Genomic DNA, 56,841 nt, shown 5'->3' on the forward strand with positions numbered 1-56,841 from the left:
GGGTAACGGGGAGTGCAGCCGTACGCACATCGATGCTGGGTGCACTGGGCCGGCTGCATCGTCGCCAAGGGATGGCCGGGGGCGGGCTGTCTACGCTCAAACCGTCGGCGACCTTCCCGGCCAAGGTGTTGGAGCGTTTTCGCAAAGACCTGCCGCCCAATGCCGCCGTCGAGTTGCAGGGACCGGGCAATCGGGGCACCTACGTCAAGGGTGGCGAGCAGTTTGTGGTCGACGATACCCATCAATACCCGGTCTATCGACGCCAGGATGAACAGGTGCTGCGTCTCAGACATCCACAGGATGATGTGCAAAACGAGCTGATTCTGTACATCGAGGAACCCGGGCAATGGCTGCTCGGCGCCGATGCTCCGCCGGCCCAGCCGCAGCCAGGGCCCAGCACCGGTATGTGGCGGCCATGGGCGACGCCTCCCCGCGTCCAGGAGTGGTCGCCGCCCTCTCATGTGCTCCTGCAGGAGCACGTGGCGCGCGCGGCCCCTCTGCCTGGGGCGGGGCAGGGCTGGGGGTTCGATTCACGTTGGGCGCTGACAGACCTGCTGCCCGAGCAGGGGATATTCCGTGTGGTGGGCGGAGAGGGGGAGCGCGCCTTTGAGGTGCTTCGGCAGGAGGGGCGCTTGTTCAGGCTGCTGCCCGAAGGAACCCGCTCGTCGTTCCAGGACATTATCTTCCTCACCCGCAACCGCGCGCTGGCCCCTCAAGCGGTCACCGACATCCACTACTGGCTCGGTGCCGGTTTCATTGAACAGCCGATCCCCGCGGTGCGGGGAGCCGATGGTCTCTGGAAAGCGCGGCCGGTGCTGTTCCTGGAACCTCTGGAGAACACGGTGGGCAGGGTTTTCCCCCGGATGAGGGAACTCAGCAGGCGCTACGTCAGCGAGCGCTTGATCGAACTGGCCGACGCCGGCCGTGAGGTCACGGCCAGCCACCTGTTGACCCTCCGCGCCACGCTGGACCAGTGGCTTGCCCCCGGCGCCGTGGGGCGCACCGACGACCTGCTGAAACTGCTGAGTGCCACCTACAGCCGGCGGCGTTTGAGTTTCTATATCGGCTATGAAGGCCGCTCACCGGGGTTTACACGCTTGGATTACAACCTGCCTGTGCCCCTGGACCCCTCCTTGCGCATGACCACCCGGGAAAACGCCAGTCTCAGGGCTCAGTTGGTACAGACGGCGGTCGCGCAGGTGCTGGAGCAGCAAGGGTTTGTCACCCACGCGATTGAAAAGCGCATGGGCGGTCAGTATTCGGTGGATTACTTTTGCACTCACCCCAGATCCACCGCCAAATACTACGTGCTCACCCGCTGGGTGAAGGACAGCACCGTCAACCTGCGTTCCGCCAGCAGCGTTCAACTGACCGACGATTGGTTCAGGCGGCGCAGTGTGGCGCGCACGTATTCAGAGCATATTCCCGAGATCAACCAGGCCCTCAATCAGCACCGCCTGGTCAAGATCATTGCCGGTATCCAGTGGGCGCCGCGATCCGACCCGACGGTGTTTTTCGTCAAGTTCGGCGGGGTCAGCCCTTGAGCAACGACAGTGCACCCGCGCCGCCGAACAGCCCGGCGCTGATCCGGTTGAACCAGCTCTGGCCCTTGCCGCTGCGCAGGTAGCGCGCAGCGCCGTGGGCACTCAAGCCGTAGGCCAGCTTGCACAGCAGGTCGAGCACGGTCCAGGTGGCGATCATGATCAGCAACTGCGCCAGGAACGGCTGCTGGCTGTTGAGAAACTGCGGCAGGAACGCGGCAAAGAACAGGATGTCCTTGGGGTTGCTGGCGCCCAGCACAAACGCACGCCCGAACAGGGCGCGAAAGCGTGGCGTCGGCGCGGCCTGCGGGACCTCGGCTCCCTGGCTGGGTTGACGCGACTGCTGCCAGCTCTGCCAGGCGAGATAAAACAGGTACAGCGCGCCGACGATCTTCAGCGCGCTGAACAGTTGTTCCGAGGCCAGCAGCAGGGCACCCAGGCCCAGCGCCGAAGCACTGAGCAGACAGATCGAGGCCGTCACGCCGCCGAGGAATGCAGGGTAGGAGCGGCGCAAGCCATAGTTGAGGCTGTTGCTGATCATCAACAACGACAGCGGCCCGGGGATCAGGATCACCACCAATGCCGCGCCACTGAACAACAACCAGGTTTCCAGACTCATGCCTTGCTCCTCTTTATAGAAATATGAATTTCGCGATGAAAATCGCGCACAGCACCCACAGGCTCACGGAGATCTCGCGGTACTTGCCGGTACCGGCCTTGAGGGCCACGTAGGTGATAAACCCCAGGGCAATCCCATCGGCGACCGAGAACGTCAGCGGCATCATGATCGCGGTGACAATCGCCGGAATGCTGTCGGTGGCTTCATCCCAGTTGATATGGGCCATGCTCGCCATCATCAGCATTGCCACGTAAATCAGCGCACCTGCGGTGGCATAGGCCGGAATCATCCCGGCCAGCGGTGCGAAAAACATCGCGGCTACAAACAGCACGCCGACGGTGACGGCGGTCAACCCGGTACGGCCACCTGCGGCCACGCCCGCAGCACTTTCCACGTAGCTGGTCACCGGCGGCACACCGACCATGGCACCGAACACGCTGGAGGCACTGTCGGCCTTCAATGCACGGGACAGGTTGTCGATCTTGCCGTCGGCATTGACCAATCCGGCCCGTTGCGCGACGCCCATCAGTGTACCTGCGGTGTCGAACATGTGTACAAAAAGAAAGGCAAATACCACGCTGATCATGCTGACATTGAACACACCCGCTACGTCCATCGCCATCCAGGTCGGCGCCAGGCTCGGTGGGGTGGAGATGAAACCGTTGTAATGCACCAGGCCCAGGCCCCAGCCGGCGAGCGTCACGGCGATGATGCTGATCAGGATCGCGCCGAAAACCCGGTGGTAGCTGAGAATCGCGATCAGTAAGAAGCACACCGCCGCCAACAGCGGCGCAGGCTCATGCAAGGAGCCGAGCTTGATGAGGGTCGCCGGGCTGTCGACGATGATGCCGGCGGTCTTCAGGCCGATCACCCCGAGGAACAACCCCACGCCGGCACCCATGGCGTGGCGCAGGCTGACGGGGATGCTGTTGAGCAGCCATTCACGCACCCGGGACAGGGTCAGGAACATGAACAACACACCGGAGATAAACACGGCGCCGAGGGCGGTCTGCCAGGTGTAGCCCATGGTACCAACCACGGTGTAGGTGAAAAACGCATTCAAACCCATGCCCGGCGCCAGGCCCACGGGCCAGTTGGCATACAGCCCCATCAACAGGCAACCGAGTGCGGCGGCGATGCAGGTGGCGACGAACGCCGCACCGTGATCGATGCCCGCGTCGGCCATGATGTTAGGGTTGACGAAGATGATGTAGGCCATGGTGATGAAGGTGGTGAGGCCGGCGATCAGCTCGGTCTTCACTGTGGTGCCATGCAAGCGCAGTTTGAACAGGCGTTCCAGCCAGCCGTTTGGTGAGGGGGCAAGGTCCAGCGTCGGGGCTTCGGATTTGCGGCTATCCACAGCGAGTACTCCTCAAGCATTTTATTGTTATGGCCAGCGCGCAAGCGCTGAGAGGTACTGGCGGGTTTGTTGACCAATAGGTCAGGAACTCGCACGAAGCGAATTATGCTTTTGTATACAAATAAAGCAAATAATGTTTTCTATCCGCTGCACCAAATAGATGAAAGGCAACCACAGGGTCAGGGCTGGTTGGCGAGCGCCTGATTCACCGCCAGCCACCCAACCACCGCGTCTTCACCGGCGTCACTGAAGGCACGTTGCAGCAACTTCACCTGTTCGCGGCGCAGTGACTGTTCGAAGCGCAGGCCTTCCTCGGTCAATTCCAGCAGGCGTTTGCGCTTGTCTGTCTCGGACGCGACGCTGTTGACCAGGTGCATCTCCTGCAATTGGCGCAGAGGGATGTTCAGTGCCTGCTTGCTCACACCGAGCAGTTCCAGCAGTTCCTTCACGCTCAGCGCCGGGTAGCGCGCGATGAAAAACACGATGCGCTGATGCACCCGGCTCAGCCCGCGGCGCTCGAGCATTTCGTCGGCCTTGGCGGTAAACGCCTGGTAGCCGAAGAAAAACGCTTCCATCGCGGCCTGCTGGGCGGTTGGGTTTTTAAGGTCAAGCATATTGACGTATCCGTGCGAGTCGTCGTAATTTCGGTCAACCAGTTTGACGTATTTCCCACAGTCTTCGCTACCGGTGACCCCATGGCCTTCTCTGAACGTGTTACGCGCCTCAAAAGCTCCCTGATCCGTGAAATCCTCGCGGCAGCCCAGCGCCCGGAAGTGATGTCGTTCGCCGGAGGCCTGCCAGCCGAAGCCATGCTGCCTGCCTTGAACTGGGACGACATGCCGCTGAACATCGGCCAGTACGGCATGAGCGAAGGCGAACCGCAGTTGCGCGAATTGCTCGCTGCCGAGGCGCGTGCCCTGGGCGTGCCGTGCCAGGCCAGCCAGGTGCTGGTGGTCAGCGGCTCCCAGCAGACCCTCGACCTGGCGGCCAAGCTGTACATCGACAAGGGCACCCGGATCCTGCTGGAAGGCCCGACCTACCTGGCCGCGTTGCAGATCTTCCAACTGTTCGGCGCCGATTGCCTCACCGTGCCACTGGACGCCGACGGCCCGGACCTGAATGCGTTGCGTGCCAACCTTGAACGCCATCGCCCGGCGTTCATCTACCTGATCCCGACCTTCCAGAACCCCTCGGCCGTGCGCTACAGCGAGGCCAAGCGCGAAGCCGTCGCCGCCTTGCTCGACGAATTCGGCGTGACCCTGATCGAAGACGAACCCTACCGCGAACTGACTTTCGACGGCGGCAGCGCCAGACCCATCGTCGGGCGCCTGAAAAAAGCCAGCTGGATCTACACCGGCACCGTGTCCAAGACCCTGTTGCCGGGCCTGCGCGTGGGCTATCTGATCGCCAGCCCGGACCTGTTCCCGCACCTGCTCAAGCTCAAGCAATCGGCGGACCTGCACACCAACCGCGTCGGCCAATGGCAGGCCATGCAGTGGATCGGCACGGAGCAATACCAGCAGCACCTGACTCAACTGCGCGGCTTTTATCGCGAGCGCCGCGATGCTTTCCAGTCGGCGCTGGAGCGTCACTTCGTCGAGCTGGCCGACTGGCAGGTGCCCCAGGGCGGTTTATTCTTCTGGCTGACCTTGAAACAGCCGCTCGACACCCGCACCTTGTTGGCTCAAGCGCTCGACCAGAACGTCGCGTTCATGCCCGGTGAACCGTTCTTTTCCGAGCCCGACCGACACCTGGGTTCGTTGCGGCTCAATTTCAGCCATATCGACCCGGCCCGTTTGGACGAAGGTCTCAAGCGCCTGGCCGCGGTGGTCCGTCAAGCACAGCACGCGCAAGCGGCATAAGGGGAGCCCCATGTACAAGGTTTATGGCGATTACAAGTCGGGCAACTGCTACAAGGTCAAATTGATGCTCAGCCTGCTGGGCATCCCGTACCAATGGATCGATGTGGACATCCTCAAGGGTGACACCCAGACCGCCGAGTTCCTGGCGAAGAACCCCAACGGCAAGATCCCCGTGCTGGAACTGGAAGACGGCACCTGCCTGTGGGAGTCCAACGCGATCCTCAACTTCCTTGCCGATGGCAGCGAGTTCCTGCCCACCGAACCGCGCCTGCGCACCCAAGTGTTGCAGTGGCAGTTCTTCGAGCAGTACAGCCATGAGCCGTACATTGCGGTGGCGCGGTTTATCCAGTTTTACCTGGGCCTGCCCGAGGACCGCCTGGAGGAATACAAGAAACTGCACAAAGGCGGTTACAAGGCACTCAAGGTCATGGAGCGCCAATTGCAACTGACGCCGTACCTGGTGGGCGAGCAGTTCTCCATCGCCGATGTGGCCTTGTATGCCTATACCCATGTAGCCAATGAGGGTGGTTTTGAGCTGGAGGCTTATCCGGCTGTGCAGGCGTGGTTGAAGAGGGTTGCCAGCCATCCCAAGCATGTGGCCATGCTCGGTTAAACCTGTGGGAGGGGGCTTGCTCCTCCCACATTCAGTTCTTCGTTCAGCAAGTCAAAGCAGCGTTGCGCCGCCGGGCTCAGGCCCATCCCGCTGCGACTGATCAACCCGATCTCCCGGTTTACGCCGGGATGCTCGATGTGGATGCGCTTCAACCCCGCCAGGCTGTCCGCCGCCGATTCCGGCAGCACACTGATCCCCAACCCCTGGCGCACCAATGCCAGCACCGTCGACATGTAGTTGGCCTCCATGCCCGCGTTCATCGTCAGGCGTGTCTCATCGAACAGCGCATCCACTTGCTCGCGCACGCTGCTGTCGCGGCCAGTGAGGATGATCGGCTGGTCCGCCAGTTGTGCCAGGGTCAGTTTGCGATGGCGGGTCAGCGGATGACCGACCGGTACAAACGCGCACAGGCGATCGTTCAGCACTGGCACGAATTCCAGGCCATGGCTGAGCCGTGCACGCACGCCAATGCCGAAATCCACCTCGCCGGACCGCACCTGGGCGTGTATGCGATGGGCCACCAGGTCATGCAGGCGCACTTCGATTCCGGCAAAGCGCTCGCGAAACAGGCGCAGTACCGGTGGCAGGCTGCCGGCACAGACCGAGGGCAGGGCGGCGATGGTCACCACGCCTCGGCGCAACGCCGCCAGGTCGCGGGACCCGCTGACGATGTTGTCCAGGTCCAGCAGCAGTTTTTCCATTGGCCCGCGGGCCTCCTGGCCGGCGGCGGTAATACTGACGTGGCGCGGGCTGCGGTCGAGCAGGGCGACGCCGAGCCAGTCTTCCAGTTGTTGCACCTGCACCGTCAGCGCAGAAGGCGACAGATGCAGCTCATTGGCCGCCTTGGTGAAACTGCCAGTACGGGCCACGGCAAGAAACGCCTGAATGTGTTGGATACTGTTCTTCATTTTGTTTTTCCGAACACTAGCGGGTGAATATTCCAATTTACAAAGACTAACCTGCTTCCAATACTCCAGGGAAAACAATAACCGGCCAAAAAGGTCGCTCTGGAGTAACCCATGCTCGCTACCCTGGGTGTCATCACCATCCTGTGCCTGCTCGCTGCCGTCATGAGCAAACGCCTCTCGCCGCTGGTGGCCCTGATCGCCTTGCCGATCATCGCCGCACTGCTCGGCGGGTTCGGCCTGCAAACCAGCGCCTTCATCATCACCGGTATCAAGAACGTCGCCCCCGTGGTCGGCATGTTCGTCTTTGCGATCCTGTTTTTCGGGATCATGACCGATGCTGGCATGCTCGACCCCATCATTGATCGCATCCTGCGCACGGTAGGGACGCGTCCTACACGCATTGTTGTAGGCACCGCGACCCTGGCGCTGCTGGTACACCTGGACGGCTCCGGCGCGGTGACGTTCCTGGTGACGGTGCCGGCGATGTTGCCGCTGTATACGCGGCTGGGTATCGATAAGCGCATCCTGGCCTGTGTCTGCGCGATGGCGGCCGGAGTCAACTTCCTGCCGTGGACGGGCCCGGTGCTGCGCTCGTCAGCGGCCCTGCACGTGCCGGTGGCGGACCTGTTCCAGCCGTTGATCCCGGTGCAGATCGTCGGCCTGATCTTTGTGTTTGCCTGTGCCTGGTGGCTGGGCCGTCGCGAAGAAAAACGCCTGGGCCTCGGCGCCGGCTCTACGGTGGATGCGGTGCCGCAACGGGTGCTCAGTGAAGACGATATCAAGCTGCGTCGCCCGCGCCTGTTCTGGGTCAACCTGATCCTGACCGTGCTGGTGATGGTGGTGATGATCGCCGGCTGGGTCGACCCGGTGGTGATGTTCATGCTCGGCACCGTAGTGGGGTTGTGCATCAACTACCCGAACGTAGATGCCCAGCGTGCCCGCATCGATGCCCATGCCAAGACCGCCCTGACCATGGCCAGTATCCTGCTGGCCGCCGGGGTGTTCACCGGGATCATGCAGGGCACCGGCATGCTCAAGGCTATCGCCGAAGTAGCGGTGGCGCAGATTCCGGCGGGTCACGGCAAGTTGATCCCGGCGGTGGTGGGGTTCATTTCCATGCCGTTGAGCATGCTGTTCGACCCCGATTCCTACTATTTCGGCGTGATGCCGGTGATCGCCGAAGTCGGCAAGGCCCTGGGCGTCGACCCGCTGCAAGTGGCCCAGGCCTCGTTGCTGGGGGTGCACACCACCGGCTTCCCGGTCAGCCCGCTGACCCCTGCGACTTTCCTGTTGGTGGGCCTGTGCAAGATCGAGTTGGCCGATCACCAGCGCTTCACCATTCCGTTTCTGTTTGCCGCGTCGGTGTTGATGACCCTGACTGCGTTGCTCCTGGGAGTGATTTGAGATGAAAACCTTGCGCATCGGTTCTGGTGCCGGCTATTCCGGCGACCGTATCGAACCTGCGGTCGAGTTGGCCGAACACGGCGGCCTGGATTACCTGGTATTCGAATGCCTGGCTGAACGCACCATCGCCTTGGCGCAACAGGCGCGGATCAGCGATCCGCAGGGCGGTTACGATCCGCTGTTGAGTGAGCGCATGCGCCGGGTGCTGCCGTTTGTGGGGGTGCAGACCGGGCGCCGTCGCCTGCGGGTGATCACCAATATGGGCGCGGCCAATCCAGTGTCGGCGGCGGCCGAAGTGCGGCGAATTGCTGTTGAGTTGGGCCTGGATCTCAAGGTGCTCGCTGTGGTGGGCGACGACGTGTTGACGATGTTGCAGCCCGAGTTTCTGCTGGATAACGGCCAGAGCGTCGGCTCTTTGGGCGAACGGTTGATCTCTGCGAATGCCTACCTGGGCGTCGACGGCATTCTGCAGGCATTGCACGCCGATGCGGACGTGGTGATCACCGGGCGCGTGGCCGATCCCTCGCTGTTCCTGGCGCCGCAGATGTTTGAGTTCGGCTGGATGGCGGACGATTGGCCGCGGCTGGGACGCGGCACCTTGGTGGGTCATTTGCTCGAATGTGCCGGGCAAGTCAGCGGTGGGTATTTTGCCGACCCGGGTTTCAAGGATGTGGATGACCTGGCGCGCCTGGGTTTCCCGCTGGCCGAGATTGATGCTGACGGCCAGGCCGTGATCACCAAGGTCACCGGCTCCGGTGGGCGGGTCAGCCGTGCCACCTGCACCGAGCAACTGATCTACGAAGTGCATGATCCGGCGGCGTACCTGACGCCGGATGTGACCGCCGATTTTTCACGGGTGTGCTTTGTCGAGGAGGGCGCTGATCGCGTTCGTGCCCAAGGTGCTGGTGGTCGTTCGCGTCCCGAACGGTTGAAGGTGAGTGTTGGATATCTGGACGGCTGGATCGGCGAAGGGCAGATGTCCTACGGCGGCCCCGGTGCTGTCGCACGGGCGCAGCTGGCGCGGGATGTCGTGCTCAAGCGCCTTGAGTTGATAGGCGTGAAGATGCAGGACGTGCGTGCCGAACTGATCGGCATGGACTCGCTGCACGGCCCGCGCAGCACGGTGGAGCCCTGGGAAGTGCGCCTGCGCGTGGCGGCTCGCTGTGAAGAGCGCAGCGAAGCGGTGCGCGTCGGCAACGAAGTGGAAACCCTTTACACCAATGGCCCGTCCGGTGGCGGCGGCGCGAGCAAGAGCGTGCGGCAGGTGGTGGCGGTGGCGTCGTTGCTGCTGCCGCGTGATGCGGTCAACCCGAGGATCGAAGCATGAAGCTGCACACACTGGCCCATTCCCGCACGGGGGATAAGGGCGATACGTCGAACATTTCGATCATTGCCTATCGTGCCGAGGATTACCCCTGGCTCTGCGAACAGCTGACCGTCGAGCGTGTGGCTGGGTTTTTTGCGGATCTACTGGAGCCAGGCGCCGCACCGGTGCGGCGCTATGAGCTGGCGAATGTACAGGCACTGAACTTCGTGCTGCCGGGCATCCTGCGCGGCGGTGTGACCCGCTCGCTGGCGCTGGATGCCCATGGCAAGTGCCTGGGCTCTGCATTATTGGATCTCGACCTGTAAATACCGTAAATGTGGGAGGGGGCTTGCCCCCGATAGCAGAGTGTCAGTCACACAGTAAGTTGACTGATACACCGCCATCGGGAGCAAGCTCCCTCCCACATGGGTCATCCAGTGTCTGTCAGACCGCAGCGAAACGCTTGTCGAGGTAATCGATGATCACCTTGGAGTCATACATCCAGGTGGTCTGGCCATTCTCTTCAATGCGCAGGCAGGGCACCTTGATCTTGCCGCCTTGCTCCAGCAGGGTCTGGCGGTCCTGCTCGTTGTTCTTCGCGTCCTTCAACGCCACCGGCACATTCAGGCGGTGCAGGGTGCGACGGGTCTTCACGCAGAACGGGCAGGCGTGGAACTGATACAGGGTCAGTTCCTTGGCCGCTGCATTCACCTGCGCCTGCTGTTCGGCGGGGCGCTGTTTTTTACGGGGACGGGTCAGGAAGTCGCCCGCGATGATGATCTGGCCGAGGCCGACTCGAAGTGCTTTGACCAACATGGTTTAAACCTCTTGCCCATAACTGAGGGGCGGCAGCTTACCTGAATTCTGCGGGCGAAAAAAAACCGGCGATGAACGCCGGTCTTTTCCTAAGCAGCCCGTTACTTGATCAGGCTGAGGAATTCGCTGCGGGTCGCCGCGTTTTCGCGGAACTCACCCAGCATCACCGAAGTGATCATCGACGAATTCTGCTTCTCCACACCGCGCATCATCATGCACATGTGCTTGGCCTCGATCACCACGGCCACGCCCAGGGCGCCGGTGACTTGCAACACCGCGTCGGCGATCTGGCGGCTGAGGTTTTCCTGGATCTGCAGGCGGCGGGCATACATGTCGACAATCCGCGCGACCTTGGACAGGCCCAGCACTTTGCCGCTCGGGATGTAAGCAACGTGGGCCTTGCCGATAAACGGCAGCAGGTGGTGTTCGCACAGCGAGTACAACTCGATGTCCTTGACCAGCACCATTTCGCTGTTGTCGGAGCTGAACAAGGCACCGTTGGTGACTTCTTCCAGTGTCTGCTCATAGCCGCGGCAGAGGTACTGCATCGCCTTGGCGGCACGTTTTGGCGTGTCGAGCAGGCCCTCGCGGGAAACGTCCTCGCCGAGTTGGCCGAGGATCGCGGTGTAATTCTGTTCCAGGGACATGAAACTACCTGTGGGATTTTCGCAAAGCGCAAGGTTACGGTGGCGGGCACATCGCTGCAAGCCTGACGATGGCACTTGTTACTCGTCGCGCCCTTCCATCATGGTCCGCTTGAGCATCACATACACCGCCCCCGCGCCGCCGTGGCGGGCCTGGCACGAGGTAAAGCCGAGTACCTGGGCGTGCTGGCGCAGCCAGGTGTTGACGTGGCTCTTGATCATCGGCCGCTTGCCGTCCAGCCGCACGGCCTTGCCATGGGTGACGCGCACGCAGCGGATTTCGAATTTGGTGGCTTCGGCGAGGAAGGCCCACAGGGTTTCGCGGGCTTTTTCCACGGTCATGCCGTGCAGGTCGAGGCTGCCTTCGAACGGGATCTGGCCGATCTTGAGCTTGCGCATCTGGCTTTCCTGCACACCGTCGCGGGCCCACATCAGCTCGTCTTCGGGGCCGACGTCGATCACGAACTGGTCCGACAGGCCGTCCACGGTGGTGGCATCGGTGCGCACGGTCGCGGCCTGGCGCAGCTTGGCGATCTGCGCGCGGTCGGCCTTGGGTTTGCCGGTGTCGGCGCGGTCGTGCTTGATCGGCTTGACGCCGCGCAGCTCGTTTTTGAACAGGGAAAAATCGTCGTCTTGCATGTCAGCCTCCGCGAAGGGCGGGCAGTTTACCTAAATCGCGGCGGCCGGGGCGCAGGAAACGCTATCCAAGCGCCATCAGTCGTGTTTTTTCATCAGGTGCGAAGCGATATTAAGCGACAACGGCTGGCGCATTTTCCGACGGCTGCGCCGCCACAACCATACGCCCAACCACAGTACCAGCAGCCCGACCCCCAACAGGATAGCCGAGCCGCCAGGGCTGGCATTCAGCTCGCCAAGGGCCGGCGAGTGACCAGACAGACCGGCGCCACCAGCGCCGGTCAACAGCAGACCTACGATCGCCAGCAGCGCGGCGATGCCGGCAACCAGGCGCAGACGCCAGTTGCTCGGGCCCTTGGGGCGCAAGCGACGAGCATCAAAACCATCGGATATCTTCATTCCGACCTTTCCTCCAGGGTATCGGCCCTTCGACCGGACAATACACAGGTTGTTCCGGGGCGAGGGGTAAATGCGCCAAATGAAAAGGCTTTGCGGATGAGCGGGGCAATAAACATTGCCGCACCGCTCATCAGAAGGTCGATCAGATCAGGTCTTTGGTCAACGCCAGGGTGGCGAAGTTGTCGGCCATGATGGCCATTTCGGTCTGCTGTACGTGCGCGGCGCTCAGGATGCCGCCTTTGTAAGGCAGGTCACGGGTGGCGCAGGCATCTTCCACCAGGGTGCAGCGAAAGCCCAGGTTCTTGGCGGCACGCACGGTGGTGCTGACGCTGGAGTGGCTCATGAAGCCGCAGACGATCAGGTCCAGGGAGCCGAGGTCCTGCAGGTGTTTTTCCAGGCCGGTGCCGTGAAATGCGCTGGGCAGCAGTTTGCCGATGATGGTTTCGTCGCCTGCAGGCTCGAGGCCCGGGATGAACTCACCCCGTTCGCCTTGCGGGTCGAACAAGCCGCCAACGGTGCCCAGGTGACGCACATGCACGATCGGGCGCCCGGCGTTGCGCGCTGCGGCGACCAGTTGCTTGATGTTACCAACGGCCGCGTCCATGCCCGAGAGGGCGAGCGGGCCGCTGAGGTATTCCTTCTGGGCGTCGATGATCACGAGGGTCGCATGGCTGAGGTTCGCAGCTGCGTAACCACGACCGCTGAGTTGAAACATCGTCTTTGGAACGGACATTCTGGGGCTCCTGTGAGGGGGGCTTTTGCGACATTGTCCACTGGCTGAGCGGTTCTGTGAATCGCTACCATCGTAAGGTACGCTGTTGTTGACGTGTAGCCATGTCAAGAGGTGGGCCTGTTTGACACAATGATGGCAATTCGGATGAAATCCGACGGATGGGCGCGGGGTTTCGTACATCGTCGGTACAGGTGAAGGCTGTTAGAATCACCAGTCGTTTTTTCCAGGAGCTTGCCCCCGTGATCACATCCCGCCTGCGCACGTTGCGCGACCACATCCGTTGGGCTGTCAGCCGTTTCCATGGGGAAGACCTGTTTTTCGGGCATGGCACTGACAATGCCTGGGACGAAGCCCGTCAATTGGTGCTCGGCGCGTTGAACTTGCCGTGGGAGATTGCCGACAGTTATCTGGACTGCAACCTGGAGGAAGAGGAAGTTTCCCATGTGCAACGTTTGCTGCACAGGCGCATCCATGAGCGCGTGCCCACCGCGTACTTGTTGAACGAAGCGTGGTTCTGCGGCATGTCGTTCATCGTCGACGAACGCGTGCTCATCCCCCGTTCACCGATCGGCGAACTGATCGAAAACCGCTTCGAACCCTGGCTGGCGCAACCGCCGGCACGCATTCTCGACCTGTGCACCGGCTCCGGCTGTATCGGCATTGCCTGTGCCTACGAGTTCCAGGACGCCGAAGTGGTGCTGGGCGACCTGTCGTTCGAAGCCCTGGAAGTGGCCAACCAGAACATCGAGCGCCATGGCGTCGATGAGCGCGTGTACACCGTGCAGGGTGACGGTTTCGACGGTCTGCCGGGCCAGCGTTTTGACCTGATCGTGTCGAACCCGCCGTATGTGGATGCCGAAGACTTCGCCGACATGCCCGACGAATACCAGCACGAACCGGAACTGGGCCTGGCCTGTGGCGATGATGGCTTGAACCTGGTGCGGCGCATGCTGGCCGAAGCGGCGGACCACCTGACCGAGAAAGGTTTGCTGATCGTGGAGGTGGGCAACAGCCAGGTGCACGTCGAGGCGTTGTACCCGGAAGTGGACTTCGCCTGGCTGGACTTCCAGCGTGGTGGGCATGGGGTGTTCATGTTGACGGCGGAGCAGTGCCGCCAACATCAGGCGGTGTTTGCCGCCCGCGTTTAACCCACCTTACTGAACGAATAGGGCCAATGTGGGAGGGGGCTTGCCCCCGATGGCGGTGGATCAGTCAGCTACTCCAAATACTGACACTCAGCTATCGGGGGCAAGCCCCCTCCCACATTCAGACCTTATTTCTAGGCATAGACTCATTTCAGCGGTGGGTGGCAATCCAGATCAACAACCCCGCCTGGAACACCGTAAATGCCACCAGGCAGGTGATGGTAAAGCGCAACCCGCTGTCCTCACGCTTGAACTTGGTGACCTTTTCCTCTTCCTTGCGCAGCTTCACTTCCTGCTCCGCCAGGTTCTGCTCAGCCTGTTGCAGCATCTGCGCGGCTTCGAGAATCTCCACGAACTGCACCTTCTCGGTGTTCCAACTGTCCAGCACATCACCGACCTTGCCCGGCTGCACATTACCTTTGAGGTGTTGCACATCGGCGTAGGCCACATCAAAGCCCTGGATGCGCAGGAAGTGATCGCGGCGCAGGCGGGTGGCCTCGTTCAAGGCATCTTTGTTGGCCAGGTCGACGCCGTCGACGCGGTAGTGTGACCACTTCTTCTTCGCCCACGCGGCGCCCTGGGCCACCAGGAAGCGACCGATACCCCGGTTGGCTGGTTCGATTTCCAGGCTGTTGCCAGGGCCGAAGTGCACACGGTGCTTGTCGTGGTCGACCCAGATATCCAGGTGGTTCTGCTCACGGCGCACGCGCTGCCCTGGCAGCTGGATGACCATGCGCAGCAGGCTGTGGTGTTTGTCATTGCGCTCGGCGTAGCCGAACTGCACGAACCGCAACGGCCGCACGCCAGTGGCACGGTCGGTGGCCAGGGGGGCCAGGCGCAGCATCTTGAAATGCTCGGCCTGGACATCCGCCCACGGCAGGGGCGCCGCGTCGACGGCCTCGGTTTTTTCAGCCGGGGTGTCGGCGGTGGATTCCGGTGTTGCTTCAGTGGTTGTCATGCGGCGCGATCCTGTCCAAGCCCAGCGAGCCGACAGTCTTTTTACTGTCGACCCAGGGCTTATCGGCCGGTTTTCCCAGGACTGGAGGCAAATAGTCGCTTAATGGGGTTGAAGTCCTTCGATAAAACGCACGACGCGGCTGCCCAGCTCGGCGGCGAGGGGTAGTTGCGGATCGTTGTAGGAGGCCAATTGTTGCTTCACATCGTTGGGCACGATGCGCATCACGTGGTTCATGCCTTCGATCACCGCCAACTGCGCGTCGGGCTTGGCCTTTTTCAATTGCTGGGCGTCGCTCACACCCACCTGGATATCGTGGGTGCCCTGGATGATCAGCGCGGGCATGCGCAACTGGGCGAAAGCGGCCGATGGGTCGGCACGGAACAGGCTGATCAGGTACGGCTGCACACTGGGGCGGAAAATACCTTCCAGCGGGCCAGGCACGTCGTTATCCACCTGGCCGGCCTTGAGGTGATCGAGGATCTCGTTGCTGCGCAGCAGCAGGGCGGGGGGCAGGTGATCGGCCAACTGCTGGCGGATCACCTGGTCTACCGGGCGTGCGCTGCCGGACAACGAAATGACGCCGGCCGGGTCCAGTTGCGGCGCGGCGAGGGCCGCCACCAAGGCCCCTTCGCTATGACCCAGCACAATCAACGGCCCCAGGCGTCTGTCGGCCTTGAGCAGCTTGCCCCAGGCCACGGCATCGGCCACGTAGGCATCCAGGGTCAGGTTGCGCTCATCCGGCGTGGCCGCCAGGCTGGCTGCGACGCCGCGCTTGTCGTAGCGCACGCTGGCGATATTGTGCCGCGCCAGCACCCAGGCCAGGCGCTTGAGGCTGTCGTTGCGCGCGCCGTCGGCACTGTTGCCGTTGCGGTCGGTGGGACCGGAGCCGGCGATGATCAGTACAACCGGGACTGGCCTGTCGGATTTGGGCAACAAGAGTGAGCCAGACAGCTCGCCACTGCCGGTGTCGAGGCTGATGGGCCTTTGCAGCACGACCGGGGAGGCGGCGAAGCCAACGCTGGAAAACAGGGTGAGGGTCAAAAGCAGAACTCGCAGCATCATCGCGCCATCATGAGGAAGGTGCCGGTTGGACCAAGGTCTACCGGGAAGGTTTCGAGGATGAACTACTCGGTTAGCCTGCGTATACTGGCCGCCTTAAGTTATTACGGTTGACTTGATTCAACTGATTTCACGGAGCGCCCTGCATGTCCGGCAATACCTTCGGCAAGCTGTTCACTGTCACCACCGCGGGCGAAAGCCATGGCCCGGCGTTGGTCGCCATTGTCGACGGCTGCCCGCCAGGCCTCGAACTGTCCCTGGAAGACCTGCAGCGTGACCTCGACCGCCGCAAGCCCGGCACCAGCCGCCACACCACCCAGCGCCAGGAGCCGGACGAAGTCGAGATCCTCTCCGGCGTGTTCGAAGGCCGCACCACCGGTTGCGCCATCGGCCTGCTGATCCGCAACACCGACCAGAAATCCAAGGACTACTCGGCGATCAAGGACCTGTTCCGCCCGGCCCACGCCGACTACACCTACCACCACAAATACGGCGAGCGCGACTACCGTGGCGGCGGCCGCAGTTCGGCCCGCGAAACCGCCATGCGCGTGGCCGCCGGTGCGATTGCCAAGAAATACCTGGCCACCCAGGGCATCGTGATCCGGGGCTACATGAGCCAACTGGGTCCGATTGAAATCCCGTTCAAGACCTGGGACAGCGTCGAGGACAACGCCTTCTTCAGCCCGGACCCGGACAAGGTGCCGGAACTGGAAGCCTACATGGACCAGTTGCGCCGCGACCAGGATTCCGTCGGCGCGAGGATCACCGTGGTGGCCGAAGGCGTGAAGCCGGGACTGGGCGAGCCGATCTTCGACCGCCTCGATGCGGAACTGGCCCATGCGCTGATGAGCATCAACGCCGTCAAAGGCGTTGAAATCGGTGCCGGCTTTGCCTGTGTGTCCCAGCGTGGCACCGAGCACCGTGACGAGTTGACCCCGCAAGGCTTCCTCAGCAACAACGCGGGCGGCATCCTCGGCGGTATTTCCTCCGGCCAGCCGATCGTGGCGCACCTGGCGCTCAAGGCCACGTCGAGCATCACCACGCCAGGGCGTTCGATCGACGTGCATGGCAACCCGGTGGACGTGATCACCAAGGGCCGCCACGACCCATGCGTCGGCATCCGGGCCACCCCGATCGCCGAAGCGATGATGGCCATCGTGTTGATGGACCACCTGTTACGCAATCGCGGGCAAAATGCCGATGTGCGCGTGAGTACGCCGGTGCTGGCCCAGTTGTGACGGCGCTGCTGTGACAGCCCTCCCATACTGGCGCCTCTCCAGCTTCTACCTGTTCTACTTCGCCCTCCTGGGGGCAACCGCGCCGTTCCTGGCGCTGTACTTCGATCACCTCGGGTTCTCCAGCGCGCGCATCGGCGAGCTGGTGGCCATCCCCATGCTGATGCGTTGCGTGGCGCCCAACCTGTGGGGCTGGCTGGGCGACTACACCGGCCGGCGCCTGGCCATCGTGCGTTTTGGTGCGGTGTGCACCCTGGCGAGTTTTTCGCTGATCTTCGTCAGCCATACCTACGCCTGGCTGGCCCTGGTCATGGCGCTGCATGCATTCTTCTGGCACGCGGTACTGCCGCAGTTTGAAGTGATTACCCTCGCGCACCTGCAAAAGCAGACGGCGCGCTACAGCCAGATCCGCCTGTGGGGCTCCATCGGGTTTATCCTCACCGTGGTGATCATGGGCCGCTTGTTCGACTGGCTGAGCCTGGACATCTACCCGGTGGTGGTCGTAGTCATCATGGCCGGCATCATCGGCGCCAGCCTGTGGGTACCGAATGCGCAGCCCGCGACCCACGGCAATCGTCTGGCGGGCGACGGCTTCCTCAAGCAATTGCGCAGCCCCGGCGTGCTGGCGTTTTATGCTTGCGTGGCATTGATGCAACTGAGCCACGGCCCGTATTACACCTTCCTCACGCTGCACCTTGAACACCTGGGTTACGGCCGGGGCGTGATCGGCATGCTCTGGGCGCTGGGGGTCGTGGCGGAAGTATTGATGTTTCTGGGTATGAGCCGCATCCTCACGCGCGTTTCGGTGCGTCGTGTACTGCTGGCGAGCTTCTTGTTGGCGGCATTGCGCTGGTTGCTGTTGGGGTCGTTTGCCGAGTATTTCTGGGTGCTGTTGCTGGCGCAGGTAATGCACGCCGCCACGTTCGGCAGCTTTCATGCAGCCTCGATTGCCTTTGTGCAACGCAGTTTTGGTGCCCGGCAACAAGGCCAGGGCCAGGCGCTCTACGCCGCCCTGGCCGGCACCGGCGGTGCGCTGGGTGCGCTGTATGCCGGCTACAGTTGGAACCTGTTGGGGCCGACCCTGACCTTCAGTATCGCGAGCGTCGCGGCCCTGGCCGCCGCCCTTATCATCGGTCTTCGATTGCACGAGCAGAACCAAGGAACCCTTCAATGAGTTATGTCGCCGTCTACTGCGCTGCTTCACCGGACACCCCGAACAAGGTCCTCACCCACCCCGAGGATATTGCTGCGACCCTGGCCGAGCACGGCGTGCGTTTTGAGCGTTGGCCACCCGTTTCTATCGAGAAGGGGGCCACAGATGCGCAACTGATTGCGGCGTACAAGGCACAGATTCAAGCCTTGGGCTACGCGGATGCGCAGGTGCTCAGGGTGACGGAGGATCATCTCCAGAAGGCCGAGGTGCGTGCGGGCTTTCTTGCCGAGCGCCGCTGCAGCGAAGTTGCCGCACGTTTCATCATCGCAGGGCAGGGGCTGTTTTCCCTGCACATAGGCGATTATGTATACGCCGTGCGTTGCGAGAAAAACGACCTGCTTGTGATCCCGGCCGGTATGCCGCACTGGATTGACATGGGGGAGAACCCGCACTTTGTCACACTGCGGCTGTTCAATACGCTTGAAGAATGCATACCGGAGTTCACCGAGGACGATATTGCCAGTCGTTTCCCCGGCCTGGACGACTAATCCCCACCGATCAAAAACTACAACCCCTGAAGGTTGGAAGTTGCTGTGGGAAGAAACTTAAACTTCTGTAAGGCTTGGATGTTTATGCGCGGGCCTGCGCCTTAATACCATTCGTTATGTAACCCTCTGCGACATCAATGTTTATGTCACCTGTCAATAGGAGGAATCCGAAGAGGGGGCGGCATGAGCCAGAGAAAGGAGAGGAACTAATGAGTGGCCCCAAGGAATCGTTTCTACCGCCATATTCGGTACCCAATGCAGTCAGGCGACGTTTGAACCTGGCTGGCAAGGCCCTGACTCCGGCGGAGTTGGAAATCCTGCGCTGGGCTTCGGAAGGCAAGACCGTCTGGGAGATCAGCCAGATACGCGCCACGTCCGAAGCAACCGTGAAATTCCACCTGCGTAATATCTATTGCAAGCTGCAAGTAACCAATCGGGTACAAGCCGTCAATGAAGCCAGCCGCCAGGGGCTGTGTTGAACCCATGAAAAAGGGCCGCGACGCTCAATGCGTCGCGGCCCTTTTGGGTATTTCAGGCTTAAGCCGAGTGGTAGGTCGGCAAGGCAAAGCGGTTCTGGCTCTGCAGCATCGAAATCTGCGGCAACTCGCTGGCCTGTTCAGCCAGGTCGCGGCGAATGGCGCTGATGACCCAGGTCAGCTGATCGGCAGTGTGCAACTGCTGATAGGAGATCGAACGCTTGACCTGTTTACCTTCGCTGTTGCGCAGGGTCAGCAGGATGCCGCCGTCTGGACGAGGCTGGGTGGTGACATCGTAGTTGGAGAATACTGAAGCGAATTTATCTTGGATCAGGCTCATGTCTATCAGCTCCGTTGGCTCAAGTGGGCAAGCATGGAGAGATAGGTGCAGTGATTGTGCCAGCTAGTGATTTAGATAAATATCGTTAGAAATCAATAGCTTATAAAAATACAAAATTTCCGGATTCGTGCAATTTGCATGAATGGTCATCATGCATCCTGCATTTTGCGTTGCCGGGCGCGCTCGGGCAGGTGCCTCACTACTCATAATGACTCTCTCTGCCTGGCTTAATTCCTTTTTTCAGCGTTCGCTTATCGGGATACAAAACTTTTCAAATCCTGCGTGTACAGCCGAAGAGGGTCTGACGTACTTTTCTGCAAGGTTTACGAACAATAAGAAAAAGGACGTTCCCATGCGCCACCCGCAAAACGACATGATCACCTGGGGCATGATGCTGCGTAAGGTGCCGGCCATTGTTCGTGCTCTGCCTCGGGTGGTGCGCGGCATGCGGGCCGCCAATGTCACCGACCCCGCTCAGCCCTGTGGCCTGGGCTGGCAGTTTGAACAAGCCACCCTGCGCAACCCGGATGGCACAGCCTTGTTGTACGGCGACCGCGTGCTCAGCTACAGCGAAGCCAACCAGCAGGCCAACCGTATTGCCCACCATCTGCAAGCCCAGGGCATCGGCAAGGGCGATGTGGTGGCGATCTTTATCGAAAACCGTCCCGAGTTGCTGCTGAGTGTGCTGGCCGTGGCCAAGCTGGGCGGCGTCTGTGCGATGCTCAATACCGCGCAGACCCAGGCGGCGCTGCTGCACAGCCTCAACCTGGTGAACCCGGTGGCGATTGTGGCCGGTGCGGAATTGGTGGCTTCCTATGACGCGGTACGTGAGCAGGTGGGCATTTCCGCTGAACGAACCTGGTTTGTCGCGGACCAGCAAGCCAATGCGCTGCCCGATGGTTATTGTGACCTGATGGCTGCCAGCGCCGGTGGCCCGGTAGATAACCTGCCGAGTACCGCGCAGATTTTCTTCAACGACCCCTGCTTCTATATCTATACCTCCGGCACCACCGGGCTGCCCAAGGCCGGCATCATGAAACATGGCCGCTGGACCAAGACCGCGATCAGCTTCGGCAGCATTGCGCTGGACATGGGGCCGGAGGATGTTCTTTATTGCACCCTGCCGCTGTACCACGCCACCGGCCTCTGTGTGTGCTGGGGCGCGGCGATTGTCGGGGCGTCCGGTTTCGCTATCCGGCGCAAGTTCAGCGCCAGTCAGTTCTGGGAGGATGCGCGCAGATTCAAGGCGACCACCCTCGGCTACGTCGGCGAACTATGCCGCTACCTGCTCGACCAGCCAGCGGCCGAAAACGACCGTGATCATCGCGTGACCAAGATGGTCGGCAATGGCCTGCGCCCTGGCGTGTGGGCGCAGTTCAAGGCGCGCTACGGCGTGGCGCATGTCTGCGAGTTGTACGCCGCCAGCGACGGCAATATCGGTTTTACCAACATATTGAATTTCGACAACACCGTCGGCTTTTGCCTGCAACACTGGGCGTTGGTGGACTACGCCCACGACACGGGTGAACCGATCCGTGGCGGCGATGGTTTCATGCACAAAGTGAAGACCGGCGGGCAGGGCTTGTTGCTGGCCAGGATCGATGAAAAGTCGCCCTATGACGGTTACACCGACCCGGAAAAAAACCGCAAGGTGATCCTCACGGATGTGTTCGAGAAGGGCGACCGCTACTTCAATACCGGCGACCTGGTGCGCAGCATCGGCTTCGGCCATGCACAGTTCGTCGACCGCCTGGGCGACACCTATCGCTGGAAGGGAGAAAACGTCTCCACCACCGAAGTGGAGAACATCTTGTTGCAACACCCGCAGATCGCTGAAGTCGTGGCCTATGGCGTGGAAATCGAAAACACCAACGGCCGTGCCGGCATGGTCGCCATCACCCCGAGCGAATCGCTGGCTGCCCTGGACATGCGTGAGTTGCTGCAGTTCGCCCACGGCCAGTTGCCGCACTATGCCGTGCCATTGTTCCTGCGGATCAAGGTGAAGATGGAAACCACCGGCACCTTCAAATATCAGAAGGTGCGGCTCAAGGAGGAAGCCTTCGACCCGGACAAGGCGGGCAATGACCCGGTCTACGCCTGGCTGCCGGGGTCGGACAGTTATGTGCCGGTCACCGGGCAATTGCTGGCGCAGATCCAGGCTGGGCATTTTCGTTATTAAAGTAGCGCCATTGATTCTGCCTATGGCCGCTTTTGACAAAAAAGCCATGACAGGGGGGAACTCCCTCGCGACACTGGGCGCCATATAGAGGACCAGACAAGGAGCCCCACATGTCAGACCAAGCCAAACAAATGACTGAAGACGAAGCCGCCGAATTTGCCGAGCAGGTCTTCGACGTAGCCCGCAAAGGCGACGCCGCCATGCTCGCTGCGCTGCTGGCCAAAGGCTTGCCGGCCAACTTGCGCAACCACAACGGCGACACCTTGCTGATGCTCGCGGCTTATCACGGCCATGCCGAGGCAGTAAAAGTGCTGCTGGAGTTCAAGGCCGATCCGCAGATCGCCAACGACAAGAACCAGCTGCCGATGGCCGGTGCAGCGTTCAAGGGCAACCTGGACGTGGTCAAGGCGCTGATCGACGGAGGCGCGCCGGTGGACGCCGCGTCTTCCGACGGCCGTACGGCGTTGATGATGGCGGCGATGTTCAATCGCGTGGAAATGGTCGATTACCTGCTGGGGCAGGGCGCCAACCCCAAGGCCACCGACGCCAATGGCGCCACCGCACTGGCCGCGGCGCAGACCATGGGCGCGGTGGATACGGCGGCGCAGTTGCAGAAACTGGTGTAGGCTACGCGCCCTCAAAAGCCAGCCCGCTACAGGACCATTCCCATGAAAACCGCCCTCGTCGAACTCATCAGCAAAATCAGCGCCGGCGTCATGGGTGAGGACGAGGTGGCGCGCATCGCCGATGAGGCGGCCCAGGCCTACGCCGACCCGGCCGCGTTTCTGGCGGCCAACCCGGATATCAACTACGACGACACCTTTCCCATCCCACTGGGTGAGTGGGTGGTGGTCGGCAGCCTGCCGGACACCGTGCTGTTCCAGGCCGACACCTATGGTGACCTGTTCGCGCAGATCGTCGCGTCGTTCGGCCCGGGCGTTGCGTTCAACCTCAAGCCCAAGCAACTGGCCAAGACCGAAGACCTGACCGCACTCAACCGCATCCAGATCCAGATGAGCGCCCTCAGCCCGGAGGATGGCGGCTATGTGCTGCTCAACTTCAGCCAGCTGCTGGATGACGAGATCCAGGCGGTACTGGTCTACGGCAACGACCTGCCGCGCGTGCTGGAGCTGTGCGCCGAAGTCGGCATCAAGGGCGAACCGTCCCTGGAAGCGCTGAAAGTCGCGGTTCACGTCTGAAATAAAACGGAACCCCCGCCAGGGCTGACTATCCTACAAGGGCATGCCCTCACTTAGGAGCGACACCATGGGTTCCACGTTTAATAGCTTGATCGGGCTGATCATCCTCGCGCTGGATATCTGGGCGATCATCAACGTATTCAAAAGCGGCGCAAGCACGGGCGCCAAGGTGTTGTGGATCTTGTTGATCCTGCTGCTGCCGGTGCTGGGCCTGATCATCTGGGCGATTGCCGGACCACGGGGTAATGTGCGGATCTGATCTCGCACACCACCTGGCAGCTGTCGAACCCTGGCTCGGCAGCTGTCGGGCCACGGCTTTTCCCTTCAATTCATTTTGTGTTTCGAAATATTCGCTGCACAAAATTTTCACATCCCTTCCAAGACAATTCGCCGGCTTTATCTTCCTGCCAAGGCCCTGTCCCAAGAGCCACTAAAGGCGGAGCGCCGGTGCACGTTCAGTAATTAATAGCCTTGCCGCCGTTGATCGGGCACCATTCGCGCCACTGCACTACTTCGTCACTTAAACTTCCAATGGGTCCTGAAACGACATGGCAAACCCGGACGCCCTGAGTCAGCAGCGAGCTTCTAATCGCCTGCTGCAACCGACCGTCAAATCCCATCTGGCGTACACGCTGCTCTGCGCACTGGTCATGATGGTGATGTTCTCCCTGCTGCGCCTGGCGCTGCTGGTGTACAACCGCGAAATGATCCTCGACACGCCGGCCTCGACCTTCCTCGAAGCGTTCGGCAATGGCCTGCGCCTGGACATTCGCCTGGTGATGTACCTGCTGGTCCCGCTGCTGCTGGCCTTGTTCAGCGTCCGCGCCATGGCTGCGCGCGGGTTCTTCCGTTTGTGGCTGACCGTCGCGTCCAGCATCGCCCTGTTCCTGGGCCTGATGGAAATGGACTTCTACCGCGAGTTCCACCAGCGCCTCAACGGCCTGGTCTTCCAATATGTGAAGGAAGACCCGAAGACCGTGATGAGCATGCTCTGGTACGGTTTCCCGGTGGTGCGCTACCTGCTGGCCTGGGCCGTGGGTACGTTGATCCTGAGCATGGCGTTCAAAGGCGCCGACCGCGCCACACGCCCGCGTGGCCCGTTCAGCGGTGGCAGCATCGGTACCCGCCAGGTCGCGCCGTGGTACACGCGCATCGCGGTGTTCGTGGTCTGCCTGCTGATCGCCGTGGTCGCCATCCGTGGCACCCTGCGCCAGGGGCCGCCGCTGCGTTGGGGGGATGTCTACACTACGGATTCGAACTTCGCCAACCAGTTGGGCCTCAACGGCACCTTGTCGCTGATCGCCGCGGCCAAGTCGCGGTTCTCCGAAGATCGCTCCAATATCTGGAAGGCCACCCTCGACCAGCCGCTGGCCACCCAGACCGTGCGTGACATGCTGGTGCTGCCGCAAGAGAAACTGGTGGATACCGACATCGCCGCCGTGCGCCGCGACTACATGCCGCCGGCCGAGAAGACCCTGCCGATCAAGAACGTGGTCGTGATCCTCATGGAAAGCTTCGCCGGTCACTCGGTCGGCGCCTTGGGTCGTCCGGGCAACATCACGCCGTACTTCGACAAACTGTCCAAGGAAGGCCTGCTGTTCGACCGTTTCTTCTCCAACGGCACCCATACCCACCAGGGTATGTTCGCCACCATGGCGTGCTTCCCGAACCTGCCGGGCTTCGAATACCTGATGCAGACCCCGGAAGGCAGCCACAAGCTGTCGGGCCTGCCGCAGTTGCTCAGCGCGCGCAAGTTTGACGACGTGTATGTGTACAACGGCGATTTCGCCTGGGACAACCAGTCGGGCTTTTTCAGCAACCAGGGCATGACCAACTTCATCGGTCGCAATGACTTCGTCGATCCGGTGTTCTCCGACCCGACGTGGGGTGTGTCTGACCAGGATATGTTCAACCGTGGCCTGGAAGAGCTCAAGGCGCGTGAAGGTGGCAAGCCCTTCTATGCGTTGCTGCAAACCCTGTCCAACCACACGCCGTACGCGTTGCCGACGCCATTGCCAGTTGAGAAAGTCACCGACCGTGGCAGCCTCAACGAGCATTTGACCGCCATGCGCTACTCCGACTGGGCCCTGGGCCAGTTCTTTGAGAAGGCCCGCAAGGAGCCTTACTTCAAGGAAACCCTGTTCGTCATCGTGGGTGACCATGGCTTCGGCAACGAGCAGCAGATCACCGAAATGGACCTGGGCCGTTTCAACGTGCCGATGCTGATGATCGCGCCAGGCATGCAGGAAAAGTTCGGCGAGCGTGACCACACCGTGGGCACCCAGATCGACATCGTGCCAACCATCATGGGGCGCCTGGGTGGCGATACCCTGCACCAGTGCTGGGGCCGTGACCTGTTGAACCTGCCGGAAGGCGATAAGGGTTTTGGTGTGATCAAGCCATCGGGCAGCGATCAAACCGTGGCATTGGTGACGGCAGATCGCATTCTGGTGCTGCCGAAGGAAATGCCACCGAAGTTGTGGGAATACGAACTGGGCGCCAACCCAACCGGTAAAGTGATCCCCGAGTCGCCGGACGAGGCGGCACTGAAGCAGAAACTCGAGTCGTTCCTGCAGACCGCTACCAAGAGCCTGTTGGATAACACCGCAGGTGTGGTCAACGGCAAGCCGGACTAATTAACCGGCCATAAAAAAGAGGCCCTTTAAAGGGCCTCTTTTTTTGCCTGGCGTTTATATACGCCCAAGCAACAACAGCACCAGCAGCACCACCAGGACAACGCCCAGGATACCCGACGGGCCATAACCCCAATTACGTGAGTGAGGGAACACTGGCAGACCGCCGACCAGCAGGAGGATCAAGATAATGATCAGAATGAGGCTCATGGTTTTTTTCCTTATTGGCCTTCTGCAAAGACCGGTTGTTTAACGATAGGCCCGCATATTAAAGACAGACGCCTTAACAACTCCGACTATGCTTCTTCGCAGAAAATTCAGTATTTTTTTAAAGCATTTCGCACACAGGCTTATTTCTTTTAATGCGCTCGCAACTAAACCTGTTAGTTGAAAAATATTGAACTTAGGCTATACGCAAACATCCGACCCGGCCCACGGTTTGCCAGGGGCATTCATCACTCTGATGGTGGGTGGGTGTAGGAAAAACCTTCGCTACACTGCCGGTCACTTCTTCCGTGAACCACAAGGCAACTTCCTATGCAAAATCGCATGATGATCACTGGCGCCGGGTCCGGCCTGGGTCGTGAAATCGCTCTGCGCTGGGCCCGTGAGGGCTGGCAGTTGGCCTTGTCGGACGTGAGCGAGCCCGGCCTGCAGGAAACCCTCAGGCTGGTGCGCGAGGCCGGTGGCGAAGGTTTTATCCAGCGCTGCGACGTGCGCGACTACAGCCAGCTCACCGCGTTTGCCCAGGCCTGTGAGGTCAAGCTGGGCGGTATCGATGTGATCGTCAACAACGCAGGCGTGGCGTCAGGCGGTTTCTTTGCCGAGTTGTCCCTGGAGGACTGGGACTGGCAGATCGCAATCAACCTGATGGGCGTGGTCAAGGGCTGCAAGGCGTTCCTGCCGCTGTTGGAAAAGAGCAAGGGCCGCATCATCAACATCGCCTCCATGGCCGCGCTGATGCAGGGGCCGGCCATGAGCAACTACAACGTAGCCAAGGCGGGTGTGGTGGCGTTGTCGGAGAGTCTGCTGGTGGAGCTCAAGCAGCAGGAAATCGGTGTGCATGTGGTGTGCCCATCGTTCTTCCAGACCAATCTGCTGGATTCCTTCCGTGGGCCGACCCCGGCCATGAAGGCCCAGGTGGGCAAGTTGCTGGAAAGTTCGCCGATTTCGGCGGCGGATATCGCCGATTACATCTACCAGCGGGTCGCGGAAGGTGAGTTCATGATCCTGCCCCACGAACAGGGGCGCGTGGCATGGGCGTTGAAGCAAAAGAACCCGCAGTTGTTGTATGACGAAATGACCAGCATGGCCGACAAAATGCGCGCCAAGGCACAGGCCGTCAAAGGCTGACCGGGAAGTGGTCTGTCAGGCATTTTACCTACACATGTAAGTAGTGCCTGATTTCACGGCAAGCCATTGATGCACACCACAGCCTGCGCGCATGGTCGAGGTCCTTTCACTGTTAAAAGGACAACCGCCATGCTGGTTCTAAGCCGCGCCATAGGCGAAGTCATCTCCATTGGCGATGACATCGCCGTGCATATCCTCGAGTTGAACGGTACCCAGGTGAAGTTTGGCGTTGAAGCGCCGGCCGGGGTGCATGTACATCGCGCGGAGGTGCATCAGAAAATCCGCGAGCGCCAGGCCGCCAGCACCCATCCGGTGCCGGTGCCCAATCTCTGACGTCAGTCGAACAGATGCTTGGGCACGTCGTGCTTGAGCATCAACTGGCACTGCTCGCTTTCCGGGTCGAACACGATCAGCGCCTGGCCCTTGGTCAGTGCCTGGCGCACGCGCAGTACGCGGGTTTCCAGCGGCGTGTCATCGCCATTGTCGGTGCCGTCGCGGGTCACGAAGTCTTCGATCAGGCGTGTGAGCGTGTCGACTTCAAGTGCATCGTAGGGAATCAGCATACAAGCCTCGGGTGATGGATCCCGGCGATCCTACTGCGCCGGGACCGTAGTTGCCAGTCTCAGGACTTGTTGCCCACCAGGCTATCCACCGACGGCACTCGCGTGTCGCTTTCCATCTGCGTCTCGTGCTCGATCTGGTGACTGAACCGGTCCAGGGAACCCTGTGCCGGTTGCGCGTCGCTGGCGAACACGGGCGGGCTGAGAATGTAGGCGCCCAATAGACGACTCAGCGCCGCCAGACTGTCGATATGCGTGCGCTCGTAACCGTGGGTCGCATCGCAGCCGAACGCCAGCAACGCGGTGCGGATGTCGTGGCCGGCGGTGACGGCCGAGTGCGCGTCGCTGAAGTAGTAGCGGAACAAATCGCGGCGCACTGGTAACTCATTGTCCGACGCCAGGCGCAGCAAATGCCGCGACAGGTGATAGTCGTATGGCCCGCCGGAATCCTGCATCGCCACGCTCACCGCATGCTCGCTGGAGTGCTGGCCGGGGGCGACCGGGGCGATGTCGATGCCGACGAACTCACTGACGTCCCAGGGCAGCGCGGCCGCTGCGCCACTGCCGGTTTCCTCGGTGATGGTGAACAGCGGATGGCAGTCGATCAGCAACGGCTCGCCACTGTCGACGATGGCCTTGAGCGCGGCCAGCAGCGCGGCAACGCCGGCTTTGTCGTCCAGGTGCCGGGCACTGATGTGCCCGCTCTCGGTGAACTCCGGCAGCGGGTCGAAGGCGACATAGTCACCGATGCCAATGCCCAGGGAATCGCAGTCGGCACGGGTGGCGCAGTAGGCATCCAGGCGCAATTCCACATGGTCCCAGCTCACCGGCATTTCATCCACGGCGGTATTGAACGCATGCCCGGAGGCCATCAACGGCAACACACTGCCACGGATCACGCCGTTATCGGTAAACAGGCTGACGCGGCTGCCTTCGGCAAAGCGGCTCGACCAGCAACCCACCGGCGCCAGGCTCAAGCGGCCATTGTCCTTGATGGCGCGCACGGCGGCGCCAATGGTGTCCAAGTGTGCTGATACCGCACGGTCGGGGCTGTTTTTCTGGCCCTTGAGGGTGGCGCGGATGGTGCCGCGCCGGGTCATTTCAAAGGGGATGCCCAGCTCTTCCAGGCGCTCGGCGACGTAGCGCACGATGGTGTCGGTAAATCCGGTGGGGCTGGGAATGGCGAGCATTTCCAGCAGCACTTTTTGCAGGTAGTTCAGATCCGGTTCGGGGATGTTTCGGCTCATAAAGACTCCTGATGAGGTGTGGCGAGCAGCCGTGTTGTGGCTAGCTGGCTCACCACAAGAGGTCCCCTGGTCACAGGGTTATTGAGTAGCAGGCTGGCTGTGGGGAAACAACAAATCCACAAACTTCTCCGCGGTCGGTTGCGGCTCATGATTGGCCAGGCCGGCCCGTTCGTTGGCTTCGATAAACACGTACTCGGGTTGATCGGCGGCGGGCACCATCAGGTCCAGGCCCACCATGGGAATATCCAAGGCGCGGGCGGCGCGCACGGCGGCGTCCACCAGCGTGGGGTGGAGGATGGCGGTGACGTCTTCCAGGCAACCACCGGTATGCAGGTTGGCGGTGCGGCGCACGGCCAGGGTCTGGCCACGGGGCAGGATGCTGCTGTAGTCATAGCCAGCGGCTTTCAGTGTGCGTTCGGTCTCACCATCCAGAGGAATTTTACTTTCACCATCGGTGGCGGCCTGGCGACGGCGGCTCTGGGCTTCGATCAATGCGCCAATGGAGTGATGACCGTCACCGGTGACTTCCGCAGGACGGCGGATCGCGGCGGCCACCACCTCGAAGCCGATGACCAGGATGCGCAGGTCCAGGCCTTCGTGAAAGCTTTCCAGCAACACACGGCTGTCGAACTGCCGCGCCGCTTCAATGGCTTGCTGCACCTCTTCGATACTTTGCAGATCCACGGCGACGCCCTGACCCTGCTCGCCATCCAGCGGCTTGACCACGATGCGCTGGTGCTCATCGAGGAACTCCAGGTTGTCATCCGCGCTGCCCGCCAGTTGCTGCGAGGGTACTTTCAAACCGGCGGCCTTCAGCACCTTGTGCGTCAGGCTTTTGTCCTGGCACAAGGTCATGCTGATCGAGCTGGTCAGGTCGCTCAAGGACTCACGGCAACGCACACGGCGCCCGCCATGGCTCAGGGTGAACAGCCCGGCATCGGCGTCATCCACCTGTACATCGATACCGCGCCGATGGGCTTCCTCGACGATGATCCGCGCATAGGGGTTGAACCCCGCCTGCGGGCCAGGGCCGAGGAACAACGGTTGGTTGATCCCATTCTTGCGCTTGATCGCAAAGGTGGTCAGCGCGCGAAAACCGAGCTTGGCGTAGAGGTTCTTGGCCTGGCGGTTATTGTGCAGCACCGACAGGTCCAGGTAGCTCAGGCCACGGCTCATGAAGTGCTCCACCAAGTGACGCACCAGCACTTCGCCCACGCCGGGGCGCGTGCACAGCGGGTCGACTGCCAGGCACCACAGGCTGCAACCGTTTTCCGGGTCATGAAACGCCTTCTGGTGATTCAGCCCCATCACGCTGCCGATCACCGCGCCGCTGTCTTCATCTTCCGCCAGCCAGTACACCGGGCCGCCCTGATGGCGCGGCGTGAGGCGCTCGGCGTCGACCGGCAACATGCCGCGCCCCTGGTACAGCTGGTTCACCGCCAGCCAATCGGCCTCCGTCTGCACCCGCCGGATGCGGAAGCCGCGAAACACCCGGGTAGCCGGGCGGTAGTCGCTGAACCACAGGCGCAGCGTGTCGGAGGGGTCGAGAAACAGCTGCTGGGGATCGATGCCCAGGATCTGCTGGGGCGCCGCCACGTACAGGGCAATGTCACGCTCACCCGGCTGCTCATGGAGCAGTTCCTGGGCCAGGCTGGCCGGGTCGGGAAAGGTATGCCCGATCAGCAACCGGCCCCAGCCGCAATGCACCGCAATCGGCTCGGCGGCCAATGGGCTGCCGTCTTCCGCCAGGCGCGCCTGCAGGCGCTCGTAGGTCGGCGCCTGGCCCTTGATCAAGCGTTGGCTATAGGCCGCTGCGAGAGGTTTCATCAATCAGATTCCTTGTTCGCTGAGCCACAGGTTCAGCGCTGCCAGTTGCCACAGCTTGGAGCCACGCAACGGCGTCAATTGGCCCTGCGGGTCGGTCAACAAGCGGTCCAGCGCGGCGGGGTTGAACAGGCCGCGATCCTGGCTCGGGTCGAGCAGCAGTTCGCGTACCCAGTTCAAGGTATCGCCCTGCAAGTGCTTGAGGCCCGGCACCGGGAAGTAACCCTTCTTGCGGTCGATGACTTCGCTCGGAATGACCCGGCGCGCCGCTTCTTTCAGCACTTGCTTGCCGCCATCGGGCAACTTGAATTTACCTGGCACGCGGGCCGACAGCTCCACCAGGCGGTAGTCCAGGAACGGCGTGCGCGCTTCCAGGCCCCAGGCCATGGTCATGTTGTCGACGCGTTTGACCGGGTCGTCCACCAGCATCACCGTGCTGTCCAGGCGCAGGGCCTTGTCCACCGCCGCATCGGCGCCGGGCATGGCGAAATGTTCGCGCACGAAATCGCCAGCCGCGTCGTTGGCGGTCAGCCATTTGGGCGCGACAGTGGCGGCATAGTCGTCGTAGCTGCGGTCAAAAAATGCATCGCGATAAGCCATATAGGGATCGGCGGCACCGTCGACCTGTGGGTACCAGTGGTAACCGGCGAACAACTCATCGGCGCCCTGGCCGCTTTGCACTACCTTGCAGTGCTTGGCCACTTCCCGCGACAGCAGGTAGAAGGCGATGCAGTCATGGCTGACCATCGGCTCGCTCATGGCGCGAAACGCCGCTGGCAGTTGTTCGATGATCTCGCTTTCGGCGATGCGCAATTGGTGGTGGCGCGTACCGTAGTGTCTGGCGATCAGGTCCGAGTACTGAAACTCGTTGCCGGCCTCGCCACCAGCGTCTTCAAAGCCGATGGAAAAGGTCGACAAATCCTGTACGCCGACTTCACGCAGCAGGCCGACGAGCATGCTCGAATCGACCCCGCCGGAGAGCAGCACACCCACATCCACCGCGGCACGTTGACGGATGGCCACGGCTTCGCGAGTGCTGTCGAGCACGCGGTCGGTCCAGTCTTCCAGGCTCAGGTTTTTTTCATCTTCGCGCGGGCCGTAGGGCAGGGTCCACCAGGTTTGCTGTTCAGTCTTGCCGCTGGCATCGATACGCATCCAGCTGGCCGGCGGCAGTTTTTCGATGCCCGCCAGCAAGGTGCGTGGTGCCGGCACCACCGCATGGAAATTCAGGTAGTGATTCAGGGCTACCGGATCGAGGATCGGGTTGATATCGCCGCCCTTGAGCAGCGCCGGAAGGGCCGAGGCAAAGCGCAGGCGCTGGCCGGTGCGCGACAGGTACAACGGCTTCACGCCGAGGCGGTCGCGGGCGATGAACAGGCGCTGGGCATCACGTTCCCAGATGGCGAAGGCAAACATGCCGTTGAGCTTGGGCAACAGTGCCTCACCCCAGGCGTGGTAACCCTTGAGCAACACTTCGGTGTCGCCGCCGGAATAGAAGGCGTAACCCAGGGCTTCCAGCTCTTCGCGCAATTCCGGGAAGTTATAGATCGCACCGTTGAAGGCCAGGCTCAGGCCCAGGTGCGAATCGACCATCGGTTGGGCCGAGCCGTCCGACAGGTCCATGATTTTCAGGCGCCGATGGCCCAGGGCAATCGGCCCCTGGGCATGAAAGCCCCAGGCGTCGGGGCCTCGCGGGGCCAGGTGATGGGTGATGCGTTCAATTGCCGCCAGGTCGGCAGGTTGGGCATCGAAACGTAATTCTCCAGCTAATCCGCACATAAATTCCTTACCGGTTTTTCCGTTGGGGAGCATAAAACTCAATACGCCCAAAAGGGCGCGTACCCAGAAACTGACACGGGGCTATTCGTGGAGTTTTAGATCAATCGGTTATAAGCGGAATGGGTCTGTCGTAAGGCGGTATACAAATACCCGGTTGTGACCCAGGCCAGGCTTATCGTTTGGCGTCATGTTCAGCTGGCTGAGGAAGCATGCCGATGACGCAAAACCGCGATTTGAGTGAGGTCGCCGCAGGGGCGACCCAGGATGAAATGGACAGGGCATTGCTCGACATGACCGGCGATCTGGACAAGGCGCAGGTTTTGCGCAAAACCGTCCCGCGCTGGTTGATTGGGGCCGACGCTTCGACCCTCACGGCCCTTGAACAGGCGCATATCGACAGCAAGGCGATCCGTGAGAACGTCCGTTACCTGTTACAGCGCCTGGAACCGCTGGATCAATACTGCGCAGAGCGCTTGACCAATTTTCTGCGGGCCAAAGGGGTTGATTCGCCGGATGTCAGGCAAGACCTGCTGGAGTTGCCCAAACGTAAGCTCACCGGCGTCAACCCTGACCTGGGGGGCGGCTTGCTCCAGACCGTTACCTATACAAAGCAAAGCCTGCTGCATGCAGCGATGCAGAACTTCTCTGACGCGCGCGCCGAGCCCGGGGGCATGTCCGTCGCCGCTGTGGTGCGCTCTGCGGCCACCAAGCAGCCGATGGTCGGGATGACGGTGCCCGAATTTGTCGGTTATTGCCGGGAGCTGGACCTGGGGGCGCTCTATCAAAAACACATCGAAGAGGTCTTCGACCTGCCCGACCCGAAAAGCAAAGAGGAAGTCAGTTCCTACAACCAGGCTGCTGTCAGTATTGGCCTGGGCAAACTCATGGACATGCGCATGGATCTGCATATTGCCTTGTGCAAGGGGCATATCGAAGCCGGGACCTACGCGCGGTTGCTCAAGCTGATCGGTTTCGACCGTCCGGCCAGTGAGCTCAAGAGCAAGGTGCCGGGCAACGGTCTGACTACGTGGCAAGGCGTGAACATCGATGACACCTGTGTGTGGAGTGTATTGGTGTTTTCCGGCAGCGTACCGGGCAGCCTGGATACCGGCCCCTTTATTGTCTACATGCCTAACGAACCCTCCAGGCCCTGGTACGAGTACCCGACGCTGGAAGACTTCAAGGTGTACTTGTCCTTGAAGCTGCAAATCAAGAGCTACCGGACGTTTTTCGAAGGGTACCTGGATGAGTCCAACCGCCTGGATTTTTTCGAATCGTTCGACATGACGCGCAAGGTTGGCCAGCTGCGCGCCTTACCCGTCACGACCAGCCTGACAGGGTTCTTCTTCCACGCATTCGTGGGCAAGATTCAATTGGATGCGTTAGTGCTGGCGGTGCCCAAGGCCCAGGTCGACCAGCAAGCCAGTGAAGAGCGCATGCAGCGCTATCTGGACCTGGGGCTGGACCTGCTGAATGTGGCGGCGTTGGTGGTGCCGGTGTTGGGTCAGTTGATGCTCGGGGTAGCCATCGGACAGCTGTTGGGGGAAGTGTTCGAGGCCGTCGAGGACTGGCAGCACGATGAACATACCGAGGCCCTCAGGCATCTGGTGAATGTGGCCGAAAACGTTGCGGCCATGGCTTTGTTTGTGGCGGGGGGGCGGGTAGTGGGGACGTTGAAGCGCACCCTGACAACCTCTACGGAGTTCTTCGAGAAGTTCGAAACCGTCACCACTGCCGACCAGGGCCAGAAACTCTGGCGGCCAAGGCTCAATACCTATCGACAGCCTGAGCCGGTCGCACACCAGGCCGTGGTCAATTCTCGAGGCGTCTACCAAGTCAACGGCCGCTCTTACATCCGGATGGGGGGAAACCACTATTCGGTTGCCTTCGATACCAAACTGCAGAAGTGGCGGGTTATTCATCCACAGCGCCCGCAGGCTTACCGCCCGCCGCTGGAGCACAACTTCCGTGGTGGCTGGCAGCACGTCTACGAGCGCCCCTTGCAATGGGAAGACCTCGTCTACAGCCTCAGGCGACTGGATCCAAGCCTTGAGGAGTTGCCCGCTGAGCCGTTGTCGAACCTGGCAACCCTCACCGGAATGACCCTGCCACACTTGCGGGCATTGGGCAGTGCCTACGAGCCGTTACCCGAGCGTTTTCATGACAGCGTGCTGCGCTACAAGCAAAACGACAGGGTCCGTGAACTGATGGAGTACCTGGCGCGTGGTGAACGTCCGGATGCGAGTACCGCACGCGCCCAATTGTTCGCATTGCCGCTGGTGCCAGGCTGGCCCCAGGGGCGTTTTTTCGAGGTGCTGGACGAGGAGGGCGAACTGCTGGAAAGGCATCCGGAAACAGCACCTTTCGATTATGAGGATCTGAGCATCCATATTACCCGCAAGGAGTTGAGGGACGGGCGGGTCATGGACACCTTGCTGGAGCATCTGAGCGACGAGGAGCGTGTCGACCTGTTGGGCAAGGGCGTGGCGGAAGACGACATGCGCAGCACACTGGAGCGGCGTCTGCTGGACACGCTGCGTAGCCGGCATCAAACCGTGCTCGACCGTTTGTACACCTATTACGCCGGGGTTGCCCTGAACGAATTGGTGCCGTTGTGCGACCGCTTCAAACAACTGCCGCCCCGTGTGGCGTGGGAGCTGTACTCACAGGCCACATTGTGGGAGCGCCGGTATTTGCGCACCACTGGCCGAGTACCACTGGTGCTTGCCCAGCGGGCACGCGAGGCGGTGGACCAGTTGGAGCAGGACCGCGCGCTGATGGGCCTGTACTGGCCGGAGTTGGCGGGGGACGGCACCCGACGCGTGGCCGTCGGTATGCTGGAGCGAATGCCCGGCTGGCCCCGAGACCTGGCATTGCAGGTACGCAGGCACACCCTGAGCGGGGCGGTGCTGGCCGAGGCGGGCGCTTCAACAGCTGCGACGCAGAGGACCCTGGTCAGTACGCCCCAGGGGTATCAGGCCTTCGATCAAAAAGGCAAGGCCCTGGGGCCGGTCGCGACAGGCGCGGACGGCTTGTATACGGCGCTGTTCGATAGCCTGCTGCCACGCCAGCGCATTGCATTGAAGCTCCAGGCTGAGAATGAGGCGGCCGACCTGCGGGGCCGCCTGCGTGCCACCACGGTGCATGAGCGTGACAGAGTCGCCCGTCACCTGTGGCCGGAACGCGGGCTGCTGGACGAAGAACCGCTGATCTGTACCCAGTCGGCGCGGGGCGAGGCAGAGCATTTCCCGGCGGCGTTGGTGCGTAAGGTCAACAAGCTTTATCCCTTGTTCAGTCCGTCGCAGGTCAACGATTTCTTGCGCGATGCGGGCCATGATCACCTGTCTCGTGCCAAGGCGGTCCAGGCACGTGAGCAGGAGTTTGAAGCGCTGCACACGGCACTCAAACGCTGGCGTGCCGAGAGGTCTGTCAATATCGTGCAGGCCGACCCCCTGTGGGACTATCGATTGAGTCGCCACCAGGCGGCGAAAAGCATCGAAAAGTGCTGGCGACGGATGTCGACCCTGCCCGACGAGCGCGCCAGCCAGGTTCCAGGGCTGTTGCTCGATGATATGGTCATCGGCCCTCTGCCGACATTACCCGCACAGGTGCGCTTCGATCACGTCGAGCATTTGTCATTGCGCCGTTTGAACCTGACCGACGATGTGGCGTATTTCCTCAGCCACTTCAAGGGGCTGCGCACCCTTGAACTGGGCGAAAACCAGATTACCCGGCTGCCTGAAGCCCTGTCGCACATGCCGGGCCTGGAGCGGTTGTACCTGAGCAACAACAAACTCCAGCTCACCGAATACACCCGTGCCAAGCTGGCCGATCTGACGCGCCTGAAGGTGTTGAGCCTGGCGGATAACCCGCTGCTGGACCCGCCGGATATCAGCCGTATGTTCGCGCTGCGCAACCTGGTGTTACGCAACTGCCGGCTCAAGGAACTGCCCAAGGACCTGTGGCGCCTGCCTTATCTTGAACAGATCGATTTGCGCGCCAATGACATCAGCGTGCTGCCGGAGTGGCTGTTGCGCGTGCCGCGAAACTTTGCCCTGGGTGTCAACTTGCGGCACAACCCGTTATCGGCTCAAAGCCAACTGGCCCTGAAACATTACCGGCAGGCGTACGGTCCGGGCATGGGGTTCCTGGAAGATGATATTGCGCGTTTGAACGAGCAGAGCGCACGCGAACTGTGGCTGGCGGACGAACGGATGGCGGACTATGCGGCTAAGAGTCTCACGTGGACGGGCCTCAAGGACGATTACCGGTCGGACGCCCTGTTCAAGTTGCTCGCGGAACTGGGCGGCACCAAAGACGCCGAGTTCGTGCGTGAGGACCTGCAGCGCCGCGTATGGCGGGTGCTGGAGGCTGCCGCAATGAACAGCGAACTGCGTGAGGAAGTATTCGAACGGGCCGCCACGCCGATCAATTGTGACGATGCCGCCGCCGTCAACTTCAGCAGCCTGGAAGTCCTGGTGGAAATCAGCGATGCCAAGGCCCTCATCCAGGGGCGTGCGCTGACGCCCAGGCCGCTGTTGAAACTGGGTCGTGGCCTGTTTCGCCTGGAGCAGTTGGAGGCGATTGCGCGCCGTCACAGTGGCCTGCATCCTGCCGCCGATCCATTGGAGGTCAGCCTGGCTTTCCGCACAGGCCTGGTCGGCGAATTCTATTTGCCCGGCCAGCCTCGGCACATGCGTTATTCGCGGCTGGGTGAGGTCACTCAGTTGGCGCTGGATGAAGCCAAGGCTGAAGTCACGCTGGCCGAGCTGTCCCCCGAGCTGATGACGTATCTCAAGAAGCTGCCGTTCTGGACCGACTACCTCAAGCGTGCCCATGCGGCTCGCTTCGAGGCCTTGAGTTCGCCCTATGACGAGCGCCTCAATGACATCTTCGAGCAAAGCCTGGTACTGAGCGATGCCGATTACCGTAGTCGCATGCACACCGTCCTCAGTGAACGGGAGCAGGCTGAAAGCGCGCTGATCGAGCGCTTGACCGAGGATGCCATCAGGGCCGAAGGGCTGGGCTCCGTGTGTGAGGCCCCAGCCGGTTGATCACTCGACCTTGCCGGTGGTGGTACGGATCAGCGCCCGCACGGCAAACCGGTTGGGGTGGCAGGCGTCAGCCACGGCGCGCGGCACCGGCAACGGCTCGCTGTCCAGCCAGGCGGCGAGCAACTCCGCACTCAGCGGGGCGGTGATCAGCCCCCTTGAGCCATGGCCGCTGTTGACGTAAAGCCCGTCCAGCCAGGGGCAAGCGGTGCCTGGCACTTGCCGGGCGTCCTTGCGCAGGGCGGCGTAGGCCTGGTCGAACGCCTGGCGGTCAGCCAGTGGTCCCACAATCGGCAAGTAATCCGGGCTGGTGCAGCGGAACGCGGCGCGACCTTCCAGGGTCGCCGGCTCCAGGGTGTCGGCGCCCAGGCGCTGGGCCAGGTCCTCGGAGATGCCCATGAGCAGCTCCAGGTTTTCGGCATGTTCAGCGGCGGTGGGCGTAAGGTCATCGCTTTTGAAGTCGAAACTGGCGCCCAGGGTGTGTTCGCCCAGGCGTGGCGGGGCGACGTAGCCTTCGGCGCACACCACCGTGGCCAGGGCCTGGCTGTCGGCGGTCTGCGGCAAACGGGTGATCTGCCCGCGAATGCGCTTGAGGGGCAGGTCGGCGAACCGCTGGACTTCGGCGGCGCCGGCCAGCACCGCCACGCTGGTGCTGGCCAGCAGGTGTTCACCGTCCCAGGCTTGCCACTGACCGTCGACATGACGCAGGTCGAGCACATCGTGGTGGGTTAGCACGGTCACGCCCGGTTGATGGGCTTGCCACTCGCACAATGCCGGTGGGTGCACCCAGCCGCCTTCGGGGAAAAACAGCCCACCGTGTGCCAGTGCGATACCGGCGCGGGCCTGGGCCTGGTCGCGGTCGAGCAGGTGCAGCAAGTCCGGCGCGAAGGCAGCGGCCAGTTGCGCCTGGCGCTGGGCCTCCTTGGCATCGAAGGCCAGTTGCAGCACGCCGCAACCGTCCCAGTCGACGCCGCGATGCAAGTGCTCCAGCACTCGACGGGTATAGCCGAACCCGGCCACGATCAACTGCGACAAGGCAGTGCCGTGGGCCGACAGTTTCAGGTACAGCACGCCCTGGGGATTGCCGGAGGCTTCCCGCGCCACGCCGTCATGGCGCTCCAGCAGGCTGACTTGCCAACCCCTGGCCGCCAGGCTGGCCGCCGTCGCACAGCCCGCCAGGCCGGCGCCGATCACCAGTGCGTGGCGGTCACCCGTAATGGCGGGCGGCCTGGCGAACCACGGCTTGGCCGCGACCGGTACCGGCGTGTCGGTCGGCCAACCGAGAAACTCCCCGCGCAGGATCTCCCACTTGTGGCCAATGCCCGGCGTACGTTTCATCTTGAACCCGGCGGCGTTGATCAACCGACGCACCCAGCCGGTGCTGGTAAACGTGCTGATGGTCGAACCCGGTGCCGCCAGGCGTGCCAGTTCGGCAAACAGCTCGGCGGTCCACATATCCGGGTTTTTCGCCGGGGCGAAGCCGTCCAGGAACCAGGCGTCGATCTGCGCGTCCAGTTGGGGCAGTTGCTCCAGGGCGTCGCCGATCAGCAGGGTCAGGGTCACGCGACCGTTATCCAGCACCAGGCGCTGGAAGCCCTGATGGATGGCAATGTATTGCGCCAGCAGTTGTTCGGCGAAGGGTTGCAGTTCCGGCCAGAGCAGCAGGGCGCGTTGCAGGTCGGCATGGCTGAGCGGGTACTTTTCCACGCTGACGAAATGCAGGCGCGCACCGGCCACGGCGTGTTGTTCGAACAGTTGCCAGGCGCAGAGGAAATTCAACCCCGTGCCGAACCCGGTCTCGCCAATCACCAGCCGCCCACCGGCGGGCAGCGCGGCAAAGCGCTCCTGCAAACGGTTCTGTTCGAGGAACACGTAGCGGGTTTCTTCAAGGCCTGACTTATCGGAAAAGTACACATCGTCGAAGATCCGCGAGTGCGGGCGACCTTGGTCATCCCAGTCGAGTTGGGCGTGGGTGATGGGGTTCATGGGCGGCTCGGTAAAGGCAAGGCCGCCATTCTAGCCGATCAACCGGCGTTGAATTGATCCATGGCAAGCGCCGGTGGAATTTCCTCCCGCGTGTTGCTGCCTAATCCGCTAGTCTTGAGCCATCTTGAAACGGAGCTGCCCATGTTCGAATCCGCCGAAATCGGTCACGCCATCGACAAAGACACCTTTGAGGCCGAGGTGCCGGCCCTGCGCGAGGCCCTGCTGGAAGTGCAGTACGAGCTGCAGCAGCAGAAGCGCTTCCCGGTGATTATCCTGATCAACGGTATCGAAGGCGCCGGCAAGGGCGAGACGGTCAAGCTGCTCAATGAATGGATGGACCCGCGCCTGATCGAAGTGCGCACCTTCGACCAGCAGACCGACGAAGAACTGGCGCGCCCGCCGGCCTGGCGCTATTGGCGCCAACTTCCTGCCAAGGGGCGCATGGGCATCTTCTTTGGCAACTGGTACAGCCAGATGCTGCAAAGCCGCGTACATGGGCAGATCAAGGACGCCCGCCTCGACCAGGCCATCGCCGGCGCCGAACGCCTGGAGAAAATGCTCTGCGATGAAGGCGCGCTGATCTTCAAGTTCTGGTTCCACCTCTCCAAGAAACAGATGAAGGCGCGGCTCAAGGCCCTGGCCGATGACCCTCTGCACAGTTGGCGCATCAGCCCGCTGGACTGGCAGCAATCCGAGACCTACGACAAATTCGTGCACTTCGGTGAGCGCGTGTTGCGCCGCACCAGTCGCGACTATGCGCCGTGGCATGTGATCGAAGGCGTGGACAGCAACTACCGCAGCCTCACCGTGGGCAAACTGCTGCTCGAAGGCCTGCAGAATGCGCTCAAGCTGTCCAAGGGCAAGGCCAGCGGCATGAACCCGGCGCCGTTGATCGCGTCGGTGGACAAGAAGAGCCTGCTCGACAGCCTCGACCTGTCCCAGCGCCTGGACAAGGACGATTACGAAGAACAACTGATCACCGAACAGGCGCGTTTCTCCGGATTGATGCGCGACAAGCGCATGCGCAAGCACGCCCTGGTCACGGTGTTCGAGGGCAACGATGCGGCGGGCAAGGGCGGGGCGATCCGTCGGGTGGCGGCGGCGCTGGACCCGCGTCAGTACCACATCGTGCCGATTGCCGCGCCCAGTGAAGACGAACGCGCCCAGCCTTACTTGTGGCGGTTCTGGCAGAAGATCCCGGCGCGCGGCATGTTCACCGTGTTCGACCGTTCCTGGTATGGCCGCGTGCTGGTGGAGCGCATTGAAGGCTTCTGCACCCCGGCGGACTGGATGCGCGCCTATGGCGAGATCAATGACTTCGAAGAGCAACTGCGCGATGCGGGTGTGATCGTGGTCAAGTTCTGGCTGGCCATCGACAAGGACACGCAACTGGAGCGCTTCCAGGCCCGCGAGGAAATCCCCTTCAAGCGCTTCAAGATCACCGAAGACGACTGGCGCAACCGTGACAAATGGGATGACTACCGCGCGGCCGTGGGCGATATGGTCGACCGTACCAGCACCGAGGTGTCGCCCTGGACATTGGTGGAGGCCAACGACAAGCGCTGGGCCCGGGTCAAGGTGTTGCGCACCATCAACCTGGCGCTGGAAGAGGCGTTCGCCAAGTCCGATAAGCACGACAAAAAGAAAAAGAAAAAATGACGCAGCGTGCTGTGGTGAGCGGGCTTGTTGTGGTGAGCGGGCTTGCCCCGCGTTGGGCTGCGAAGCAGCCCTAAAACCTGCCAACTCAGTCGTGCCTGAAGAACCGCGGTGCCTGATTCGGGGCCGCTTCGCACCCCAACGCAGGGCAAGCCTGCTCACCACAACAGGCCGGTTCACCACAATGAGCCGATCCACCACAACAAGTCTGCTCACCCCAGTGAGCCGCGTCGCCATGGTTTTGTATCTATGGGGTGAATGATCGTCGCGGTGGCGCGGGGCGCGATCTATGCTCGATCCGACAACCACAAGATCGAGGTAGCCCATGCGTGAAGTAGTGATCGTCGACAGTGTGCGAACCGGCCTGGCCAAGTCCTTTCGCGGCAAGTTCAACCAGACCCGCCCCGATGACATGGCGGCCCATTGCGTCAACGCGCTGCTCGCCCGCAACGGCATCGACCCGGCGACGGTGGAGGATTGCATCGTCGGCGCCGGCTCCAACGAGGGCGCCCAGGGCTACAACATCGGGCGCAATGTGGCGGTGCTCTCGCAACTGGGCACCGGCGTGGCCGGCATGACCCTCAACCGGTTCTGCTCCTCGGGCTTGCAGGCGATTGCCATTGCGGCCAACCAGATTGCGTCGGGTTGCAGCGATATCATCGTCGCCGGCGGTGTCGAGTCCATCAGCCTGACGATGAAAAGCGTCAATACCGACAACCTGATCAACCCGCTGCTCAAAGAGCAGGTGCCGGGTATCTATTTCCCCATGGGCCAGACTGCCGAGATCGTCGCGCGTCGCTACCACGTCAGCCGCGAAGAACAGGACCTGTACGCCCTGCAAAGCCAGCAGCGCACCGCCCAGGCCCAGGCCGATGGGCTTTTCAGCGATGAAATCGTGCCGATGGCGGTCAAGTACAAAGTCGAAGACAAGAACACCGGTGAGGTGCAGATCCTGGAAGGTGTGGTCGATCGTGACGACTGCAACCGCCCGGACACTACCCTGGCCAGTCTGCAAGGTTTGAAGCCGGTGTTCGCCGAGGATGGTTCGGTGACGGCGGGCAACTCGTCGCAGCTCTCCGACGGTGCCTCGATGACGCTGGTGATGAGCCTGGAGAAAGCCCTTGCACTGGGGCTCCAGCCCAAGGCGTTTTTCCGTGGCTTCACCGTGGCCGGTTGCGAGCCGGACGAGATGGGCATCGGCCCGGTGTTCTCGGTGCCCAAGTTGCTCAAGGCCAAGGGGTTGCAGGTGGCGGACATCGACCTGTGGGAGCTTAATGAAGCGTTTGCCTCGCAATGCCTGTATGCGCGCAATCGCCTGGAAATCGACAATGCCAGGTACAACGTCAATGGCGGTTCGATCTCCATCGGGCATCCATTCGGCATGACCGGCTCGCGGCAGGTGGGGCACCTGGTGCGTGAGTTGCAGCGACGCAACCTGCGTTACGGCATCGTCACCATGTGCGTGGGCGGCGGCATGGGGGCCACCGGATTGTTCGAAGCAGTGCGCTGATCGGCAAATTAAGTGTTCGCTACACAAAGTGCATCGGGTGCCCCTAGAATGCGGCTCCACTTCCTCCGGCTTCTGGGGTACTCATGCACATCTCTTCCGGCCGCTGGGTCTATGGTTTGCTCCTGACCCTGCTGACCGCGTTTCTGTGGGGCATTCTGCCGATCAAACTCAAGCAGGTGCTGCAGGTGATGGACCCGATTACCGTCACCTGGTTTCGCCTGATCGTGGCCGGCAGTTGCCTGTTCGTCTACCTGGCGCTGACCAAACGCTTGCCCAGCCGCAAGGTGCTTGGCCCCCGGGGTGGTTGGCTGGTGGCGATGGCGGTGTGCGGACTGGTGGGCAACTACGTGCTGTATCTGGTGGGCCTGAAATTGCTCAGCCCCGGCACCGCGCAGTTGGTGGTGCAGATGGGGCCGATCTTTTTGATGGTCGCCAGTGTGTTCGTCTTCAAGGAGCGCTTCAGCCTGGGACAGGGGGTGGGGCTGGTGGTGTTGATCATTGGTTTCGGCCTGTTTTTCAACCAGCGCCTGGAAGAACTGCTGACCTCGCTCGGCGCCTACACCGCCGGCGTGCTGACCGTCCTGCTTGCCACCACGATCTGGGTGTTCTACGCCCTCGGCCAGAAACAACTGCTGACGGTGTGGAACTCGCTGCAGGTGATGATGGTGATCTACCTGTCCTGCGCCGTGTTGCTCACGCCTTGGGCACATCCCCTGGAGGCGTTGGACCTGAGCCCGCTGCAAGGCTGGCTATTGCTGGCATGCTGCATGAATACCCTGGTGGCCTACGGCGCCTTTGCCGAAGCGCTGGCCCACTGGGAAGCCTCGCGGGTCAGTGCGACCCTGGCGCTCACGCCTTTGGTGACCTTTGTGGCGGTGGCCGTGGCGGCCTGGCTGTGGCCCGACTATGTGCAGGCCGAAGAGATCAACGCCCTGGGCTATGCCGGGGCGTTGGTGGTGGTGCTGGGTTCGGCAACCGTGGCGCTGGCGCCGTCGTTGCTCGCCGGGCTCAGGGCCCGGCGGTTGCGCCTGGCGTCCTAGGCTAGGTGCCCAGCATGTCTTCGGGGCGAACCCACTGGTCGAACTCCGCATCGGTGAGGTAGCCCAGTTCCAGCGCGGCTTCCCGCAGCGTCAGCCCTTCGGCATAGGCCTTCTTGGCGATCTCGGCGGACTTGTCGTAGCCAATGTGCGGGTTGAGCGCGGTGACCAGCATCAGGCCACGCTCCAAGTGTTCCGCCATTTGCACAGGGTCAGGCTCCAGCCCGGCCACGCAGTGTTCCTGGAAGTTGTTGCAGCCGTCGGCCAGCAGGCGGATCGACTCCAGCAGGTTGTGGATGATCACCGGCTTGTACACATTCAACTGCAAGTGACCCTGGCTGGCGGCAATGCCGATGGTCACGTCATTGCCCAACACCTGGCAGGCCAGCATCGACAGCGCTTCACACTGGGTCGGGTTGACCTTGCCCGGCATGATCGAGCTGCCCGGTTCGTTGGCCGGCAATTTCACTTCGGCCAGCCCGGTGCGCGGCCCGGAGCCCAGCAGGCGCAAGTCATTGGCGATTTTCATCAGGGCCACGGCCAGGGTTTTCAGCGCGCCGTGCAGCGTTACGAGAGGCTCATGGCCGGAGAGGGCGGCGAATTTGTTCGGCGCGGTGACGAACGGCAAGCCCGATAGCGCCGCCAGCTCCGAGGCGATCGCCTCGCCGAAGCCATGGGGCGCATTGAGCCCGGTGCCCACGGCGGTGCCGCCCTGGGCCAGCTCGCACACGGCGGGCAGGGCGGCACGGATCGCACGTTCGGCGTAGTCGAGTTGAGCGATGAATGCCGACAGCTCCTGGCCGAAGGTAATCGGGGTGGCATCCATCATGTGGGTGCGCCCGGTCTTCACCAGCTTCATATGTTTGGCGGCTTGCTCTGCCAGGCCGCCGGACAGGGTGGCAATCGCCGGCAGCAAGCGTTGATGCACCGCCTGCACGGCGGCGATGCTCATGGCGGTAGGGAAGCAGTCATTGGAACTCTGGGAACGGTTGACGTGATCGTTGGGGTGCACCGGGCTCTTGCCGCCGCGCTTATTGCCCGCCAGTTCGTTGGCGCGACCGGCGATCACTTCGTTGGCGTTCATGTTGCTCTGGGTGCCGCTGCCGGTCTGCCACACCACCAGAGGGAACTGGTCGTCATGTTGGCCGGCCAGCACTTCGTCGGCGGCCTGTTCGATCAGGCGGGCGATGTCGGCGGGCAGGTCGCCGTTGCGGTCGTTGACCCGTGCCGCCGCCTTCTTGACCAGGGCCAGGGCGTGCAACACCGCCAGGGGCATGCGCTGCTCGCCGATGGCGAAGTTCACCAGCGAACGTTGGGTCTGGGCGCCCCAGTAAGCGTCATCCGGGACTTCGACTTCTCCCAGGCTGTCGGTTTCGATACGGCTCATCGGGCACACTCCTTCAGGTTCGTTTGCGCAGTTTAGGCTGTGAAGAGCCTCGGGGGTTCCCCTGAAAGACTTTTCATCGGGCAATCCCTGTCCGACAAGGCCCGGGGTTGAGCCCTGAGGTTTTTTAGGCGCAGAATGGTCGCCCTTGGGGTCTTACCTCGCCTGCTAGAAAAGGAAACTCGATGACTCGTCTTCGTGCCATCTGTACCGCGGTTGCTCTGGTTTGCGCCAGCGGCCAGGTTCTTGCCGATACCGCCAGCCACAACGCCAGTGCCGAAGCCTTCCTTACCCTGGCCCACGCCGACAAGCTGGGTACCCCGGTGTACATGCAAGTGCAACAAATGTTCGCCCAGCGTTTCGAACAGACCAAGGCGCCTGCCGCCAAGCAGTCCGTACTGGACAGCTACCAGGCCAAGGCCAACGCCGCCCTCGACCAGGCCATCGGCTGGCCGAAGCTCAAACCAGACATGGTCAAGCTCTACACCACCAACTTCAGCGAATCCGAGCTCAAGGACCTGGTTGCCTTCTACCAGTCGCCACTGGGCAAGAAAGTCCTGGAAAAAATGCCGCAACTGACCCAGCAATCGGCCCAGATGACCCAGGCGAAGCTGGAAAGCGCCGTGCCGGTGGTGAACAAGCTGTTGGAAGACATGACCAACGAGCTGACGCCTAAAGCCGCCGCCCCGGCCAAGAAGAAGTAAGCAGGAATGACCATGCAACAGCGTATCGAAACGGCGCTTGCCGCCCTGGGCACCGACCACCTGAGTGTGCTGGACGAAAGCCACATGCACAGCCGTGGGTTGCAGACCCACTTCAAGGCCGTGCTGGTCAGCCCGCAGTTCGAGGGGCTCAACCGCGTCAAGCGCCACCAGAAGGTCTACGCCACCCTGGGTGACCTGATGAGCGAGTTTCATGCGCTGGCGCTGCATACCTACACGCCTGAAGAGTGGGCGAAAATCGACGCAGCCCCGGCCTCGCCGACCTGCGCCGGCGGGCATGATTGATGATCGGGTGTCTCTGACACCGGGCATTTGTTAGAATCCGCGACGCGCCGCCTAGACGGCGCGTTTTTTTTGCATCCGGTTCACCCCTTACGAGGGTAGCCACCTGGAGAGAACACCCATGACTCAACCGATTGTCGTGGCGGCACTGTATAAGTTCGTCACCCTCGAAGATTACGTCGCCCTGCGCGAGCCACTGTTGCAGGCGATGCTCGACAACGGCATCAAAGGCACCCTGCTGATCGCCGAGGAAGGCATCAACGGCACCGTTTCCGGCAGCCGCGAAGGCATTGATGGCTTGATGGCCTGGCTGAAGAACGACCCGCGCATGGTCGACATCGACCACAAGGAATCCTACTGCGACGACCAGCCGTTCTACCGCACCAAGGTCAAGCTCAAGAAAGAGATCGTGACCCTGGGCGTCGAAGGCGTCGACCCGAACAAGAAGGTCGGCACCTACGTCGACCCGCAGGACTGGAACGCGCTGATCAGCGACCCGGAAGTGCTGTTGATCGACACCCGTAACGACTACGAAGTGTCCATCGGCACCTTTGAAGGCGCGATCGACCCGAAAACCACCAGTTTTCGCGAATTTCCCGACTATATCAAAGCCAACTTCGACCCGGCCAAGCACAAGAAAGTCGCCATGTTCTGCACCGGCGGCATTCGTTGCGAGAAGGCCTCGAGCTACATGCTCAGTGAGGGTTTCGATGAGGTCTACCACCTCAAGGGCGGCATCCTGAAGTACCTCGAAGAGGTGCCGCAGGCAGAAACCAAATGGCAGGGCGACTGCTTTGTTTTCGATAATCGCGTCACCGTGCGCCACGACTTGAGCGAAGGCGACTACGATCAATGTCATGCCTGCCGCACACCCGTGAGTGTTGAGGACCGCGCCTCCGAGCACTATGTGGCGGGCATCAGTTGCCCGCATTGCTGGGATAAGCTGCCGGAGAAGACCCGCCGCAGTGCGATCGACCGGCAGAAGCAGATCGAGCTGGCCAAGGCCCGTAACATGCCGCACCCGATTGGTTTCAACTACAAGCAAACTCCTTCCGAGGCCTGAGCCATGTCCGCGCGCCTGCTCTATGTGATGGACCCGATGTGTTCCTGGTGCTGGGGCTTTGCCCCGGTGGCCGAGGCGTTGGTGGAGCAGGCCCAGGCGGCCGGCGTGGAGCTGCACCTGGTTGTGGGCGGCTTGCGTACCGGCAGTGGCGCGGCGCTGGAGCCGACCACGCGGCGCTATATCCTGGAGCACTGGCAGGCGGTGACCGACGCCACCGGCCAGCCGTTCAAGCGTGACGGCGCACTGCCCGACGGTTTTGTGTATGACACGGAGCCGGCGTGCCGCGCCATCGTCACGGCGCGCAGCCTGGCGCCGGATTGTGCATGGAAGCTGCTGGGGCTGATCCAGCGCGCGTTTTATGTCGAGGGCCGCGACGTGACTCTCGCCAGTGTGCTGGTGGAACTGGCCGAGCGGGCAGGCATCCCGCGCATCGAGTTTGCCGGCGAATTCGACCGCGCCGAGCAGCACGCCGCCACCGCTGCCGATTTTACCTGGGTACAGGACCTGGGCATCGCCGGTTTCCCGACGCTGCTGGCCGAGCGCAATGGCCAGTTGGCGTTGCTGACCAACGGTTACCAGCCGCTGTCCGAGCTTTCGCCTTTGCTGGGCCGATGGCTGGAGCGAGCCACCTGTGCATGAGCAACCTCAACGCACCGACCGCCTGACCTGGGCGGAAATCCGCCGCCTGGCCCTGCGCCACAAGAAGTCCCTGTGGATCGCCAATGGCGTCGCCGTGCTGGCGACCCTGTGCAGCGTGCCCATCCCTCTGTTGTTGCCGTTGCTGGTCGATGAAGTGTTGCTGGGTCGTGGCGATGCCGCGCTCAAGGTGATGAACCACGCCTTGCCCCTGGGCTGGCAGAAAGCCGCCGGCTATATCGGCCTGATGTTGCTGGTGACGCTGTTCCTGCGCTGCGGCGCGTTGGTGTTCAACGTGGTACAGGCGCGGCTGTTTGCGCGGTTGGCCAAGGACATCGTGTACCGCATCCGCGTGCGCCTGATCGAGCGGCTCAAGCGTATTTCCCTCGGCGAATACGAAAGCCTGGGCAGTGGCACGGTCACCACCCACCTGGTCACCGACCTGGACACCCTGGACAAATTCGTCGGCGAAACCCTCAGCCGGTTCCTGGTGGCGATGCTTACGTTGGTGGGCACGTCGGCAATCCTGGTGTGGATGCATTGGCAACTGGCGCTGCTGATCCTGCTGTTCAACCCGTTGGTGATCTACGCCACGGTGCAGTTGGGCAAACGCGTCAAACACCTGAAGAAACTGGAGAACGACAGCACCTCGCGGTTTACCCAGGCCCTGACCGAAACCCTGGATGCCATCCAGGAAGTGCGCGCCGGCAACCGTCAGGGCTTCTTCCTCGGGCGCCTCGGCCAGCGGGCCCAGGAAGTGCGCGACTTCGCGATCCATTCCCAGTGGAAAACCGACGCATCGAGCCGCGCCAGCGGGTTGTTGTTCCAGTTCGGCATCGACATCTTCCGTGCGGCGGCCATGCTCACTGTGCTGTTCTCCGACCTGTCCATCGGCCAGATGCTCGCGGTGTTCAGCTACCTGTGGTTCATGATCGGCCCGGTGGAGCAGTTGCTGAACCTGCAGTACGCCTATTACGCGGCGGGCGGGGCGCTGACGCGGATCAACGAACTGCTGGCGCGGGCCGATGAACCGCAATACGCGGGCGGCGAAGACCCGTTTACCGGGCGCGAAACCGTCGGCATCGAAGTACGTGGCCTGAATTTCGGTTATGGCGAAGACCTGGTCCTCGACCAGTTGAACCTGGCCATCGCGCCCGGCGAGAAGGTCGCAATCGTCGGCGCCAGCGGCGGTGGCAAAAGCACCCTGGTGCAACTGCTGCTGGGCCTGTACACGCCCCAGGCCGGGACGATCCGCTTTGGCGGTGCCACCCAGCAGGAAATCGGCCTGGAGACCATCCGCGAGCACGTCGCCGTGGTGCTGCAACACCCGGCTCTGTTCAACGACACCGTGCGCGCCAACCTGACCATGGGCCGCGAGCGCAGTGACCAGGCCTGCTGGCAGGCACTGGAAATCGCCCAGCTGGATGCGACCGTCAAGGCGTTGCCCATGGGCCTGGACAGTGTGGTGGGGCGTTCCGGGGTGCGGTTTTCCGGCGGCCAGCGTCAGCGCCTGGCGATTGCGCGCATGGTGTTGGCCGAACCGAAAGTGGTGATCCTCGACGAAGCGACTTCCGCCCTGGACGCCGCCACCGAGTACAACCTGCACCAGGCGCTGGCGCGCTTCCTCAGCGGCCGTACTACACTGATCATCGCCCACCGCCTGTCGGCGGTTAAGCAGGCAGATCGAGTCTTAGTGTTCGACGGCGGTCACATTGCAGAGGATGGCGACCATCAGCAATTGATTGCTGACGGTGGTTTGTACGCCAAACTCTATGGGCACTTGCAACAAGTACGTTGATTTAGCCTAGGCTGAGCTATCGGAAGCGGTGTTTCGCGTGCGTATCCAGCAGTGCATGTGCAAGGGGCTTCATGAAGCAAAAGCGGACTCTCGGAACGCCACGGTTGTTGGGCATTGTCTGGCCCTTTATCGCCGTGGTGCTGTTCCAGGCATTGTTGGGTTGTGTCAGCCTCTACGTGCTCTCGGCGGTGCGCGGTTATGTGGCTGGCGAAAGCCTGTGGTCCAAGGGCCAGAAAGACGCGATCTACTACCTGACGCTGTATGCCGACAACCGCGACGAAACCACCTACCTCAAATACCAGCAGGCGATCGCCGTGCCCCAGGGCGGGCATGAACTGCGTGTCGCCCTGGACCGCTCCACCCCTGATCTTGCGGCCGCTCGGTCGGGTATCCTCAAGGGCGGCAACCACCCGGATGACGTCGCCAGTCTGATCTGGCTGTACCTCAACTTCCGCCATTTCAGCTACCTGGAAAAAGCCATCGAACTTTGGACCGTGGGCGATGGCTACCTGGTGCAACTGGATGACCTGGCGCGCGAGATGCACGGTGCAATCACCCGTGACCAGGTCAGCGCCAACGATGTGCGCCAATGGAAGGCGCATATCACCGCCATCAACGAAGGTGTGACGCCCGCTGCCAAGGCGTTCAGCGATGCCCTGGGCGAAGGTTCGCGGATGATCCTGCGGCTGCTGGTGATCACCAACCTGGCCACGGCACTGGGCCTGATTGTGCTGGCGCTGTTGCGCACGCATAAACTGCTGGCCCAGCGCCATGCCTTTGCCGACGCTCTGCAGCAAGAGAAGGAGCGGGCGCAGATCACCCTGGAGTCGATTGGCGACGGGGTGATTACCACTGATGTCGATGGCGCCATCACCTACATGAACCCGGCGGCCGAGGCGCTGACCCACTGGAATTCTGCCCAGGCCCAGGGGCTGCCCCTGGCGGCGCTGTTCAATCTGCTGGATGACAATGCCCAGCCCGATGGCTTTACCCTGATCGAACATATCGTCAAGGGCCAGCTCGGCGGCGGCAGCGAGCATTCGAAAACCATCCAGCGCCTGGATGGCAGCACGGTCTCGGTGACCCTGGTGGGCGCGCCGATCCGCAGCGCCGGCAAGGTGACCGGGGCAGTGCTGGTGCTGCACGACATGACCCAGGAGCGTCAATACATCGCCAACCTGTCCTGGCAGGCGACCCATGACGCCCTGACCGGCCTGGCCAACCGCCGTGAGTTCGAGTACCGCCTGGAGCAGGTGCTCCACCCCATGGGGACGCAGCAGGGCGGGCGGCATGCGCTGATGTTCCTCGACCTGGACCAGTTCAAGTTGGTCAACGACACCTGTGGCCATGCGGCAGGCGACGAGTTGTTGCGGCATATCTGCGCGCTGTTGCAATCGGACCTGCGTGAAGGTGACACCCTGGCGCGCCTGGGCGGCGATGAATTCGGCATTCTGCTGGAGAACTGCCCGGCGGCCGCGGCTGAAAAAATCGCCGAGAGTCTGCGTCATACGGTGCAAAGCCTGCACTTCGTATGGAAGGGCCGGCCGTTCATGACCACCGTCAGCATCGGCCTGGTGCACCTTGGGCATACCCCGACGACCCTGGAAACCTCACTGCGCGCCGCCGACATGGCGTGCTACATGGCCAAGGAAAAGGGCCGCAACCGCGTGCAGGTCTACCACGCCGACGACTCGGAATTGTCCGTGCGCTTCGGCGAAATGGCCTGGGTGCAGCGCCTGCACATGGCCCTGGAAGAAAACCGGTTCTGCCTCTACGCCCAGGAAATCTCACCCCTGGGGCACACTGACGGTGGCGATGGGCACATCGAGATCCTGCTGCGCCTGCATGACGAGGCTGGCCGCATCATCCTTCCGGACAGCTTTATCCCAGCCGCCGAACGCTATGGCTTGATGACGTCCCTGGACCGCTGGGTAGTAGAAAATGTGTTCAAGATCATCAGCCGATGCCTGCAGGAGCGCCCGGGGCGTCCCATGGCGATGTGTGCGATCAACCTGTCAGGCATCACCATTGGCGATGATGACTTCCTCGGGTTTTTGCGTGAGAAGTTTCATACATACAATATTCCACCGGGCATGATCTGTTTTGAAATTACTGAAACCAGCGCAATTGCAAATTTGGGCAGTGCGATCCGATTTATCAATGAACTCAAAGCCTTAGGTTGTCATTTTTCGCTGGATGACTTTTGTGCCGGAATGTCCTCGTTCGCATATCTCAAACATTTACCTGTAGACTTCCTGAAGATCGATGGAAGTTTCGTAAAGGATATGCTGGACGACCCGATTAACCGCGCGATGGTCGAAGTGATCAACCACATCGGCCATGTCATGGGTAAGCGCACAATTGCAGAGTTTGTCGAGACACCGCACATCGAACAGGCGTTACTCGAAATTGGTGTGGATTACGCTCAGGGCTACCTGATTGAACGACCGCAATTGTTTACCTTTGATAGCTTGCAGTGTCGACCTGTGCGGCCGCAGCCTCTGTTATTCAAGGCGCCCGGCACATTCCGCTGAAAACTTTGCTGGTCTGTACAATCACACTTAAAAAGGAGCCTTACAGTGATCGACACATTCAACAGAACCGGCCCGCTTATGGAAGCCTCGAGTTACCCCGCCTGGGCTCAGAAACTGATCCTGGACTGTAGCGAGAGCAAGCGCCGAGTTGTCGAACACGAACTGTACCAGCGCATGCGCGACAACACGCTCAGCGCCAAGACCATGCGCCACTACCTGATCGGTGGCTGGCCGGTGGTGGAGCAGTTTGCCTTGTACATGGCACAGAACCTCACCAAGACCAAATTTGCCCGCCATCCTGGGGAGGACATGGCGCGGCGTTGGCTGATGCGCAATATTCGCGTGGAACTCAACCACGCCGATTACTGGGTCAATTGGGCCCGTGCCCACGGCGTGAGCCTGGACGAATTGCAAGCCCAGGACGTACCGCCGGAGTTGCATGCCCTCAGCCATTGGTGCTGGCACACCAGCTCGGCCGATTCGTTGATCGTGGCCATCGCCGCGACCAACTACGCGATTGAAGGCGCAACCGGCGAGTGGTCCGCCGTGGTGTGTTCCACCGGTGTCTACGCGGCGGCCTTCCCCGAGGAAGAGCGCAAGCGTGCGATGAAGTGGTTGAAGATGCATGCCCAGTACGATGACGCCCACCCGTGGGAAGCGCTGGAAATCATCTGCACCCTGGCCGGGATGAACCCCACCAAGGCATTGCAGGCGGAACTGCGCCAAGCCGTGTGCAAGAGCTACGACTACATGTATTTGTTCCTGGAAAGCTGCATGCGTCTGGAGAAAGAAAAAGCCCCAGCGGTGATGCGTGAGCGCCAGGCGCGGGTTGCCAGCGAGGCTTGATGTAACCATTGTGGCGAGCGGGCTTGCCCCGCGTTGGGCCGCGAAGCGGCCCGCTTTTTATTCAAAAAGCATGGGACTGCTGCGCAGTCCAACGCGGGGCAAGCCCGCTCGCCACAACATGCCCGATTACCCCAACAAGCCTTATTGCCACAGTAAGCCAGTTCGCTACAGCTGAAGGGGTTTACCCCGCCATCGCCAGGCGGTTGCGGCCTTCGCGCTTGGCCACGTACAACGCGCTGTCGGCCCGGCGCAGCAGGCTTTCGGCAGATTCGGCGGGCAGCAAGGTCGAGCAACCCAGGCTCACCGTCAATTCGATCCGCGTTCCGTCCGCCCAATAATCCTGGGCTTGTGTCGCCTGGCGCAGGCGTTCGCCAACCATCGCCGCCGCATCGCGACCGGTGTTGGACAGCAGGATCAGAAATTCTTCCCCGCCATAACGAAACACCATGTCCACGTTACGCAGCTGGCTCTTGATCGATGCCGCCACAGTGCGCAGCACGTTGTCGCCGGCGGCATGGCCGTGGGTGTCGTTGATGGTCTTGAAGTGGTCGATGTCCAGCATCAGCAAGGACAGCGGGTTCAGGTGGCGGCGCGCCATGTCGATTTCCCGTTGCAGGGTCTGGTCCATGGCGATGCGGTTGCCGGTCTCGGTCAGTGGGTCACGCAGCGCGCTGCGGGTGGCGGCGCGGTAGAGCAGGGCGTTGCGCATCGGGTAGAGCAGGGTCGCCAGCAGCGATTCAAGTTGGCCGAGTTCTTCTTCCGCCAGGCGCTGGTTGCGCCGGAAGATCAGCTCGCCCAGGTGCTCGCCTTCATGGCTCAGGCTGTAGCTCATCGAGTGATGGCCGCGATGGCCGAACTCCAGGCGCAGGTCGCTGGCCTGGTGACGGTAGTGCAGGGCGTCCAGGGGCACCAGGCGTTGGATCTCACGGAAGAACAGCGCGAGAATGCGCTCCGGTTCCAGGCTGGTTTGCAGTTGCTGGCCCAGTTGCTGGCGAAGTTCGATAACGGTGGTGGGGCGGCGCGGCAGGAGGGCGGGTTGACCAAAGCCCAGGCGTTGCAATTTGGCACTGTCAAAGTCAATTGCATGGGTCTGGGTAGGTGTTTTCATAACCGTTCGGCCTCTAAGCACTCAGCTGTCTTACAGGCTCGATGAGAGTGGCGAATGCCAGGCGTCTTACTGTTCCTTCAGTTCCGTAAAACATGAATTACAGTCTAGACCGCTTTACCGTGGGTTATAACCCCTGGGCACTGCCGCACGTCTTGTCATCGCTTAACCTGCTTGGAGAGGGTTAGAGCGAGTTTCATGCCACATTCGTTCAATTAAATAAAAAGCCTTACAAATCAAGCGACTGTTTTTATCGCTAAAAACAGTCGCCGAAGGATGACGCCAGTTATTTGGCAAGCGGGCGCCGCGCTTACTGTTTTTGCGGATCGAACTGTTTATCGCGAATAAACAACGCCGGGATGACGCCGCAGATGAAGTACGCGCCGCCCATTACCAGGAACCCCATGCCGATGGAGCCATGGGACGCCAGGAAACCAATGGCTGCCGGTGCCACTGCCGCACCAATGCGCCCGATGTTGTAGGCCCCGCCCACTGCCGAACCACGAAACTTCGCCTCGAAGCTTTCGGTCATGTAGGTGGCATTCACGCCATAGGGAATCCCGTACAGGAAACCGAACACCACCAGCATCCACAAGATGTTCTCCGGGCTCTGGAACAACACGATGACCGGCAGGAAGACCGCCGTGCCCAGGGCGCCAAACGCAAACACGGCGCGACGTCCCAGGCGGTCCGCCGCCAACCCCGCAAGGATCTTGCCGAAGATCATCGCGGCGTAGGTGCCGACCATATAGCTGGTCATCGACTTGAAGTTCATCCCCAGTTCGCTTTCCAGGTAGGACGGCATCCAGTTGTTCACACCGTAGTAGCCGAACTGCAGGAAGCCTGCGGTCAAGGCCCAGAGCAGGAACATGCGGCTGGCCTTGGGGTCGCTGAAGATCAGCTTGAACATGCCGTCGGGCTTTTTCTGCTGGGCTTGCCGGGTGCCATTGGCTTTCTCCTGCGCGCGCTCGGCGCGTGCGGTCAGCCAGGCTTGAGGCTCTGGCACCAGGCGTTGCATCAGCACGGCGAGGATCACCGGGATGATCGCCACGTAGAACAACCAGCGCCAGCCGTGTTCGGGCAGGATCCAGCCTGCCAGCAGCGTGGCGACGATGTACCCCACCGACCAGCCAGCCTGCAGGGTGCCGAGCACGGTGGTGCGGTAGCGGGTCGGCACGTATTCGGCCATCAACGTGTTGCACGCCACATACAGCGCGCCCAGGCCGAGGGAGGCGAAAAACCGCGTGCTCGCGAACTGCCAATAGCTGTGGGTCATGCCCAGGATCGCCGTGCCCACGGAGAACAGCACGATGCTCCACACCACGGTTTTGACCCGGCCGAAGCGGTCACAGGCCCAGCCCCCGTAGATGCCACCAATGGCCATGCCGGCCAGGGTGAAACTGCCCAGGCTGCCGGCCTCGACGCTGGTCAGGCCGAACTCGGCCTTGAGGCTACTGAGGCTGTAGGACAGCAACATCAGGTCTGCGCCATCGATCAACAGGCCGAGGAAGCAGAAGATAAAGACAATGATCCACAGTTTGCTTTTTGCAGGCGACAACGCGCCCGCCGATGCGGCGACTTCCATAGCGATACCTTGTTGTAGTTGTTAGGGCATTGGGTATGGGTGGTGCTCAGCGTTGCGCCGCACGAATCATGTTGCGGGCAATCACCAATTGCTGGATCTGCGTGGTGCCTTCGTAGAGGCGGAACAGGCGCACATCTCGGTAGAAACGTTCAATGGCGTACTCGCTGATATAGCCGGCGCCGCCGTGGATCTGCACACAGCGGTCAGCGACGCGACCGCACATCTCGGTGGCGAACATCTTCGAGCAAGAAGCTTCGGTGCCGATGTCCCGGCCTTCGTCACGCTTGCGGGCGGCGTCGAGCACCATGCAGCGCGCCGCATAGATTTCGGCCTTGCTGTCGGCGAGCATGGCCTGGATCAGCTGGAACTCGGCAATCGGCTGGCCGAATTGCTTGCGTTCGATCGCGTAGTTCAGCGCGTCACCCAGCATGCGCTCGGCGGCGCCCACGCTGACGGCGGCGATGTGCAGGCGGCCTTTGTCGAGGACCTTCATGGCGGTCTTGAAACCCACGCCTTCGACGCCACCGATCAACTGGCTGGCTGGCACGCGGACGTTGTCGAAGATCACGTCGCTGGTGTGCGCGCCGTGCTGGCCCATCTTGTGATCGCGCTTGCCCAGGGACAGGCCTGGCGTGTCACGTTCGATGATGAACGCGCTGATACCGCCCGAGCCGCGGATCGCCGGGTCGGTTCGCGCCATCACCGTGAAAATCCCGGCGTGGGGTGCGTTGGTGATAAAGCGCTTGGTGCCGTTGATCACGTAGTGGTCGCCATCGCGTACGGCGGTGGTTTTCAGCGAGGCGGCGTCGGAGCCGGAGTCGGGTTCGGTGAGGCAGAACGAGCTGAGCAGCGCGCCGCTGGCCAGCAGCGGCAGGTAATGTTCCTTCTGCGCGTCGGTGCCGTCGAGCAGGATGCCGATGGAGCCGATGCCATTGTTGGTGCCGAAGTACGAACGGAAGGCCGGGGAGGTGCGCCCCAGTTCAAAGGCGATGGTCACCTCTTCTTCCATGGTCAGGCCCAGGCCGCCGTAGGCTTCGGGAATGGTCAGGCCGAACAGGCCCATGTCCTGGAATTGGCTGATGATGTCCGCCGGGATTTCATCGGTTTCGGCGACTTC

The 56,841-nt window shown here is 61.8% G+C and carries 51 protein-coding genes (2 of these 51 running past the window's edge); 29 read left to right on the forward strand and 22 right to left on the reverse strand.

Annotation, left to right across the window (positions count from 1 at the left end):
• Positions 1–1,544 carry the end of a dermonecrotic toxin domain-containing protein gene (locus tag BM017_RS09395; RefSeq protein ID WP_139216847.1) on the forward strand. Its footprint begins 3,664 nt before the window's first position, so only the last 1,544 of its 5,208 coding nucleotides appear in the window; its start codon lies beyond the left edge, outside the window; it ends in the stop codon at positions 1,542–1,544.
• Here BM017_RS09395 and BM017_RS09400 read toward each other — a convergent pair.
• From BM017_RS09400 to BM017_RS09410, 3 genes are all read right to left on the reverse strand, one after another.
• Positions 1,534–2,160, reverse strand: coding sequence for a LysE family translocator (locus BM017_RS09400; protein ID WP_092243163.1), 627 nt, complete (start codon positions 2,158–2,160; stop codon positions 1,534–1,536). The genes BM017_RS09395 and BM017_RS09400 overlap by 11 nt on opposite strands.
• 13 nt (positions 2,161–2,173) lie before the next feature.
• Complete coding sequence (locus BM017_RS09405; protein ID WP_071490777.1) at positions 2,174–3,520, reverse strand: NCS2 family permease; 1,347 nt, start codon at positions 3,518–3,520, stop codon at positions 2,174–2,176.
• Positions 3,521–3,699: 179 nt separating this feature from the next.
• Entirely contained in the window at positions 3,700–4,134 is a 435-nt protein-coding gene (locus BM017_RS09410; protein ID WP_071492751.1) for a MarR family winged helix-turn-helix transcriptional regulator, read from the reverse strand.
• Positions 4,135–4,215: 81 nt separating this feature from the next.
• Here BM017_RS09410 and BM017_RS09415 point away from each other — a divergent pair, with 81 nt between their 5' ends.
• Both BM017_RS09415 and BM017_RS09420 read left to right on the forward strand, forming a co-directional pair.
• Positions 4,216–5,382, forward strand: coding sequence for an aminotransferase-like domain-containing protein (locus BM017_RS09415; RefSeq protein WP_092243166.1), 1,167 nt, complete (start codon positions 4,216–4,218; stop codon positions 5,380–5,382).
• Positions 5,383–5,392: 10 nt separating this feature from the next.
• Positions 5,393–5,995, forward strand: a complete 603-nt coding sequence (locus BM017_RS09420; RefSeq protein ID WP_092243169.1) for a glutathione S-transferase family protein — start codon at positions 5,393–5,395, stop codon at positions 5,993–5,995.
• Here the strand turns inward: BM017_RS09420 and BM017_RS09425 are convergent.
• Complete coding sequence (locus BM017_RS09425; RefSeq protein WP_092243171.1) at positions 5,992–6,903, reverse strand: LysR family transcriptional regulator; 912 nt, start codon at positions 6,901–6,903, stop codon at positions 5,992–5,994. The two genes, BM017_RS09420 and BM017_RS09425, sit on opposite strands and share 4 nt — an antisense overlap.
• Before the next feature lie 111 nt (positions 6,904–7,014).
• Here BM017_RS09425 and BM017_RS09430 point away from each other — a divergent pair, with 111 nt between their 5' ends.
• The 3 genes from BM017_RS09430 to BM017_RS09440 are packed head-to-tail and all read left to right on the forward strand — an operon-like array spanning position 7,015 to position 9,939.
• Positions 7,015–8,307: a CitMHS family transporter gene (locus BM017_RS09430; protein WP_092243174.1), complete on the forward strand. Its 1,293-nt coding sequence runs from the start codon at positions 7,015–7,017 to the stop codon at positions 8,305–8,307.
• A gap of 1 nt (position 8,308) precedes the next feature.
• The gene (locus BM017_RS09435; protein ID WP_092243177.1) at positions 8,309–9,634 is read left to right on the forward strand and encodes an acyclic terpene utilization AtuA family protein; all 1,326 of its coding nucleotides are present in this window, start codon (positions 8,309–8,311) and stop codon (positions 9,632–9,634) included.
• A complete protein-coding gene (locus tag BM017_RS09440) occupies positions 9,631–9,939 on the forward strand; it encodes an AtuA-related protein (protein ID WP_092243180.1) in 309 nt (102 codons plus the stop codon). Before BM017_RS09435 ends, BM017_RS09440 begins: the two co-directional genes overlap by 4 nt.
• Before the next feature lie 118 nt (positions 9,940–10,057).
• On the opposite strand, the gene BM017_RS09445 is transcribed toward BM017_RS09440, so the two are convergent.
• The 5 genes from BM017_RS09445 to BM017_RS09465 form a co-directional block, all read right to left on the reverse strand.
• On the reverse strand, positions 10,058–10,429 hold the full coding sequence (locus BM017_RS09445; protein WP_092243183.1) for a glutathione S-transferase N-terminal domain-containing protein: 372 nt from the start codon (positions 10,427–10,429) through the stop codon (positions 10,058–10,060).
• A gap of 101 nt (positions 10,430–10,530) precedes the next feature.
• A complete protein-coding gene (folE, locus tag BM017_RS09450; RefSeq protein WP_003236739.1) occupies positions 10,531–11,076 on the reverse strand; it encodes a GTP cyclohydrolase I FolE in 546 nt (181 codons plus the stop codon).
• Between the two features lie 78 nt (positions 11,077–11,154).
• Entirely contained in the window at positions 11,155–11,712 is a 558-nt protein-coding gene (locus tag BM017_RS09455) for a Smr/MutS family protein (protein ID WP_058424628.1), read from the reverse strand.
• Between the two features lie 75 nt (positions 11,713–11,787).
• Entirely contained in the window at positions 11,788–12,108 is a 321-nt protein-coding gene (locus BM017_RS09460; protein WP_092243186.1) for a hypothetical protein, read from the reverse strand.
• Positions 12,109–12,250: 142 nt separating this feature from the next.
• Entirely contained in the window at positions 12,251–12,841 is a 591-nt protein-coding gene (locus BM017_RS09465) for a cysteine hydrolase family protein (RefSeq protein ID WP_092243189.1), read from the reverse strand.
• A gap of 239 nt (positions 12,842–13,080) precedes the next feature.
• Between BM017_RS09465 and prmB the strand changes: the two genes are divergently transcribed.
• Positions 13,081–13,989: a 50S ribosomal protein L3 N(5)-glutamine methyltransferase gene (prmB, locus tag BM017_RS09470; RefSeq protein ID WP_071490767.1), complete on the forward strand. Its 909-nt coding sequence runs from the start codon at positions 13,081–13,083 to the stop codon at positions 13,987–13,989.
• 148 nt (positions 13,990–14,137) lie between these two features.
• Here the strand turns inward: prmB and BM017_RS09475 are convergent, their stop codons facing one another.
• Both BM017_RS09475 and BM017_RS09480 read right to left on the reverse strand, forming a co-directional pair.
• Positions 14,138–14,944, reverse strand: a complete 807-nt coding sequence (locus tag BM017_RS09475) for a hypothetical protein (RefSeq protein WP_058424625.1) — start codon at positions 14,942–14,944, stop codon at positions 14,138–14,140.
• Between the two features lie 99 nt (positions 14,945–15,043).
• A complete protein-coding gene (locus tag BM017_RS09480; RefSeq protein ID WP_092243191.1) occupies positions 15,044–16,006 on the reverse strand; it encodes an alpha/beta hydrolase in 963 nt (320 codons plus the stop codon).
• Positions 16,007–16,149: 143 nt separating this feature from the next.
• Between BM017_RS09480 and aroC the strand changes: the two genes are divergently transcribed.
• The 4 genes from aroC to BM017_RS09500 all read left to right on the forward strand — a co-directional run bounded on the left by aroC (position 16,150) and on the right by BM017_RS09500 (position 19,418).
• Complete coding sequence (gene aroC, locus BM017_RS09485; protein WP_071490765.1) at positions 16,150–17,241, forward strand: chorismate synthase; 1,092 nt, start codon at positions 16,150–16,152, stop codon at positions 17,239–17,241.
• A gap of 10 nt (positions 17,242–17,251) precedes the next feature.
• A complete protein-coding gene (locus BM017_RS09490) occupies positions 17,252–18,412 on the forward strand; it encodes an MFS transporter (RefSeq protein ID WP_092243196.1) in 1,161 nt (386 codons plus the stop codon).
• Complete coding sequence (locus BM017_RS09495; RefSeq protein ID WP_092243199.1) at positions 18,409–18,939, forward strand: acireductone dioxygenase; 531 nt, start codon at positions 18,409–18,411, stop codon at positions 18,937–18,939. Before BM017_RS09490 ends, BM017_RS09495 begins: the two co-directional genes overlap by 4 nt.
• A 209-nt stretch (positions 18,940–19,148) precedes the next feature.
• Complete coding sequence (locus BM017_RS09500; protein ID WP_092243202.1) at positions 19,149–19,418, forward strand: response regulator transcription factor; 270 nt, start codon at positions 19,149–19,151, stop codon at positions 19,416–19,418.
• Between the two features lie 58 nt (positions 19,419–19,476).
• Here BM017_RS09500 and BM017_RS09505 read toward each other — a convergent pair whose 3' ends face one another.
• On the reverse strand, positions 19,477–19,755 hold the full coding sequence (locus BM017_RS09505) for a DUF3509 domain-containing protein (protein WP_003172952.1): 279 nt from the start codon (positions 19,753–19,755) through the stop codon (positions 19,477–19,479).
• A 352-nt stretch (positions 19,756–20,107) separates the two neighbouring features.
• On the opposite strand from BM017_RS09505, the gene BM017_RS09510 reads away from it, so the two are divergent.
• The 5 genes from BM017_RS09510 to BM017_RS09530 all read left to right on the forward strand — a co-directional run bounded on the left by BM017_RS09510 (position 20,108) and on the right by BM017_RS09530 (position 25,769).
• A complete protein-coding gene (locus BM017_RS09510) occupies positions 20,108–21,934 on the forward strand; it encodes a long-chain-acyl-CoA synthetase (RefSeq protein WP_092243205.1) in 1,827 nt (608 codons plus the stop codon).
• Positions 21,935–22,044: 110 nt separating this feature from the next.
• Positions 22,045–22,560, forward strand: a complete 516-nt coding sequence (locus tag BM017_RS09515) for an ankyrin repeat domain-containing protein (protein ID WP_092243208.1) — start codon at positions 22,045–22,047, stop codon at positions 22,558–22,560.
• A gap of 42 nt (positions 22,561–22,602) precedes the next feature.
• A complete protein-coding gene (locus BM017_RS09520; RefSeq protein WP_071492765.1) occupies positions 22,603–23,133 on the forward strand; it encodes a hypothetical protein in 531 nt (176 codons plus the stop codon).
• A 67-nt stretch (positions 23,134–23,200) separates the two neighbouring features.
• Positions 23,201–23,392, forward strand: coding sequence for a PLDc N-terminal domain-containing protein (locus BM017_RS09525; RefSeq protein ID WP_003192770.1), 192 nt, complete (start codon positions 23,201–23,203; stop codon positions 23,390–23,392).
• A 289-nt stretch (positions 23,393–23,681) separates the two neighbouring features.
• Positions 23,682–25,769 (forward strand): LTA synthase family protein, encoded by a 2,088-nt coding sequence (locus BM017_RS09530; RefSeq protein WP_071490758.1) that lies wholly within the window; start codon positions 23,682–23,684, stop codon positions 25,767–25,769.
• 54 nt (positions 25,770–25,823) lie between these two features.
• Here the strand turns inward: BM017_RS09530 and BM017_RS09535 are convergent, their stop codons facing one another.
• Complete coding sequence (locus tag BM017_RS09535) at positions 25,824–25,976, reverse strand: DUF3309 family protein (protein WP_015885095.1); 153 nt, start codon at positions 25,974–25,976, stop codon at positions 25,824–25,826.
• A gap of 327 nt (positions 25,977–26,303) precedes the next feature.
• Between BM017_RS09535 and BM017_RS09540 the strand changes: the two genes are divergently transcribed.
• Together BM017_RS09540 and csrA are read left to right on the forward strand one after the other, a co-directional pair.
• Positions 26,304–27,119: an SDR family oxidoreductase gene (locus BM017_RS09540; protein ID WP_092243211.1), complete on the forward strand. Its 816-nt coding sequence runs from the start codon at positions 26,304–26,306 to the stop codon at positions 27,117–27,119.
• A 129-nt stretch (positions 27,120–27,248) separates the two neighbouring features.
• Positions 27,249–27,452 carry a carbon storage regulator CsrA gene (csrA, locus tag BM017_RS09545; RefSeq protein WP_092243214.1) on the forward strand — a complete coding sequence of 68 codons (204 nt, stop codon included), beginning with the start codon at positions 27,249–27,251 and terminating at the stop codon, positions 27,450–27,452.
• A 2-nt stretch (positions 27,453–27,454) separates the two neighbouring features.
• Here csrA and BM017_RS09550 read toward each other — a convergent pair whose 3' ends face one another.
• The 4 genes from BM017_RS09550 to BM017_RS09565 form a co-directional block, all read right to left on the reverse strand.
• Complete coding sequence (locus tag BM017_RS09550) at positions 27,455–27,682, reverse strand: YheU family protein (protein WP_003192759.1); 228 nt, start codon at positions 27,680–27,682, stop codon at positions 27,455–27,457.
• A gap of 59 nt (positions 27,683–27,741) precedes the next feature.
• A complete protein-coding gene (locus BM017_RS09555) occupies positions 27,742–28,926 on the reverse strand; it encodes an osmoprotectant NAGGN system M42 family peptidase (protein WP_033900901.1) in 1,185 nt (394 codons plus the stop codon).
• 78 nt (positions 28,927–29,004) lie between these two features.
• Positions 29,005–30,753 (reverse strand): N-acetylglutaminylglutamine synthetase, encoded by a 1,749-nt coding sequence (gene ngg, locus BM017_RS09560; RefSeq protein ID WP_092243217.1) that lies wholly within the window; start codon positions 30,751–30,753, stop codon positions 29,005–29,007.
• 3 nt (positions 30,754–30,756) lie between these two features.
• Positions 30,757–32,529: an N-acetylglutaminylglutamine amidotransferase gene (locus BM017_RS09565; RefSeq protein ID WP_092243219.1), complete on the reverse strand. Its 1,773-nt coding sequence runs from the start codon at positions 32,527–32,529 to the stop codon at positions 30,757–30,759.
• 215 nt (positions 32,530–32,744) lie between these two features.
• Between BM017_RS09565 and BM017_RS09570 the strand changes: the two genes are divergently transcribed.
• Complete coding sequence (locus BM017_RS09570) at positions 32,745–37,583, forward strand: NEL-type E3 ubiquitin ligase domain-containing protein (protein WP_092243222.1); 4,839 nt, start codon at positions 32,745–32,747, stop codon at positions 37,581–37,583.
• On the opposite strand, the gene mnmC is transcribed toward BM017_RS09570, so the two are convergent.
• Positions 37,584–39,566 (reverse strand): bifunctional tRNA (5-methylaminomethyl-2-thiouridine)(34)-methyltransferase MnmC2/FAD-dependent 5-carboxymethylaminomethyl-2-thiouridine(34) oxidoreductase MnmC1, encoded by a 1,983-nt coding sequence (mnmC, locus tag BM017_RS09575; protein WP_092243225.1) that lies wholly within the window; start codon positions 39,564–39,566, stop codon positions 37,584–37,586.
• 141 nt (positions 39,567–39,707) lie between these two features.
• Here mnmC and pap point away from each other — a divergent pair, with 141 nt between their 5' ends.
• The 3 genes from pap to BM017_RS09590 all read left to right on the forward strand — a co-directional run bounded on the left by pap (position 39,708) and on the right by BM017_RS09590 (position 43,772).
• Positions 39,708–41,225 (forward strand): polyphosphate:AMP phosphotransferase, encoded by a 1,518-nt coding sequence (gene pap, locus BM017_RS09580; protein WP_092243228.1) that lies wholly within the window; start codon positions 39,708–39,710, stop codon positions 41,223–41,225.
• A gap of 322 nt (positions 41,226–41,547) precedes the next feature.
• Positions 41,548–42,732, forward strand: coding sequence for a thiolase family protein (locus tag BM017_RS09585; RefSeq protein ID WP_092243231.1), 1,185 nt, complete (start codon positions 41,548–41,550; stop codon positions 42,730–42,732).
• An 83-nt stretch (positions 42,733–42,815) separates the two neighbouring features.
• Positions 42,816–43,772 (forward strand): DMT family transporter, encoded by a 957-nt coding sequence (locus BM017_RS09590; RefSeq protein WP_092243234.1) that lies wholly within the window; start codon positions 42,816–42,818, stop codon positions 43,770–43,772.
• A gap of 1 nt (position 43,773) precedes the next feature.
• On the opposite strand, the gene BM017_RS09595 is transcribed toward BM017_RS09590, so the two are convergent.
• Positions 43,774–45,156, reverse strand: coding sequence for a class II fumarate hydratase (locus tag BM017_RS09595; RefSeq protein ID WP_092243240.1), 1,383 nt, complete (start codon positions 45,154–45,156; stop codon positions 43,774–43,776).
• A 182-nt stretch (positions 45,157–45,338) separates the two neighbouring features.
• On the opposite strand from BM017_RS09595, the gene BM017_RS09600 reads away from it, so the two are divergent.
• The 7 genes from BM017_RS09600 (at position 45,339) to BM017_RS09630 (ending at position 53,034) form a co-directional block, all read left to right on the forward strand.
• Positions 45,339–45,857 (forward strand): DUF2059 domain-containing protein, encoded by a 519-nt coding sequence (locus BM017_RS09600; protein ID WP_058424992.1) that lies wholly within the window; start codon positions 45,339–45,341, stop codon positions 45,855–45,857.
• Positions 45,858–45,863: 6 nt separating this feature from the next.
• Positions 45,864–46,160 carry a BolA family protein gene (locus BM017_RS09605; protein ID WP_038847405.1) on the forward strand — a complete coding sequence of 99 codons (297 nt, stop codon included), beginning with the start codon at positions 45,864–45,866 and terminating at the stop codon, positions 46,158–46,160.
• Between the two features lie 118 nt (positions 46,161–46,278).
• The gene (locus tag BM017_RS09610) at positions 46,279–47,220 is read left to right on the forward strand and encodes an oxygen-dependent tRNA uridine(34) hydroxylase TrhO (RefSeq protein ID WP_071490747.1); all 942 of its coding nucleotides are present in this window, start codon (positions 46,279–46,281) and stop codon (positions 47,218–47,220) included.
• 36 nt (positions 47,221–47,256) lie between these two features.
• Positions 47,257–47,859, forward strand: coding sequence for a DsbA family protein (locus tag BM017_RS09615; protein WP_170856062.1), 603 nt, complete (start codon positions 47,257–47,259; stop codon positions 47,857–47,859).
• On the forward strand, positions 47,852–49,654 hold the full coding sequence (locus BM017_RS09620) for an ABC transporter ATP-binding protein (protein WP_092243245.1): 1,803 nt from the start codon (positions 47,852–47,854) through the stop codon (positions 49,652–49,654). The genes BM017_RS09615 and BM017_RS09620 overlap by 8 nt, the downstream gene beginning before the upstream one ends.
• Positions 49,655–49,725: 71 nt before the next feature.
• Positions 49,726–52,188: an EAL domain-containing protein gene (locus BM017_RS09625; RefSeq protein ID WP_092243250.1), complete on the forward strand. Its 2,463-nt coding sequence runs from the start codon at positions 49,726–49,728 to the stop codon at positions 52,186–52,188.
• A gap of 78 nt (positions 52,189–52,266) precedes the next feature.
• Positions 52,267–53,034, forward strand: coding sequence for an iron-containing redox enzyme family protein (locus BM017_RS09630; protein ID WP_371914374.1), 768 nt, complete (start codon positions 52,267–52,269; stop codon positions 53,032–53,034).
• A gap of 181 nt (positions 53,035–53,215) precedes the next feature.
• Here the strand turns inward: BM017_RS09630 and BM017_RS09635 are convergent, their stop codons facing one another.
• The 3 genes from BM017_RS09635 to BM017_RS09645 form a co-directional block, all read right to left on the reverse strand.
• The gene (locus BM017_RS09635; protein WP_092243257.1) at positions 53,216–54,142 is read right to left on the reverse strand and encodes a GGDEF domain-containing protein; all 927 of its coding nucleotides are present in this window, start codon (positions 54,140–54,142) and stop codon (positions 53,216–53,218) included.
• Between the two features lie 307 nt (positions 54,143–54,449).
• Entirely contained in the window at positions 54,450–55,724 is a 1,275-nt protein-coding gene (locus tag BM017_RS09640; protein WP_071490742.1) for an MFS transporter, read from the reverse strand.
• A gap of 46 nt (positions 55,725–55,770) precedes the next feature.
• Positions 55,771–56,841, reverse strand: partial view of an acyl-CoA dehydrogenase family protein gene (locus BM017_RS09645; RefSeq protein WP_071490741.1) — the 3' portion only. 84 nt of this gene lie beyond the right edge of the window; 1,071 of the gene's 1,155 nt are visible here — the last part of the coding sequence; its start codon lies off the right edge, out of view; its stop codon occupies positions 55,771–55,773.

Source organism: Pseudomonas sp. NFPP04 (genome assembly GCF_900113815.1).
GTDB classification, from domain to species: Bacteria; Pseudomonadota; Gammaproteobacteria; order Pseudomonadales; family Pseudomonadaceae; genus Aquipseudomonas; species Aquipseudomonas extremorientalis.

What these genes read in the sequence shown, in the direction of transcription:
- ngg (WP_092243217.1), bottom strand. Translation starts at nt 30,753, where the DNA reads ATGAAACCTCTCGCAGCGGCCTATAGCCAACGCTTGATCAAGGGCCAG.
- BM017_RS09600 (WP_058424992.1), top strand. Translation starts at nt 45,339, where the DNA reads ATGACTCGTCTTCGTGCCATCTGTACCGCGGTTGCTCTGGTTTGCGCC.
- BM017_RS09565 (WP_092243219.1), bottom strand. Translation starts at nt 32,529, where the DNA reads ATGTGCGGATTAGCTGGAGAATTACGTTTCGATGCCCAACCTGCCGAC.
- BM017_RS09420 (WP_092243169.1), top strand. Translation starts at nt 5,393, where the DNA reads ATGTACAAGGTTTATGGCGATTACAAGTCGGGCAACTGCTACAAGGTC.
- pap (WP_092243228.1), top strand. Translation starts at nt 39,708, where the DNA reads ATGTTCGAATCCGCCGAAATCGGTCACGCCATCGACAAAGACACCTTT.
- BM017_RS09445 (WP_092243183.1), bottom strand. Translation starts at nt 10,429, where the DNA reads ATGTTGGTCAAAGCACTTCGAGTCGGCCTCGGCCAGATCATCATCGCG.
- BM017_RS09415 (WP_092243166.1), top strand. Translation starts at nt 4,216, where the DNA reads ATGGCCTTCTCTGAACGTGTTACGCGCCTCAAAAGCTCCCTGATCCGT.
- BM017_RS09475 (WP_058424625.1), bottom strand. Translation starts at nt 14,944, where the DNA reads ATGACAACCACTGAAGCAACACCGGAATCCACCGCCGACACCCCGGCT.
- BM017_RS09520 (WP_071492765.1), top strand. Translation starts at nt 22,603, where the DNA reads ATGAAAACCGCCCTCGTCGAACTCATCAGCAAAATCAGCGCCGGCGTC.
- aroC (WP_071490765.1), top strand. Translation starts at nt 16,150, where the DNA reads ATGTCCGGCAATACCTTCGGCAAGCTGTTCACTGTCACCACCGCGGGC.
- BM017_RS09455 (WP_058424628.1), bottom strand. Translation starts at nt 11,712, where the DNA reads ATGCAAGACGACGATTTTTCCCTGTTCAAAAACGAGCTGCGCGGCGTC.
- BM017_RS09615 (WP_170856062.1), top strand. Translation starts at nt 47,257, where the DNA reads ATGTGTTCCTGGTGCTGGGGCTTTGCCCCGGTGGCCGAGGCGTTGGTG.
- BM017_RS09440 (WP_092243180.1), top strand. Translation starts at nt 9,631, where the DNA reads ATGAAGCTGCACACACTGGCCCATTCCCGCACGGGGGATAAGGGCGAT.
- BM017_RS09465 (WP_092243189.1), bottom strand. Translation starts at nt 12,841, where the DNA reads ATGTCCGTTCCAAAGACGATGTTTCAACTCAGCGGTCGTGGTTACGCA.
- BM017_RS09480 (WP_092243191.1), bottom strand. Translation starts at nt 16,006, where the DNA reads ATGATGCTGCGAGTTCTGCTTTTGACCCTCACCCTGTTTTCCAGCGTT.
- BM017_RS09530 (WP_071490758.1), top strand. Translation starts at nt 23,682, where the DNA reads ATGGCAAACCCGGACGCCCTGAGTCAGCAGCGAGCTTCTAATCGCCTG.
- BM017_RS09550 (WP_003192759.1), bottom strand. Translation starts at nt 27,682, where the DNA reads ATGCTGATTCCCTACGATGCACTTGAAGTCGACACGCTCACACGCCTG.
- BM017_RS09630 (WP_371914374.1), top strand. Translation starts at nt 52,267, where the DNA reads ATGGAAGCCTCGAGTTACCCCGCCTGGGCTCAGAAACTGATCCTGGAC.
- BM017_RS09635 (WP_092243257.1), bottom strand. Translation starts at nt 54,142, where the DNA reads ATGAAAACACCTACCCAGACCCATGCAATTGACTTTGACAGTGCCAAA.
- BM017_RS09495 (WP_092243199.1), top strand. Translation starts at nt 18,409, where the DNA reads ATGAGTTATGTCGCCGTCTACTGCGCTGCTTCACCGGACACCCCGAAC.
- BM017_RS09540 (WP_092243211.1), top strand. Translation starts at nt 26,304, where the DNA reads ATGCAAAATCGCATGATGATCACTGGCGCCGGGTCCGGCCTGGGTCGT.
- BM017_RS09515 (WP_092243208.1), top strand. Translation starts at nt 22,045, where the DNA reads ATGTCAGACCAAGCCAAACAAATGACTGAAGACGAAGCCGCCGAATTT.
- BM017_RS09525 (WP_003192770.1), top strand. Translation starts at nt 23,201, where the DNA reads ATGGGTTCCACGTTTAATAGCTTGATCGGGCTGATCATCCTCGCGCTG.
- BM017_RS09400 (WP_092243163.1), bottom strand. Translation starts at nt 2,160, where the DNA reads ATGAGTCTGGAAACCTGGTTGTTGTTCAGTGGCGCGGCATTGGTGGTG.
- BM017_RS09585 (WP_092243231.1), top strand. Translation starts at nt 41,548, where the DNA reads ATGCGTGAAGTAGTGATCGTCGACAGTGTGCGAACCGGCCTGGCCAAG.
- BM017_RS09460 (WP_092243186.1), bottom strand. Translation starts at nt 12,108, where the DNA reads ATGAAGATATCCGATGGTTTTGATGCTCGTCGCTTGCGCCCCAAGGGC.
- BM017_RS09570 (WP_092243222.1), top strand. Translation starts at nt 32,745, where the DNA reads ATGACGCAAAACCGCGATTTGAGTGAGGTCGCCGCAGGGGCGACCCAG.
- BM017_RS09590 (WP_092243234.1), top strand. Translation starts at nt 42,816, where the DNA reads ATGCACATCTCTTCCGGCCGCTGGGTCTATGGTTTGCTCCTGACCCTG.
- BM017_RS09595 (WP_092243240.1), bottom strand. Translation starts at nt 45,156, where the DNA reads ATGAGCCGTATCGAAACCGACAGCCTGGGAGAAGTCGAAGTCCCGGAT.
- BM017_RS09535 (WP_015885095.1), bottom strand. Translation starts at nt 25,976, where the DNA reads ATGAGCCTCATTCTGATCATTATCTTGATCCTCCTGCTGGTCGGCGGT.
- BM017_RS09640 (WP_071490742.1), bottom strand. Translation starts at nt 55,724, where the DNA reads ATGGAAGTCGCCGCATCGGCGGGCGCGTTGTCGCCTGCAAAAAGCAAA.
- csrA (WP_092243214.1), top strand. Translation starts at nt 27,249, where the DNA reads ATGCTGGTTCTAAGCCGCGCCATAGGCGAAGTCATCTCCATTGGCGAT.
- BM017_RS09435 (WP_092243177.1), top strand. Translation starts at nt 8,309, where the DNA reads ATGAAAACCTTGCGCATCGGTTCTGGTGCCGGCTATTCCGGCGACCGT.
- BM017_RS09605 (WP_038847405.1), top strand. Translation starts at nt 45,864, where the DNA reads ATGACCATGCAACAGCGTATCGAAACGGCGCTTGCCGCCCTGGGCACC.
- BM017_RS09430 (WP_092243174.1), top strand. Translation starts at nt 7,015, where the DNA reads ATGCTCGCTACCCTGGGTGTCATCACCATCCTGTGCCTGCTCGCTGCC.
- BM017_RS09625 (WP_092243250.1), top strand. Translation starts at nt 49,726, where the DNA reads ATGAAGCAAAAGCGGACTCTCGGAACGCCACGGTTGTTGGGCATTGTC.
- BM017_RS09610 (WP_071490747.1), top strand. Translation starts at nt 46,279, where the DNA reads ATGACTCAACCGATTGTCGTGGCGGCACTGTATAAGTTCGTCACCCTC.
- folE (WP_003236739.1), bottom strand. Translation starts at nt 11,076, where the DNA reads ATGTCCCTGGAACAGAATTACACCGCGATCCTCGGCCAACTCGGCGAG.
- mnmC (WP_092243225.1), bottom strand. Translation starts at nt 39,566, where the DNA reads ATGAACCCCATCACCCACGCCCAACTCGACTGGGATGACCAAGGTCGC.
- BM017_RS09510 (WP_092243205.1), top strand. Translation starts at nt 20,108, where the DNA reads ATGCGCCACCCGCAAAACGACATGATCACCTGGGGCATGATGCTGCGT.
- BM017_RS09555 (WP_033900901.1), bottom strand. Translation starts at nt 28,926, where the DNA reads ATGAGCCGAAACATCCCCGAACCGGATCTGAACTACCTGCAAAAAGTG.
- BM017_RS09505 (WP_003172952.1), bottom strand. Translation starts at nt 19,755, where the DNA reads ATGAGCCTGATCCAAGATAAATTCGCTTCAGTATTCTCCAACTACGAT.
- BM017_RS09425 (WP_092243171.1), bottom strand. Translation starts at nt 6,903, where the DNA reads ATGAAGAACAGTATCCAACACATTCAGGCGTTTCTTGCCGTGGCCCGT.
- BM017_RS09500 (WP_092243202.1), top strand. Translation starts at nt 19,149, where the DNA reads ATGAGTGGCCCCAAGGAATCGTTTCTACCGCCATATTCGGTACCCAAT.
- BM017_RS09410 (WP_071492751.1), bottom strand. Translation starts at nt 4,134, where the DNA reads ATGCTTGACCTTAAAAACCCAACCGCCCAGCAGGCCGCGATGGAAGCG.